30 protein-coding genes, 3 pseudogenes and 1 riboswitch are annotated in these 41,314 nt (G+C 69.7%); of the genes and pseudogenes, 22 read left to right on the forward strand and 11 right to left on the reverse strand.

Translation table 11 applies throughout. The annotated features are described in order from the left end of the window. Window positions 1–717 precede the first annotated feature (717 nt). Window positions 718–1,629 (forward strand): recombinase family protein, encoded by a 912-nt coding sequence (locus VXC91_RS18115; RefSeq protein ID WP_408057407.1) that lies wholly within the window; start codon window positions 718–720, stop codon window positions 1,627–1,629. Here the strand turns inward: VXC91_RS18115 and VXC91_RS18120 are convergent. Next, window positions 1,616–1,948, reverse strand: a pseudogene (locus VXC91_RS18120) (hypothetical protein); the annotation flags it as partial. The gene VXC91_RS18115 and the pseudogene VXC91_RS18120 overlap by 14 nt on opposite strands. A 134-nt stretch (window positions 1,949–2,082) precedes the next feature. Between VXC91_RS18120 and VXC91_RS18125 the strand changes: the two are divergent. The 7 genes from VXC91_RS18125 (at window position 2,083) to VXC91_RS18155 (ending at window position 13,251) form a co-directional block, all read left to right on the forward strand. Next, on the forward strand, window positions 2,083–4,080 hold the full coding sequence (locus tag VXC91_RS18125; RefSeq protein ID WP_408057408.1) for a DUF4192 family protein: 1,998 nt from the start codon (window positions 2,083–2,085) through the stop codon (window positions 4,078–4,080). Window positions 4,081–4,277: 197 nt separating this feature from the next. After that, window positions 4,278–6,404 carry a glycogen debranching N-terminal domain-containing protein gene (locus VXC91_RS18130; RefSeq protein WP_329508304.1) on the forward strand — a complete coding sequence of 709 codons (2,127 nt, stop codon included), beginning with the start codon at window positions 4,278–4,280 and terminating at the stop codon, window positions 6,402–6,404. A 131-nt stretch (window positions 6,405–6,535) separates the two neighbouring features. Next, window positions 6,536–7,294, forward strand: a complete 759-nt coding sequence (locus VXC91_RS18135) for an NUDIX hydrolase (protein ID WP_329508305.1) — start codon at window positions 6,536–6,538, stop codon at window positions 7,292–7,294. Between the two features lie 121 nt (window positions 7,295–7,415). After that, a complete protein-coding gene (locus tag VXC91_RS18140; protein ID WP_329508306.1) occupies window positions 7,416–9,161 on the forward strand; it encodes an ABC transporter ATP-binding protein in 1,746 nt (581 codons plus the stop codon). Between the two features lie 162 nt (window positions 9,162–9,323). Then, entirely contained in the window at window positions 9,324–10,211 is an 888-nt protein-coding gene (locus tag VXC91_RS18145) for a FadR/GntR family transcriptional regulator (protein WP_329508307.1), read from the forward strand. Between the two features lie 558 nt (window positions 10,212–10,769). Continuing rightward, window positions 10,770–12,311: an RNA polymerase sigma factor gene (locus VXC91_RS18150; RefSeq protein ID WP_329508308.1), complete on the forward strand. Its 1,542-nt coding sequence runs from the start codon at window positions 10,770–10,772 to the stop codon at window positions 12,309–12,311. 121 nt (window positions 12,312–12,432) lie between these two features. Then, window positions 12,433–13,251 (forward strand): S1 family peptidase, encoded by an 819-nt coding sequence (locus tag VXC91_RS18155; RefSeq protein ID WP_329508309.1) that lies wholly within the window; start codon window positions 12,433–12,435, stop codon window positions 13,249–13,251. A gap of 208 nt (window positions 13,252–13,459) precedes the next feature. Here VXC91_RS18155 and VXC91_RS18160 read toward each other — a convergent pair whose 3' ends face one another. Beyond that, on the reverse strand, window positions 13,460–13,690 hold the full coding sequence (locus VXC91_RS18160) for a DUF7455 domain-containing protein (protein ID WP_329508310.1): 231 nt from the start codon (window positions 13,688–13,690) through the stop codon (window positions 13,460–13,462). 441 nt (window positions 13,691–14,131) lie between these two features. Between VXC91_RS18160 and VXC91_RS18165 the strand changes: the two genes are divergently transcribed. The 6 genes and pseudogenes from VXC91_RS18165 (at window position 14,132) to VXC91_RS18190 (ending at window position 21,265) form a co-directional block, all read left to right on the forward strand. Further along, window positions 14,132–16,255, forward strand: a complete 2,124-nt coding sequence (locus VXC91_RS18165) for a DNA gyrase/topoisomerase IV subunit B (protein ID WP_329508311.1) — start codon at window positions 14,132–14,134, stop codon at window positions 16,253–16,255. Window positions 16,256–16,706: 451 nt separating this feature from the next. Further along, the gene (locus tag VXC91_RS18170) at window positions 16,707–17,231 is read left to right on the forward strand and encodes a DUF1453 domain-containing protein (RefSeq protein ID WP_329508312.1); all 525 of its coding nucleotides are present in this window, start codon (window positions 16,707–16,709) and stop codon (window positions 17,229–17,231) included. Further along, window positions 17,228–18,378 (forward strand): annotated as a pseudogene (locus tag VXC91_RS18175) (sensor histidine kinase). Before VXC91_RS18170 ends, VXC91_RS18175 begins: the two are co-directional and overlap by 4 nt. Window positions 18,379–18,448: 70 nt before the next feature. Beyond that, window positions 18,449–19,046 (forward strand): annotated as a pseudogene (locus VXC91_RS18180) (response regulator). A gap of 69 nt (window positions 19,047–19,115) precedes the next feature. Further along, the gene (locus tag VXC91_RS18185) at window positions 19,116–19,676 is read left to right on the forward strand and encodes a DUF485 domain-containing protein (RefSeq protein WP_329508313.1); all 561 of its coding nucleotides are present in this window, start codon (window positions 19,116–19,118) and stop codon (window positions 19,674–19,676) included. After that, a complete protein-coding gene (locus VXC91_RS18190; protein WP_329508314.1) occupies window positions 19,673–21,265 on the forward strand; it encodes a solute symporter family protein in 1,593 nt (530 codons plus the stop codon). The genes VXC91_RS18185 and VXC91_RS18190 overlap by 4 nt, the downstream gene beginning before the upstream one ends. A 52-nt stretch (window positions 21,266–21,317) precedes the next feature. Here the strand turns inward: VXC91_RS18190 and VXC91_RS18195 are convergent, their stop codons facing one another. Then, window positions 21,318–22,010 carry a response regulator gene (locus tag VXC91_RS18195; protein WP_059132115.1) on the reverse strand — a complete coding sequence of 231 codons (693 nt, stop codon included), beginning with the start codon at window positions 22,008–22,010 and terminating at the stop codon, window positions 21,318–21,320. Window positions 22,011–22,170: 160 nt separating this feature from the next. On the opposite strand from VXC91_RS18195, the gene VXC91_RS18200 reads away from it, so the two are divergent. From VXC91_RS18200 to VXC91_RS18210, 3 genes are all read left to right on the forward strand, one after another. After that, window positions 22,171–22,986 (forward strand): ABC transporter ATP-binding protein, encoded by an 816-nt coding sequence (locus VXC91_RS18200; protein ID WP_329508315.1) that lies wholly within the window; start codon window positions 22,171–22,173, stop codon window positions 22,984–22,986. Beyond that, window positions 22,976–23,842, forward strand: coding sequence for an ABC transporter permease (locus VXC91_RS18205; RefSeq protein WP_329508316.1), 867 nt, complete (start codon window positions 22,976–22,978; stop codon window positions 23,840–23,842). The genes VXC91_RS18200 and VXC91_RS18205 overlap by 11 nt, the downstream gene beginning before the upstream one ends. Before the next feature lie 91 nt (window positions 23,843–23,933). After that, window positions 23,934–24,995 carry an ABC transporter substrate-binding protein gene (locus VXC91_RS18210; RefSeq protein ID WP_329508317.1) on the forward strand — a complete coding sequence of 354 codons (1,062 nt, stop codon included), beginning with the start codon at window positions 23,934–23,936 and terminating at the stop codon, window positions 24,993–24,995. A 16-nt stretch (window positions 24,996–25,011) separates the two neighbouring features. On the opposite strand, the gene VXC91_RS18215 is transcribed toward VXC91_RS18210, so the two are convergent. The 4 genes from VXC91_RS18215 to VXC91_RS18230 all read right to left on the reverse strand — a co-directional run bounded on the left by VXC91_RS18215 (window position 25,012) and on the right by VXC91_RS18230 (window position 29,925). After that, complete coding sequence (locus VXC91_RS18215) at window positions 25,012–25,701, reverse strand: response regulator (RefSeq protein ID WP_329508318.1); 690 nt, start codon at window positions 25,699–25,701, stop codon at window positions 25,012–25,014. Next, entirely contained in the window at window positions 25,698–27,431 is a 1,734-nt protein-coding gene (locus tag VXC91_RS18220; RefSeq protein WP_329508319.1) for a sensor histidine kinase, read from the reverse strand. The genes VXC91_RS18215 and VXC91_RS18220 overlap by 4 nt, the downstream gene beginning before the upstream one ends. 112 nt (window positions 27,432–27,543) lie before the next feature. Beyond that, window positions 27,544–28,494 carry a sucrase ferredoxin gene (locus VXC91_RS18225; protein WP_329508320.1) on the reverse strand — a complete coding sequence of 317 codons (951 nt, stop codon included), beginning with the start codon at window positions 28,492–28,494 and terminating at the stop codon, window positions 27,544–27,546. Between the two features lie 174 nt (window positions 28,495–28,668). Further along, window positions 28,669–29,925, reverse strand: a complete 1,257-nt coding sequence (locus VXC91_RS18230; RefSeq protein WP_329508321.1) for a citrate synthase — start codon at window positions 29,923–29,925, stop codon at window positions 28,669–28,671. A gap of 96 nt (window positions 29,926–30,021) precedes the next feature. Between VXC91_RS18230 and VXC91_RS18235 the strand changes: the two genes are divergently transcribed. Further along, entirely contained in the window at window positions 30,022–31,188 is a 1,167-nt protein-coding gene (locus VXC91_RS18235; protein ID WP_329508322.1) for a citrate synthase, read from the forward strand. Window positions 31,189–31,200: 12 nt separating this feature from the next. Here the strand turns inward: VXC91_RS18235 and VXC91_RS18240 are convergent, their stop codons facing one another. The 3 genes from VXC91_RS18240 to VXC91_RS18250 all read right to left on the reverse strand — a co-directional run bounded on the left by VXC91_RS18240 (window position 31,201) and on the right by VXC91_RS18250 (window position 33,074). Then, window positions 31,201–31,899 (reverse strand): DUF6082 family protein, encoded by a 699-nt coding sequence (locus VXC91_RS18240; RefSeq protein ID WP_329508323.1) that lies wholly within the window; start codon window positions 31,897–31,899, stop codon window positions 31,201–31,203. A gap of 150 nt (window positions 31,900–32,049) precedes the next feature. Next, complete coding sequence (locus VXC91_RS18245; RefSeq protein ID WP_329508324.1) at window positions 32,050–32,286, reverse strand: hypothetical protein; 237 nt, start codon at window positions 32,284–32,286, stop codon at window positions 32,050–32,052. A gap of 266 nt (window positions 32,287–32,552) precedes the next feature. After that, entirely contained in the window at window positions 32,553–33,074 is a 522-nt protein-coding gene (locus VXC91_RS18250) for a DUF6082 family protein (RefSeq protein WP_329508325.1), read from the reverse strand. A gap of 369 nt (window positions 33,075–33,443) precedes the next feature. On the opposite strand from VXC91_RS18250, the gene VXC91_RS18255 reads away from it, so the two are divergent. Next, entirely contained in the window at window positions 33,444–34,517 is a 1,074-nt protein-coding gene (locus VXC91_RS18255; RefSeq protein ID WP_329508326.1) for a CobW family GTP-binding protein, read from the forward strand. Window position 34,518: 1 nt separating this feature from the next. Here the strand turns inward: VXC91_RS18255 and VXC91_RS18260 are convergent, their stop codons facing one another. Continuing rightward, window positions 34,519–36,975, reverse strand: a complete 2,457-nt coding sequence (locus VXC91_RS18260) for a DNA gyrase/topoisomerase IV subunit A (protein WP_329508327.1) — start codon at window positions 36,973–36,975, stop codon at window positions 34,519–34,521. A 329-nt stretch (window positions 36,976–37,304) separates the two neighbouring features. Here VXC91_RS18260 and VXC91_RS18265 point away from each other — a divergent pair, with 329 nt between their 5' ends. The 3 genes from VXC91_RS18265 to VXC91_RS18275 all read left to right on the forward strand — a co-directional run bounded on the left by VXC91_RS18265 (window position 37,305) and on the right by VXC91_RS18275 (window position 41,249). After that, complete coding sequence (locus tag VXC91_RS18265) at window positions 37,305–38,657, forward strand: M16 family metallopeptidase (protein ID WP_329508328.1); 1,353 nt, start codon at window positions 37,305–37,307, stop codon at window positions 38,655–38,657. Continuing rightward, window positions 38,654–40,042: a M16 family metallopeptidase gene (locus tag VXC91_RS18270; RefSeq protein WP_329508329.1), complete on the forward strand. Its 1,389-nt coding sequence runs from the start codon at window positions 38,654–38,656 to the stop codon at window positions 40,040–40,042. The genes VXC91_RS18265 and VXC91_RS18270 overlap by 4 nt, the downstream gene beginning before the upstream one ends. 262 nt (window positions 40,043–40,304) lie before the next feature. Continuing rightward, window positions 40,305–40,484, forward strand: a riboswitch (cyclic di-AMP (ydaO/yuaA leader). 12 nt (window positions 40,485–40,496) lie between these two features. Further along, a complete protein-coding gene (locus VXC91_RS18275) occupies window positions 40,497–41,249 on the forward strand; it encodes a M23 family metallopeptidase (protein ID WP_329508330.1) in 753 nt (250 codons plus the stop codon). The last annotated feature ends 65 nt before the right edge of the window (window positions 41,250–41,314 follow it).

Here is a 41,314-nt window from a genome sequence, read left to right on the forward strand (position 1 = left end):
ATGAAGCAGCGCTTTACCGCGAAACGTCGGCCGCGCCTAATCTCCTGATTTCTGCACCGTGGCCCGGTACGTCAGTGGGCCCTTGAGCGACTGTCGCGGATGCAAGGGCATTTTGCTCGGTGAGGGAAGCTCGTCAGGGAGAGACATGTGTGATTGCTGTGGTCCTGAGTGGAGGCTGTCGAGTTCCTGCAGTGATGGTTGTGACGGCAAGGTGGGTGAGGCCAGCGGTTCTTCGAAGATGCGCGCACTTGTAGCTACGACTCGCCGTGAAGGTGACATACCTGACGGGACGTCAGGTGTCACGTTGTCGAACAGTAACGGGATATCGAAGCTCGAAGTACGTGAGTTCGACCTTCGGCGCGCCCTTCCGGCGGGTGCGTATCGGCGGGCCCTCGAGATTCTCTTCGCTCCTATCCTTGATAGGGATGTGGGCGTAGGATGATCATGAAAGGTATGACCGCTGGTTGCTAAACCTGGCCAAGGCTTTGGGACTCAGGGAGGAGCTGCCGTGCTTCATGCTCGCACTGCTGCCATCGAAACTGCGCGCCGCCAGATAGGTCGGGCGGCGCTCCGGGCAGTCGACTACCTGCGAGTCTCCACTGAGGAGCAGGTCAAGGGGTATGGCATCGCCTACTCCGGTAAGAAGACCTCGCGGTACATAGCCCAAAAGGACTGGGAGCACGTCGGCACCTACAAGACGAAGGCATCTCCGGTGCGTTGGAGGCACACCAGCGCGACGACCTCAACCGGCTCATGGAAGATGCCCGCCGGACCCCGCGTCCCTTCGACATGGTCGTGGTGAACGAGGGTCGAGCCATCGGCCGTACAGGGCGCGCCTTTTGGAAGTGGGTCTGGGAACTCCAGGAACTAGGTATCTTCGTCGCCGTGGTCAAGAAGGACTACGACAACAGCACTCCCGAAGGGGAGAGCAAGATGCGCAAGGACGCCGACTACGCCGAGGACGAGCGCAACATCATCCGGGAGCGCACCCAAGGCGGCCTCCAGGAGAAGGCGGAAGATGGCGGCTACATCGGCGGCAAAGTCCCCTACGGCTATCGCATCACCAACAAAGGCCTCGTCGGCGAAAGCAAGCTGGCCGTGGATGAGTGCGACGATGCCTGTGGCGATGATTGCAACAAGCTCAAGCACGAGGCCGAGAATCTGCGACGCGGCCGGGAACTCATTGTCATCAGGCGGGACTGGCGCAAAGCCGCCATCGCCATGAACTCCGAAGGGTACGCCAAGCGCGATGGCATCCCATGGGGGTACCACAGCCTGCGTCAGCAAGTCCTCAGCCCTATCGTGCTGAAGGCGCGCCAGGTCTTCCGGGGCTCGGCAGGCGTGAAGCGGGGCCGGGACGGAAACCCGATCAATGGTGAGCCTGTCCTGATCAATCTGTCTTCCATCTTCACCCCCGCCGAGATCAAGGAGTTGAAAGCTGCCGCCAAGCGCCCGGTGCGACGATCGCCCCAGAGGCGGATCTACACGCTCTCCGGGCGCATCGTGAGCCCCTGCGGCCAGCGATACGTAGGAGGCGGAAAGTCTCGGCGGGAGAAGCAGTACAGGTGCCGTGGGCGTATCGAGAAGTTCGCCACGGCAGGTACATGCGATGGCGCGGCGAGACGATGACCGTGGGGCCCGCGCCACGCTCGCGCAACAGGGCGGTCGCGACGAAGTACACCGCGGACTTGCCCCAGCCCGTGCGCTGCACGACCAGGGCTCTGCGCCCGCGCTCCACGAGGGCCTCGATGGCGCTCCACTGGTCCTCGCGCAGCCGGGCCTCGCCGGTCGGGGCCCCGACGAGCCGGGCGAGCACGGCGTCGGCGGCCGCCCGCAGCTCGCCCTCGGCCCCGGCTGGTGCGCTCGTGTCCAGGGGAGCGGTGCCCGGTGCGCCTGTCGGCGTGGACGAGGTTTCGTGGGCCGTGCGGCGCGGGTGTTCGTCGGTCATGGCGTCCATGCAACCCGATCGGTCCGACATAGCGCGAACGGGCCTCACGACCTGTGGACAACTCCTGGCGTGCTCATGGCCGGGGTTATCCACAGGGTGATACGGAATCACAAGATCCGCGAGATCGTCGCGGCATGACGAACCACGACGAAGCGGCCGGCTCCTCCGGCATCGGTGACATGGGCGCATCCGCACACGCCGGCGGCGAGCCCTCAGCACGCAAAGGACACCGTCCTATGGCGGGATCCTGCGGCGAGACCCAGGTCACACTGCGTTCCCCGGCCGAGCTGGCCGATGCGCTGCCCTATCTGCTGGGGTACCGCCCCGAGGACAGCCTCGTGCTGGTCGCCCTGCACGAGTGTGAGATGCGAGGGAGGTTCGGCGGGCGGGCACGGCTGGGCATCCCCGCCCGTCCTGACGACTGGCCCTCCGCGGCCCAGCAGTTGGCGCACGGCCTGGTCAACGGCAGCCGGCGCAGAGGGTCCCGGCCCGCGAGCATGATCGCCTACCTCGTCCAGGAACCGGCGAGCGGTGAGACGGGCCGCGACGTGATGGAACGCCTGCGGCCGCTCGCCCAGTCGCTGCGCACGGCCTGCGGCAGCCTCGACGTTCCGGTCGTGGAGGCCCTGTGCATCTCCGACGGCCGGTTCTGGTCGTACTGCTGCGCGAGTCCGGCCTGCTGTCCACCCGAGGGACGACAAATGGGCCTTCCCGGCACCTCGGTTCTTGCCGCCGCCGCGACCTATGCGGGTGTTCAGGTGCGCGGCAGTCTCAAGGAGTTCAGGGCTCGGCTCAGTCCTTGGGAGACGTCCGAGGTGCTCGACCAGGAGGCCGCGCTGGACGCCGCGAGCGTGGCGCTCGTCCCGAGGATTCTCAACGGCGACACCCGTGACGATGTCGCCACCGAAACGCTTGCACTGGCCGAGCGGGTCATGGCCCGTCTCGCCGAGGTCCCGACCGTCGCCGCCACCCGGGTGGCGGACCGTCGCGACGACGAACTGCTCGGGTACGACGAGGCCGCGGCCATGATCCTCGGCTTGCAGGACCGTACGACCCGAGACCGTGCCGCTGCGTGGATGGAGGGTCCGGAGGCCGCGGTGGCCCTGCGGCTGTGGCGTGGTTTGGCCCGCCGCTGCGTCGGGGCCTACGGCGAGCACGCCGCCGCGCCGCTGACGCTGGCCGGATGGGTCGCCTGGTCGACCGGCGACGAGCTCGAGGCCCGCGAGGCCCTCGCCATGGCCCTGGGCGCGGACCCGGACTATCTCTTCGCCCGTCTCTTGCATCAGGCATGCAACGACGGCTTGGACCCGGAGACCGTCCGCCGTTGTCTGCGGACGGAGCGCACGGATCACGGGAGCAAGGGGGGTACGGACCCCGCGGCGCCGGACGGCGGGTGCGCGCCGTCACACGGTCCGGCGCCGGCCCGAGGGCGCACCGTGGGGGACGACCGTCCTGCGGCACCGGCCGGGACTTCTGACGACTCGCCTGTGGAGTGGCCGGTGCCCGTCACCGATGACGGGTGTCCGTCCGACGATCCGTCCGGTGAATGGCTGATGGCTGTCACGGAGGACGAGACCCCGCCCGACGGCTGTCCTGTGGATCGGCCTGGTGACGCGGGTGCGCCGCGCGACGGTGGCTCGGAGGTTCCCACCCCTGCGAAGCCCGTGACCGACGGCCGCTCGGCGGATTCGTCCGGCCAGCCTTCGCCCGCCCGGGGCTTTGCGGCTCCCCCTGGCGGAGAAGCGTCGCCCGATGGCCGGCTCGGTGTTCCTGCGGGCGCGACTGCGCCGGCGGACGGTTTCAGGGCAGCCGTCGATCGGGTCGGGCCCCCGGCCGACGACACCTCGGCCTCGGTCGATCCGGTGGCCGTGCACCCCGGCGCGCCGCAGGCGGCGACGGCCGCGCGACCACCCCGTGCCATCGCCACTCCCCGCCGGCGCCACAAGGCGCGTCCGGCGAGCAGAGGCAGCCGGTCCAGCCGTCGTTCCAGCAGGGCGGCCCAGGACCGTCGCCGGCGCCCGGCCGACGCACCGACCAGCAGTGACGGGCCACGACGGGCAGCGGACAGCGCTGTCGGCCAGTCAGGGGTCCACCGCGCTGGGGGCCGGTGTGTGAGGGGGAAGACCACGTGAGCGTGTTCGGCGCTCGGACCTACCGCCGTTCGGTCGGCTTCCCGTTCGCAGGCGTGACCCGGGAAAAGCCCCTCCCGTTCACGTGTGTGGCGGAAACCGTGCTCGGGCCGCCCCGCCGTAGGACGCACCACCCTCCCGAGCACCCACCCGGCGCCCGCCGCCTCCCAGGGCGCGCCGAGCGGAGAGGAAACCGTCTCATGCCCCTGCACACACCCCATTTCGCCCACGACGGCGACCGACCTCCCCGCAATGGCCACTCGACGCCCAAGCCTCCGAAAGGTGTGCCACCGGTTCCGCCCCGCGGGCCCGGTGGGGCGCCGCCTGTCCCGCGCGGCAACCGGACGCAGGCGACCGCCCCGCATCTGCCCCGCCGCGTCGCCGAACTGCCACCTGCCCATAGCGCCCTGATCTGCGTCGCCCTTCCCGGGCTGGTGATCTCCACGGACCAGGGGCAGCTGACAGGACGGGGACTGGAGGGGTTCTACCGCGCGGGCCGCCGCGTGCTGTCCCGCTGCCAGGTGCGAGTGGCGGGTCGGGAGCCGCTGGCCGTGCAGGCCTGCATGATCGGGGCCGACTGCGCGCGGTTCGTGGGGACGGTGCACGCGGCCCCGGACGTGGGCCCGGACCCGGACGTCGTCGTGGAGCGCCTGAGGTCCGCTGACGGTACCGAACGGATCATCCTGCACAGCGCGGCCTCGCGCCCGCTGCGTCTACCCGTGGAGGTGTCCCTCGCCACGGACCTCGCCGAGCTGGCCGCCGTCGCCTCGGGCAATTCCGGACCCGAACTGTCCGCCACCGTGCATGACTCCGGGCTGCGTTGGTCGTGCGACAAGGGCGACTGCGCGGTCATGGCAGCCCCGCCGCCCGCCGATGCCCTCGCCTCCGCCGGGCTTCTGCGCTGGGAGATGGAGCTGCCGCCCGGCGGGACACGGAGCGTGGAACTGCGACTGCGGCCGGACGGCGCGGCACCGGTCCGGGCGGTGGGACACGGTGCGACGAGCCCGTTCGCCGAGGCCCGGGCCGCCGGGGACGACCCGAGGGTCCAGCCGCTGCTGCGCACCTGCGTCGAAGACCTTCAGGCCCTGCTCCTGCGTGACCTCGCCCGCCCGTCCGACGTCCATCTCGCAGCGGGAGCACCCTGGCGCTGCGGACCGGCACCCGCCGACTGCCTGGCGGCGGCGCGGATGACGCTGCCCCTGGGCACCCGGCTCGCCGCGGGTACCTTGCGGATCCTGGCCCGTACCCAACTCGCCGGCCCGGGCCTGCGCTCGGGCATGATCCCGGGCCCTCGCCGCGACGCGGGTAGGCACGTTCCGCCGGGCTGCACGGGTACCGATGCCACCTTGCTCTTCCCCGTCCTTCTCGCGGAGGCCTGGCGATGGGGACTTCCGGAGCGGGAGGCGCAGGAGCTGCTGCCCGTGGCCGAGAACTGTCTGCGGTGGCTGCGCACCACCGTCGGCGACGGCGTCTACCTCCCCGACCCCCAGCCGCACGGACCACTGCGCTGTGAGACGCAGGCGCATGCGCACCGGGCGGCCGTGCTCGGTGCCGATCTCCTTCATGCGTGGGGGCGGCCGGGAGGCCCCGAGCTGCGCGAATGGGCCGAGGAACTGCGCGGCGCGTTCTGCGCGGACTTCTGGATCGAGGGCCAGGCGGGCGGCAGACCTGCCGCCGCCCGCACCCGGGACGGACGCCTGGTGCCGCACCTCGGGGCCGGTGCCGCCCATCTCCTCGACACCGGCCTGCTCGGCTCGGGTGCCCTGGCGCCCGGCCTGCTCGACAAGGTACGCACGGAGCAACTCGCGCGGCTGCTCGGCGATCCGGTCATGGACTCGGGATGGGGACTGCGTGGCCTCGGCGCGACGGAGGCGGCGTACAACCCGTTCGGACACCGCGGCGGCGCGGTGCGTGTCCAGGAGACGGCGGTCGCCGTGGCGGGACTGGCCGCCGCCGGGCATGAGAAGGAGGCGAGCGCACTGCTGGTCGGGATGCTCTCGGCGGCGGAGGAGTTCGGGTACCGGCTGCCCGAGATGTTCGCGGGCGAACCGCGCGTGGAGGGGGTTGCACCCCTGCCGCATCCGGCGGCCTGCCGTCCCGCCGCCACGGCGGCCGCGGCCGGAGTCCTGCTCCTGACCGCGCTCGCCGGTATCCGCCCGGACGCGCCGGCCCGGACGGTGACCCTGTGCCCGGTCCGCAGCGCACCGCTGGGCGAGATCGTCCTGACGGGACTCAGAGTCGCCGGTGCCCCCTTCTCCGTGCGTGTCGGCCGGCTCGGCCTCGCCACGGTGGAGGAGGCCGCCGACGGATTGCAGCTGGGGGTGTGAGCTCGGGCGACGTGCCACGGGAGGGCGAATGGCTCCCGCCGCAGAGACGCATCGATGACAGAAGTGGATCAGCTGTGGAAGCGGTCGCCGAAGGGAGTGTTTATCGTCAAGCAGACGACTATGATCGCGGCATGCCCTACGACCCGTCAGCCTTTCCGCCCTTCGCCGTCACCGTGGACCTGGTCGTGCTGACCGTGCGCCGTCATTCCCTTTGCGCGCTGGCGGTCCGCAGGGGCGAGCCGCCGTTCCAGGGCCGATGGGCGCTTCCTGGCGGCTTCGTACGGGCGGACGAGGATCTGGCGCAGGCTGCGGCACGTGAACTGACCGAGGAGACGGGGCTGTGTGCCCATGACCCCCAGGCGCCGGCCCACGACAACGGCGCTCACCTGGAGCAGCTGGCGACGTACGGTGACCCGAAGCGCGACCCGCGGATGAGAGTGGTCAGTGTGGCTCACCTCGCGCTCGCTCCCGACCTGCCCGCGCCGCGGGCCGGCGGCGATGCCCACAGCGCACGCTGGGCGCCCGTGGAGGAGCTGCTGCAGCAGGGCGGCTACGGCAGGGACGGGGAGCAGGCGGCGCCGCTCGCCTTCGATCACGCGCAGATTCTGGCCGACGGTGTCGAGCGTGCCCGTTCCAAGATCGAGTACTCCTCGCTGGCCACTGCGTTCTGTCCATCCGAGTTCACCGTCGGCGAGCTGCGCCGGGTGTACGAGGCCGTCTGGGGCGTGGCCCTCGACCCCCGCAACTTCCACCGCAAGGTGACCGGTACTCCCGGGTTTCTCGTGCCCACGGGCGGCACGACGACCAGGCAGGGCGGCCGTCCGGCGCAGCTCTTCCGCGCGGGCGGGGCCACTCTGCTCAACCCGCCGATGCTGCGCCCCGAGGTCTGACCACCGCCTGAGCACCGTCCGCACGGCAGGTCGCCGCGGACACACGTCCTATTCGGGAGTCGGCGCCGGACCGCCGCCAGGGTGACCCAAAAAACGGACATATCGCGCTATCTTGCTTCAGGTGATCCAGGCGATCGGACTGACCAGCAATCCCCGCACGGACGTTCCGCCCGCCGTCGACGACGTGTCCTTCGAGGCGCATGCGGGCCATGTCACCGCGCTCCTCGGAGCCTCCGGTGCAGGCAAGACGACTGCCCTCAGGCTGATGCTCGAACTCCAACCGGGCCGCGGTATCACCTACTTCCGGGGACGTCCGCTGCACCGCATCGCCCATCCGCAGCGCGAGGTGGGCGTGCTCCTCGGCGACGTCCCCGGCCATCCCGCGCGTACCGTGCGTGGACAACTGCGCATGCTGTGCTGTGCCGCGGGCGTGCCCGTCCACCACGCGGACGAGGTCCTCGAAAGGGTCGGACTCGTCAGCCTGGGTCACGAGCGACTGGGCATGCTCTCGCGCGGAATGGATCGCCGTCTCGGTCTCGCCTGCGCTCTGCTCGGCGACCCGCACACGCTCGTGGTCGACGATCCCGTCCACGGGCTCTCCGCCCGCGAAGGCCGCTGGCTGCACGGCGTTCTGCGCGCACACGCCGCCCAGGGCGGCACCGTCCTGTTCGCCACGGGCGACCCCAAGGAAGCCGCCCGTACGGCCGACCACGTCGTCACGCTCGACGAGGGCCGGCTCGTCGCCGACCAGACGGCCGCCGAGTTCGCCCGCACCCGGCTGCGACCCCGCGTGGCCGTTCGCAGCCCGCACGCCGCACGTCTTGGAAACCTCCTCACCAAGGAGGCGAGAGCGGCCCGGCGTTCGGTGGAAGTCGTCCACGAGGACGGCAACCGGCTGTCGGTGTACGGCAGTACGTGCGCCGAGGTCGGGGAGGCCGCATTCCGGCACGGCATCCTCGTGCACCAACTGGCCGACGAAATCGGCGACATGGGTCCGCCCGCCGACGCGGACGCAACAACGGCGGTATCGCCCTCGATGAAGACGCCGGAGCCGGGCGACCTGCCCGCGTCGCCGCCGCCCGTGAGTGTCCGTGCCGCCCCCAACCCTCTGCGCCCACTGCGCTACGAACTGCACCGCACCGTCGGTGTCGCCACGACCCACCTCGTCGCGGCCGCCGCGCTCGTCGCCTCCGTTCTCGTCTCCGTATTCCTCGCCCGCATCGGACATACCCCGCCGCACCGCGTGACGGCAGCTTGGCCACAGGAGCTTCCCCTGCCGCCCGCGGCGCTCGGTGCGGGATTGCTCGGCGCCCTGGCTTTCGGAGACGAGTTCCGTCACCCCGCGCTCTCCGCGCACCGCGGGACCGTCCCACGCCGGCTGGGGCTGCTCGCCGCGAAACTCGTCGTCGCCGGGGCCATTGCGCTGATCCTGGCTGTCCTCGCGGTCGCCCTCGACTTCGAGGTCCTCACCGTCGTCTTCGGGGGAGAGGTCGCCAGGGTTCCGGCTGACCGGTTCGCCCTCTTCGTGAGTTGGTGCGGCCTCGTCGTGGGGTGCGCCTGGGCCGGAGTGCTGGCCGCGGGGATCTTCCGGTCCACGATCGCCGGAGTGGTCGTGGTGCTCGCGGTGCCCGTCCTTGTCGTACCCGTCCTGCAGCAGGTGCTGGAGAGGCCGTCCGTGGGGACCACGGCGGGCCTCGTCGCCCGTGTGCGGGGGCTCTCGCCGCTGCAGTGGCCCTTGGGTGGTGAGCGGTATCTGGCCGCCGCGGTGCATGTGGTCGCCCAACCCGTCGGCGGTGCACTGGCCTTGTCCCTGACCGCGCTGCTCTGCGCATATCTGCTCACAGTGCTGCGCGGCGGGGCCCGATGACAACCGTGTGTGCCCATCCCGGCCCGCCGTGCACGCAACTCCCCGGAAAGTGCCCATTTCTTTCCGATAAGGCGTCAATTGCGACGGGGTGAGCGATCACCCTTTCGTGTGCTTTTCACCAAAGACCTCAAGGCAGTTGGAGAGGGCGCCGACAAAGGATCCGTGAGTACCCTTGCGCACACCATGATGACCGCCGCCCGCTCCGCAGACTCCGGCCTTGCCGGACCGGGCGAACTCGACCGCTACCCCTACGCCGAGGCGCCCGCCGCCGACCGCGCCGGCACGCCCTCCTGGGAGGGTGCGGACCCTGAACTGGGTCGCGTCGGCCGACGCGCCGCGGGCAGCCGTGGACGCGGACTGCACGGCCAACTCGTCCAGCAGCTCGGCCAGATGATCGTCTCCGGCGACCTGGGCGCCGACCGCCCACTGGTGCCGGAGGAGATCGGTCAGCGATTCGAGGTGTCCCGCACCGTCGTCCGTGAGTCGCTGCGCGTCCTCGAGGCGAAAGGCCTGGTCAGCGCACGACCGAACGTCGGTACGCGTGTGCGTCCCGTGAGTGACTGGAACCTCCTCGACCCGGACATCATCGAGTGGCGGGCCTTCGGGCCCCAGCGCGACGACCAGCGCCGCGAACTCTGCGAGCTGAGGTGGACCATCGAGCCGCTCGCCGCGCGCCTCGCCGCAGGTCACGGCCGTGAGGAGGTCCAGCAGCGGCTCGGCGACATGGTCGAGATCATGGGACACGCCATGGGCCAGGGCGACTCCCTGACGTTCTCGCGTGCCGACGCGGAGTTCCACTCGCTGCTCATTCAGGTCGCCGGCAACAGGATGCTGGAGCACCTCTCGGGGATCGTTTCAGCAGCCCTCCAGGTCTCCGGCGGCCCGGTCACCGGCTGCGACCGCCCGAACGACACCTCCCTGACCCAGCACGCCCGCATCGTCGACGCGCTCGCGTCGGGCGACGGGGCGGCCGCCGAAGGCGCCATGCGTCAACTGCTCACCGTCCACCCCGAGGTGGAGCGCGTGGTTCCCGCGCCGCGGGAACACTGACCGCAGTACCGCGTGCGGTACGACCGGGCATGGGTGCCCCGTCGTACGGCACCGGGGCCTGCGGTCGACGGCCGTGCAGCGCCGTTCACCCGCCGTCGGACTCCGTCGGATCCTCCCGGGACCCGGCGGAGTCCGACGGGGACGGACGGCGCCGCCGGTTCCGGTGGGCAACTCCGTCATGGACGACTTGGAGCCGGTCGCGGGTGTCGGAGCCGTCACGGATCCCCTGTGCCGATCCGGGATTCCGGGACATGGCAGGAACCGGCCGTCGGCGGTCGACCGCCGGGACGACGTCGACTGACTATCTCTGCCCGTATCTGGACGTTTTTGAGCGGTTACGGGGTGTGATCCGGGCCACGCGGATTAGGCGTAACGCTTCGGGGCACTATGCGATGACCTAAGAGGTGACAGCCGAGGAGGGAATACGGACGCCGTTCACGGCGCTGTCCATCTCCCCGGCCCCCACCCGCGCCGTCGGCCCATCCCCAAGCCGGCGGTCGGCTCCTGTCCTCGTGGACGGGGCCGGAAGCCGTTTTCCAACGTTCCGAGAGGTTGTTCGTGTCGGCCAGCACATCCCGTACGCTCCCGCCGGAGATCGCCGAGTCCGTCTCTGTCATGGCTCTCATTGAGCGGGGAAAGGCTGAGGGGCAGATCGCCGGCGACGATGTGCGTCGGGCCTTCGAAGCTGACCAGATCCCGGCCACTCAGTGGAAAAACGTACTGCGCAGCCTCAACCAGATCCTCGAGGAAGAGGGTGTGACGCTGATGGTCAGTGCCGCAGAGCCCAAGCGCACCCGCAAGAGCGTCGCAGCGAAGAGTCCGGCCAAGCGCACGGCCACAAAGACCGTCGCGGCGAAGACGGCGAGCGCGACGAAGGCTACCGCTCCAGCCGCTCCGGCCGTGCCGGTCTCCGACGACCCGGCTGAGGAAGCGCCGGTCAAGAAGGCCGCTGCCAAGAAGGCGACGACCGCCAAGAAGGCCGTCGCGAAGAAGGCCGTCGCCAAGAAGACGGCGGCCAAGAAGACGACGACCGACAAGAAGGACGACGCCGAGCTGGTCGAGGAGGAAGTCGTCCTCGAGGAGACCCCCGGCAAGCCCGGCGAGGAGCCCGAGGGCACCGAGAACGCCGGATTCGTTCTGTCCGACGAGGACGAGGATGACGCGCCCGCGCAGCAGGTCGCTGCGGCTGGCGCGACCGCCGACCCGGTCAAGGACTACCTGAAGCAGATCGGCAAGGTTCCGCTGCTCAACGCCGAGCAGGAGGTCGAGCTCGCCAAGCGAATCGAGGCCGGGCTGTTCGCCGAGGACAAGCTGGCCAACGCGGACAAGCTCGCCCCCAAGCTCAAGCGTGAGCTGGAGATCATCGCCGAGGACGGCCGACGCGCCAAGAACCACCTCCTGGAGGCGAACCTCCGTCTGGTGGTCTCCCTGGCCAAGCGCTACACCGGCCGCGGCATGCTCTTCCTGGACCTGATCCAGGAAGGCAACCTCGGTCTGATCCGTGCGGTCGAGAAGTTCGACTACACCAAGGGCTACAAGTTCTCCACGTACGCCACCTGGTGGATCCGTCAGGCGATCACCCGTGCCATGGCCGACCAGGCCCGCACCATCCGTATCCCGGTGCACATGGTCGAGGTCATCAACAAGCTGGCCCGTGTCCAGCGGCAGATGCTCCAGGACCTGGGCCGCGAGCCCACCCCGGAGGAGCTGGCCAAGGAGCTGGACATGACCCCGGAGAAGGTCATCGAGGTCCAGAAGTACGGTCGCGAGCCCATCTCCCTGCACACCCCGCTCGGTGAGGACGGCGACAGCGAGTTCGGTGACCTCATCGAGGACTCCGAGGCCGTCGTTCCCGCGGACGCGGTCAGCTTCACGCTCCTTCAGGAGCAGCTGCACTCCGTGCTCGACACTCTCTCGGAGCGCGAGGCGGGCGTCGTCTCCATGCGTTTCGGTCTCACCGACGGTCAGCCGAAGACCCTCGACGAGATCGGCAAGGTCTACGGCGTCACCCGTGAGCGGATCCGCCAGATCGAGTCCAAGACGATGTCGAAGCTGCGTCACCCGTCGCGCTCGCAGGTGCTGCGCGACTACCTCGACTGAGCCTCGGCCGTAGTCCCTTGAGGGGCCGGTTCCCGTGGGAACCGGCCCCTCTGCGTGTGCGCGTCGTAGCCGACTGGATCACTGTGGGTGTTCTACGACCATCCGACAGTGAGGAGTGCCCATGCGTCGCCACCTTGCCCGAGCCCTGGCCGTGGGAGTTGCAGCAGCCCTGATACCGCTGGTGTCCCCGGCCTCGGCGACGGCGGACAACGTCGTCATCGGAGGCTTCCCGGTCGACATCTCACAGAGCCCGTGGACCGTCGCACTCTCCAGCCGTGACCGGTTTGGTGGTACACGCGCGGGGCAGTTCTGCGGAGGAGTGGCGGTGGATCGTGCCAGGGTCCTGACCGCCGCTCACTGTATGAGCGCGGCCGTCCTGGGAGCACCACCGGGACAAGTGCGGGACCTGAAGGTCATCGCGGGTCGTACCGACCTGATGTCCAGCCAGGGCAAGGAGATCCCGGTGACCGCCACATGGGTCAATCCGATGTTCAACAGCCTCACGAACGTCGGTGACTTCGCGGTGCTCACCCTCGCCTCTCCGCTGCCGGCGAGTTCGGTCATCCGCATGGCGGCGGCCGGCGATCCGGCCTATCAGCCGGGGACGGCGGCGACGGTGTACGGCTGGGGTGACGCCACCGGAGATGCGGACTACGTGCGCAGTCTGCGGGGCGCGAACCTGCAGGTACTGCCGGACAATGCCTGCGAGCGGGCCTATCCCGGCGGTCTGGAGGGGAAGTACCAGGCTGCTTCCATGCTGTGCGCCGGCCAGCCCCAGGGTGGTCACGACGCCTGCCAGGGGGACAGCGGGGGACCGCTGGTCGCCATGGGGCGTCTGATCGGTCTGGTGTCCTGGGGGAACGGCTGCGGACAGCCCGGCAGCCCCGGGGTCTACACGCGCGTTTCGGAGGTCGTCAGAACGCTGAACGGCGGCCGATGACGGTGATCCGCTTCCCGGGGTCCTGTCGCGCATGCTGACGGGCGTCACGCAATGGACCGGGTGCGTGCGGCACGGCGGGCGGACCCGGTGCGCCCCACGGCGCCGCTCGGAAGCGCCCTACGAGTACGGGCGGCCACTCCTCGTGATCGGAGTGGCCGCCCGTTTCACCGGCCTCGGCGCCGGTGGCGGCTCGTCGGGACGCTAGGTGTCAGCGTTCCTCGTCGGAGGCGTTTGCCGGAACGGAGGTGAGGCGCTCCGTCTCGTCCTGTATCTCAGCGGCGATCTTCTTGAGTTCCGGCTCGAACTTGCGGCCGTGGTGGGCGCAGAAGAGCAGTTCTCCGCCGCTCAGGAGGACGACGCGCACGTACGCCTGGGCGCCGCAACGGTCGCAGCGGTCAGCGGCCGTCAGCGGGCTCGCGGGGGTCAGAACAGTAGTCACGTCGCCTCTTCTCTAGCTCGACGAGCTGTCGTACCAGCGTCAACATCCAACCAGGCCGAAAACGTTCCCGCTCGCGGCTTATCCTCGAAAATTTCTTTCCGAGCCGGCTGTCTGCTGCCGGTTGGCGGCGAATGTGCCGTATTACGTCTGTATGTCGTACGGGTTCGCGCTGTCTATCGGTGGTCGCGTCCTCCCGGCGGCGTTGCCGGTTGTGGATGAGGACGTGCCCCGAGGCTAAATGGTTCATGCCTCGAAGGGAACGTGATATGTACTTCACCCCCACCATATGTCGAACGTGCGTGCGACTCTGGACTAGTCTGAGTTCACGACGAGGGTGGCGTTACAACGGCTCTACCAGGCCTCGGTACCCTCGGACCGGTGACCGAAGCCGGCCCGCTACCCCATGGGGCCCCATCTGAAATTCAGCGAGGAGCGAACCGCGTGACCGCCGATACGTCCGTGCCGTCCACAGCGCTGCTGACAGGAGCAGACCGCGACGGTTCCAACTACACCGCGCGGCACCTCCTGGTCCTCGAAGGTCTCGAGGCCGTGCGGAAGCGCCCCGGCATGTACATCGGTTCGACCGACAGCCGGGGTCTGAGCCACTGTCTCTGGGAGATCATCGACAACTCCGTCGACGAAGCCCTGGGCGGTTACGGCGACCACATCGAGGTGATCCTGCACGACGACGGCTCGGTGGAGGTCAGGGACAACGGCCGTGGCATTCCGGTCGACGTGGAACCCAAGACCCGCCTGTCCGGTGTCGAGGTCGTGATGACCAAGCTGCACGCGGGCGGCAAGTTCGGCGGAGGCTCCTACGCGGCCTCCGGTGGTCTGCACGGCGTCGGCGCATCCGTGGTGAACGCCCTTTCCGCGCGCCTGGACGTCGAGGTCGACCGTGGCGGCCACACGCATGCGATCAGCTTCCGGCGCGGTGTACCGGGCGCCTTCGCCGGCGACGGCCCGAACGCGAAGTTCGAGGCCAAGAGCGGACTGCTCAAGGCAAAGAAGATCCCCAAGACCCGCACCGGCACGCGCGTACGCTACTGGGCCGACCGCCAGATCTTCCTCAAGGACGCCAAGCTCTCCCTGGAGACGCTGCACCAGCGCGCCCGCCAGACGGCCTTCCTGGTGCCGGGGCTGACCATCGTCGTCCGCGACGAGTACGGGCTCGGCGAGGGCGGGAGCAAGGGCGAGGAGTCCTTCCGCTTCGACGGCGGCATCAGCGAGTTCTGCGAGTACCTGGCGAGCGACAAGCCGGTCTGTGACGTCCTGCGCTTCTCCGGACAGGGCACCTTCAAGGAGACGGTCCCCGTCCTGGACGACCACGGCCAGATGACGCCCACCGAGGTCACCCGGGAGCTGGGTGTCGACGTGGCGCTGCGCTGGGGCACCGGGTACGACACGACGCTCAGGTCGTTCGTCAACATCATCGCCACTCCCAAGGGCGGCACCCATGTCGCCGGCTTCGAGCAGGCGGTCACCAAGACGCTGAACGACGTGCTGCGTGCCAAGAAGCTGCTGCGCGTCGCCGAGGACGACATCGTCAAGGACGACGCCCTGGAGGGGCTCACCGCGGTCGTGACCGTGCGCCTGGCCGAACCGCAGTTCGAGGGCCAGACCAAGGAGGTCCTCGGCACGTCCGCGGCCCGCCGGATCGTGACGAACGTGGTCTCCGCGGAGCTCAAGGCGTTCCTGACCTCCACGAAGCGGGACGCCGCCCAGCAGGCCCGCGTCGTTCTGGAAAAGGCCGTGGCCGCGGCCCGTACGCGCATCGCCGCCCGCCAGCACAAGGACGCGCAGCGCCGCAAGACGGCCCTGGAGTCCTCGTCGCTGCCCGCGAAGCTCGCCGACTGCCGCAGCGACGACGTCGACCGCAGCGAGCTGTTCATCGTCGAGGGCGACTCCGCGCTGGGTACGGCCAAGCTCGCGCGGAACTCCGAGTTCCAGGCGCTCCTGCCCATCCGCGGCAAGATCCTGAACGTCCAGAAGTCGTCCGTGACGGACATGCTCAAGAACGCCGAGTGCGGTGCGATCATCCAGGTGATAGGGGCCGGATCGGGCAGGACCTTCGACATCGACGCGGCACGCTACGGCAAGATCATCATGATGACCGACGCCGATGTGGACGGCTCCCATATCCGCACCCTGCTGCTGACGCTGTTCCACCGCTACATGCGGCCCATGGTCGAGTCCGGGCGGGTGTTCGCCGCGGTACCGCCGCTGCACCGCATCGAGATCGTCCAGCCGAAGAAGGGCCAGGACAAGTACGTCTACACGTACTCCGACCGCGAGCTGCGCGACAAGCTCCTGGAACTCCAGAGCAAGGGCGTCCGGTACAAGGATTCCATCCAGCGGTACAAGGGCCTGGGTGAGATGGACGCCGACCAGCTGGCCGAGACGACGATGGACCCGCGTCACCGCACCCTGCGCCGGATCAACCTGTCCGACCTGGAGTCCGCCGAGCAGGTGTTCGACCTGCTGATGGGCAACGACGTGGCACCGCGCAAGGAGTTCATCTCCAGCTCGGCGGCGACGCTGGACCGGTCGCGCATCGACGCGTAGCCGCCGCGCCGCTACGGCTCCGGCAGGACGTGAGCCGAGAGCGCCTGGCCGGGGGGCGCCCCCCGGCCAGGGCCCAGGATCCGGTGGGCCGAGCGTGAGATCGGGGCCGTGTTCCGACCGGAGGCAAGACGGTTTCCGGGGCGGCCCGGCGTGCGCGGGGGGCCTCCGGACGGCCAGTTTTGGTCTGCCGGGGTGGGTTGCACAGCCCGTCGTGCGAACCGGCCGCGCGTGACCGGCTGCCTCCCGTCGCGTCCGCGAAGGCCTGGGGTACGCCGCTGCGACGGGCAGTGCTCGAGGCACGCCTCCACCCATGGGTGGAGAGAGCGGGCGGTGCCGGTTCCACCCACGATCCACCCTGGCTCCGATCTGCCGACCTGGCGATTTCCGTAGCGTCGAAGGCGCCGACAGCAGCCGCTGTCGGCCTCTTTCCTTCTCGCTCACGGAGCCTGTGATGTCCGGGCTGGTCAACGCGTTGGTGATCGTGGCCGTGGTCGTCCTGGTGATCGTGCGTCAGTTCCGGGCACACCGGATCGACGCCGACCGGCGCTGGTGGCTCGTACCCGCGGTCCTCACCGTTCTCGCGTTGCGCCGGCCCGGCATGCTCGATCCCCATCACCCCACCGAGTCCGCCCTGCTGCTCGGCGCCGAGGTGCTGATCGGCCTGGCGACCGGGGCCGGCTGGGCCTGGACCACCCGGATATGGGTGGAGGCGGACGGTGCCGCGTGGAGCAGGAGCACCAAGGCCAGCGTGAGCGTCTGGATCGGCGGCATCGCCCTGCGCGTCGGCCTCTTCGCGGTCGGGGCATCGCTGGGCGTCCACCAGGACAGCTCCGCCCTCCTGCTCGCCCTGGCGGGCACGCCGCTGGTGCGCTCCGGGCTCCTGGTCTGGCGGGTGCGGTTCCTCGTCTCCGTTGACCGACCGGCCACGGCGTACGGTGACGGCATGCCCCGGCCCGCACAGAAGGAGCGTGTGTGACGGACAACGTGTGGACGCGCTGGCCCTCGCGCGAGGCAATGTCCCGCAGGGGAGTCTCCGGTGCCCGGCGTGCGCTCGGCTGTGGTGCGGACGGCTCTTCGCCCTCGGCATGCTCCTGTGGACGACCTTCGCCGGCGGCCGTCTGCATGCGTGGGGCGAGGCCACGGCGGCAGCCGGGGTCCTGGTGTGCGGAGTGGCGGACTGGGCCTTCTTCCGGACCACACTGCGCAATCGGCTGCTGCCCTCGGTCGTCCTGCTCGCGGTGCTCCTGGGGCTGGCACTCGTGGGGCACCTCGCGGGGCTGGGTATCCCGGCCCTCGTGCTCTGGTGCGCGTGCGCCGTCGCCGCCATGGAACAGCCGCTCGTCGCGGCGATACCCGCCGCCGGCGTAGGGTTGGGGGCGTACGCCGCGGTCAACAATGACGCCTGGCTGACCACGGCGGTCACCACGGTCGGAATCGCCCTCGCGGGCTACGTCCTGCGCCTCGACGCGGAGGCGCGGGGCGGTGCCCTGCGGCTGCTCGCCCAGGAGCGGGCCGCACGAGCGGCCGAGGCCGAATCGGCGGCCCTGGCGGAGCGGGCCCGGATCGCCCGGGACATCCACGACGTACTGGCACACAGTCTCTCCGCGCAGCTGGTGCATCTGGAGGCGGCCCGGCTGCTGATCGAGTCGGGGGCCGAGCGTGACAAGATCCTTGAGCGGGTCGTGTCCGCCCGGGGGATGGCGCGGGAGGGACTCGCCGAGACCCGGCAGGCGCTCTCGGCGCTGCGCGGCGAGATGTCCCCGCTCGAGGACTTCCTGAGTGAGCTCGTCGCCATGGCGGACGGTGCGGACGTCACCGTATCGGGTGAGCGCAAACCGTTGCCCGCCGAAGCCTCGCAGGCGGTCCGCAGGGTCGCCCAGGAGGCCATGACGAACGTCCGCAAACATGCCCCCGGCGCCAAGGTGCACATTCGGCTGGAGTACGCCGAGCATCAAGTGATGCTGGACGTACGGGACTCGGGTGGATCGCCGGGCGAGTTGACCGGCACGGGGGCCGGGTACGGTCTGCTGGGCATGCGGGAGCGCGCCGAGTTGCTGGGCGGCTCGCTGGATGCCGGGCCCGGCGAGGAGGGTTTCGTGGTGACGTTGAAGGTGCCGGTATGACGGAGGAGGGCGGCAAGCCGGCCGGGTCGTGGTGGCGGACGACCAGACGGTGGTGCGCGAGGGCATCGTGATGCTGCTGGGGCTGCTTCCCGGCGTCGAGGTGGTCGGTGCCGCCGGAGACGGGGAGGAGGCGGTGAAGCTCGTCGCCGAGCTCGCTCCGGACGTGGTGCTGATGGACCTGCGCATGCCGCGCTGCGACGGCGTCGAGGCGACGCGGCGCATCCGTACCGAGCACCCTGGTACCCAGGTCGTCGTGCTCACCACCTACGCGGACGACGAGTCGCTGTTCCCGGCGCTGAGAGCAGGGGCACGCGGCTATCTCACCAAGGACGGGCGGCGACGAGATCGTGCGGGCCGTGCGGAGCGTGCTGTCCGGGGACGCGGGGCTCTCCCCGAGCATCCAGCGACGGCTGCTGGAGCGGCTGTCGGAGCCCGGGCGGGAGCCGCCCGCGGAGGCGCCGGACGGGCTCACCGCACGGGAGACGGAGGTGCTCGTGCTGATCGCCGAGGGGCTGACCAACCAGGAGATCGCCCGCAGACTGCATGTCTCCACGGCCACCGTGAAGACCCACATCAACAATCTCTTCGCCAAGACCGGGCTCAAGGACCGCGCCGGGGCGGTGCGTTACGCGTATGCAAACGGGCTGGTGCGGCCGCCCTCGCGGTGAATCACCTGATGGGGTGAAGAGCGCGGAGAAGGAGAGCCGGGGATCTTTCCGATCTGTCCATCCTTGGGCATGAAGTCAAGCAATGGTCGTCCCAGCGGAGACGGGGGCGGTCCCGAGAGTCCGGTCGAGAAGCACGAAGGCCGTGACGCGGCCCCCACGGCCATGGGGGCGGCCGGACACATGCGGCACGACGACCCCTGGTACGACGCGCTCGCTTCCGGTTGGGGGGAACTGGACGGGACGGGCGCGCCCGCTCCCGTGGTGCCGCCCGCGCGGCGCGAGGATGGGGCTTCCCGTGCGGCGCAGGTGTATCTGGAGGTGCAGCGCAGTGCGGCTTTCCAGGAGGTGCGCAGCCGGTACCGGAGGTTCGTGATCCCGGGGATCGTGGCGGCCTTCTCCTGGTACCTGGGCTATGTGGTGGCCGCGCAGACGGCGCCGGGGCTGATGGCCCGGCCGGTGGCGGGCGCCGTGAACGTGGCGATGCTGGCGGGACTCGGACAGTTCCTGACGACGTTTGTGCTCACCTGGGCGTACGCGCGGCACGCCCGGTTGCATCGGGACCGGGCTGCCCTCGATCTGCGCTGGGACACCCAGGAGTTGACCCGAGGGCTCAGGGGCGGCGAGTCGTGAGCGAGCACCATCAGGCACTGGCGCTGGTGCTGTTCAGCGTGTTCGTCGCGATCACACTGGCGATCACCACGTGGGTGAGCCGCAACCGGCAGGGGTCGGCGGAGGAGTTCTACGCGGGCGGGCGATTGTTCTCGCCGATGGAGAATGGTTGTGCCATCGCAGGCGACTACATGTCGGCGGCCTCCTTCCTGGGCGTCACCGGGCTGATCGCTCTCTTCGGGTACGACGGGATGCTCTATGTGGTGGGCTTCCTCGTCGCCTGGCTCGTGGTGCTCTTCTTCGTCGCCGAACTGGTGCGCAACTGCGGGCGGTTCACACTCGCGGACGTCATCGCGGCAAGGATGAGCGAGCGGCCGGTGCGGATCGCGGTGGGGACGTCCTCCGTCACCGTGTCCGTGCTGTACCTGGTGGCGCAGATGGTGGGAGCGGGCAGCCTGGTCGCGCTGCTGTTCGGCGGAACGAGCGCCGCGGCGCGTTCCTGGACTGTGATCGTCGTCGGCGCGCTGATGGTGATCTATGTGTCCTTGGGCGGGATGCGGGCCACCACCTGGATCCAGATCGTCAAGGCCGTGCTGCTGCTCGGCGGCGCGATGGCGCTGACCGTGCTCGTCCTGTTGCGCTTCCACGGGGACGTCGACTCATTGCTGCGGACGGCGGCGGAGCGCAGCGGGCACGGTGAGGCTTTTCTCGCGCCGGGGCTGAAGTACGGCGGGACCTGGACCGCGCGTATCGACTTCGTCAGCCTGGGCCTGGCACTGGTGCTGGGCACGGCCGGACTGCCACACATCCTGTCCCGCTTCTACACCGTTCCCACCGCCCGGGCCGCCCGTCGCTCCGTCGTCTGGTCGGTCGGGCTCATCGGCGGTTTCTACCTGATGACGATCGTGCTGGGCTTCGGCGCGGCAGCCGTCGTCGGACCGGACGCCGTACGGGAGTCGAATGCGGCCGGGAACACGGCGGTGCCGCTGCTGGCGCTGAAACTGGGCGGCGGAGCGGAATCGACCGGCGGAACGGTCTTGTTCGCGATGGTCGCCGCGATCGCCTTCGCCACGATCCTCGCGGTCGTCGCCGGTATCACCCTGGCGTCCTCGGCGGCTGTCGCGCACGACCTGTACGCATCACTGCGGCGTCGTCGCACCAGGGCGCGCAGCGAGGTGGCCGTGGCACGGGTCGCAGCCGTCGGTATCGGTGTGGTCGCGATCGCGCTCGGGCTGCTGGCCCGTGACCTCAACGTGGCCTTTCTGGTGGGGCTCGCCTTCGCCGTCTCCGCGTCCGCGAACCTGCCGGCGCTGATCTGCTCGCTCTTCTGGCGCGGCTTCACGACACGCGGCGCCGTGTGGGCGGTCTACGGCGGTCTGCTGCCCGCTCTCGTGCTCGTGCTGCTGTCGCCGGTCGTCTCGGGCAGTCCCGAATCGCTGTTCCCCGCCGTCGACTTCCAGTACTTCCCGCTGCAGAACCCCGGCATCGTCTCCATCCCGCTCGGCTTTCTCGCGGGCTGGCTCGGCACGGTCACCTCCGGGGAACAGCCGGACGAGGCCAAGCACGCGGAGACCGAGGTGCGGTCGCTGACGGGTGCGGGGGCGGTCTGACCCGCTGGTACCACGCTGTGGTGCGCGGGCCGCACGGCCCGCGCACCCTCTGCTACGGCGCCACCCACGCGTACCGGTGTTCGGGCCGCCCCGTGTCGCCGTACTTCAGGGAGAGCCGCAGTCGGCCCACCTGCTCGAGGCGGCGCAGATAGCGCTGGGCGGTGGAGCGGCTCAACCCCGTCCGCGCGGCCACCTCATGGGCCGAGAGCGGCCGGCCGGACCGGTGCAGTACATCGCATATGAGGTCCGTGGTCGGCTCGGAGTGGCCGCTGGGCAGCCCGGGTGAGGAGGACGCCGGCGTGGTGCGCAGGGCGCCGAAGATGCGGTCGACCTGTTCCTGGCCGGCCACCCCCCGGCCGCCGACGCGGTCGACCGTCCGGCGCAGGGCGGCATACGAGTCCAGGCGTGTGCGCAGGGCCGTGAAAGTGAACGGCTTCACCAGGTAGTGCAGTGCGCCCAGACGCATCGCGGCCTGCACCGTGGCCACGTCGCCGGCCGCCGTGATCATGATGACGTCGGTGCCATGGCCTTGCTCCCGCATCCGGTGGACCAGTTCGAGCCCCGTTTGATCGGGCAGGTAGTGGTCGAGCAGAACCAGGTCGATCGTGGCGCGCTCCACCGCGGCCAGCGCCTGGGCGGCACTGTGCGCGCGGGAGGCGACCCGGAAGCCGGGAACCTTTCCGACATACTTGGCGTTGATCTCGGCGACACGGAAGTCGTCGTCCACGATCAGGACGTTTATCATCGGGCCTCTCTCCCTCAAGGCCAGGCGAGCGTTAAGCCCGTGTTTCGGCTCCGCAGTTGTAGCGCGAGCAAAATGAGCACAACAGACTCTTGCAAGCAGAAGTAGGTCTTGCGCCCAGAAGACTGCTGCCGCGGTGTCCACGACATCTACGGTCCCGGCCATGAGCGCAGACACCAGCCCCGCCATCGAGCTACGGGGCGCGAGCAAGACCTTCCGGACCCCGTCAGGGGGTCTGCACACGGCCGTCAGGGGGCTTGATCTGACCGTCGGCCGCGGTGAGTTCGTCGCCGTCGTCGGACCCACCGGTTGCGGCAAGTCGACGACCTTGACGCTGGTCAGCGGGCTGGAGGAGCCCACCGAGGGCGAGGTGCTGGTGGCCGGCGCGCCGGTGGCGGGAGTCGGGGACAAGGTCGGCTTCGTCTTCCAGCAGGACGCCACGTTTCCCTGGCGCACGGTTCTGTCCAACGTCATGGCGGGCCCCCGCTTTCGTGGTGTGCCCAAGGCGGAGGCGAAGCAGAAGGCGCGCGAGTGGCTGGCACGGGTCGGGCTCGCGGCCTTCGAGGACCGCTACCCGCATCAGCTCTCCGGTGGCCAGCGCAAGCGTGTCGCTCTCGCCGCCACTTTTGTCAACGACCCCGAGATCCTGCTGATGGACGAGCCGTTCTCGGCGCTCGACGTGCAGACCAGGGCGCTGATGTCGGACGAGCTGCTGGAGCTGTGGGAGGGCACGGGCGCCTCGGTCGTCTTCGTCACCCACGACCTGGAGGAGTCGATCGCGCTGGCCGACAAGGTCGTCGTGATGACCGCCGGACCCGCGACCGTGAAGCACATCTTCGACATCGACCTGCCGCGGCCGCGCAAGGTGGAATCGGTGCGACTGGAACCGCGGTTCATCGAGATCTACCGCGAGATCTGGGAGTCCCTCGGCGAAGAGGTCCGCATCACGCGCGAAAGGGGTGCCGCCCATGTCGCCTGAGGTCATCTCCGCGTCGGCTCCCGTGGACACCTCCAAGCAGCCCGGCCGTGCCGAGTCCCGGGCGCGTGCCGCCCGCAGGCGCAAGGCCGTCGTCCTGGTCGCGCGTGTGCTGCTGCTGGTGGCCGTGCTCGGCCTCTGGGAGGCGCTGTCCCGGGCCAAGGTCATCGATCCGTTCAACTTCTCGATGCCTTCGAAGGTATGGGACCAGATCTACACCTGGATCACCCACGGCACCGCGCTCGGCTCGCTCGGCGAGCAGATCTGGGTCACGCTCCAGGAGGCGCTGCTCGGCTGGGTCATCGGTGTGGCGGCCGGTGTGGTGTTCGGTATCGCGCTGGGGAGGATCGCCTTCCTCGCCGATGTCCTTGGTCCATACATCAAGGTGCTCAACTCCATACCCAGGATCGTCCTTGCCCCGATCTTCGTGATCTGGTTCGGACTCGGCCCGTCCTCCAAGATCGCCTCGGCTGTCGTCCTGGTCTTCTTCCCGGTCTTCTTCAACGCCTTCCAGGGCGCCCGCGAGGTCGACCGCAACCTGGTCTCCAACGCCCGCATCCTGGGCGCCAGCGACCGGCGGGTGACGCTTCAGGTCGTCATTCCGTCGGCCACCTCATGGATCTTCACCAGTCTCCATGTCAGCTTCGGCTTCGCGCTGATCGGCGCCATCGTCGGCGAGTACATCGGCGCCACCAAGGGTGTAGGCCTGCTCGTCGCACAGTCCCAGGGCACCTTCAACGCGGCCGGTGTGTATGCCGCGATGGTCATCCTCGCGGTCGTCGCGCTGGTGGCCGAAGGGCTGCTCACCTTCGCCGAGCGCCGCATCTTCCGCTGGAAGGCGACGGATTCCGGGCATTGACCGGCCCCTCGGGCGCTCGTCGGGGGCGGCCGCCGGCCCCTACACGCACCACCTCTTCCCGCACAGCCATCTCACAAGGACGTGAACCGTCATGCGCAAGTCCGCCAGAATCGCCTGCCTCGCCGCGGCCGGTCTGCTCGCCGCCACCTCGCTCACCGCCTGCGCCAATGACGCGGCGTCCACCGCCGCGTCCGGATCCGGCGGCAAGGGCGACGGCAAGGGCGAGAAGGTCAAGATCATGGTCGGTGGCCTGGACAAGGTCATCTACATGCCCGCGATGCTCACCCAGCGGCTCGGCTACTTCGACGCCGAGGGCCTCGACGTGGAACTGCTGAGCGAGCCCGCCGGTGTGCAGGCCGAGACCGCACTGGTCTCCGGGCAGGTCCAGGGTGCCGTCGGCTTCTACGACCACACCCTCGATCTGCAGACCAAGGGCAAGCACGTCGAGTCCGTGGTGCAGTTCTCGCACGCACCCGGTGAGGTCGAGATCGTTTCCGCCAAGGCCTCGAAGGACATCACGTCGCCCAAGGACTTCAAGGGTAAGAAGCTCGGAGTCACCGGCCTCGGCTCCTCGACGGACTTCCTCACCAAGTACCTCGCGGTCAAGAGCGGGGTACAGACGAGCGAGTTCAGCCCGGTCGCCGTCGGCGCAGGACCCACCTTCGTCTCCGCCCTCCAGAAGGGCTCCATCGACGCCGGAATGACCACCGATCCGACCGTCGCCACCGTGCTCCAGAAGAAGCTCGGCACGGTGCTCGTCGACATGCGGACCCCACAGGGGTCGCAGGAGGCGCTGGGCGGCCCGTACCCGTCGTCCAGTCTCTACATGCAGACGGAGTGGGTCGACGGTCACAAGGCCACCGTCCAGAAGCTGGTCAACGCCTTCGTCAAGACCTTGAAGTGGATGTCCACGCACTCCGCCGACGAGATCGCCGCAAAGATGCCGGCCGACTACTCGCAGGGCGACAAGACGCTCTATGCGAACGCCATCAAGAGCACGCTCCCGATGTTCACCAAGGACGGCGTGATGCCGGAGAACGGACCCGAGACGGTCGAGAAGGTCCTCAAGGCGTTCAACCCCAATATCAAGAACGCCACCATCGATCTCGACAAGACGTACACCACGGAGTTCGTGGAGAAGGCAGCGGGCTGAGCCGACCGGCACCGCCTCAGGCGTGGGCCGCCCAGACGTAGCGATGCTCCGGGCGGCCCGCGTCGCCGTATTTGAGGGTCAACGTGGCCCTTCCCGTGCGCTCCAGCAATTTCAGATAGCGCTGGGCGGTCTGCCGGCTCAGTCCGGTCCGCTCGGCGATCTCCTGGGCGGACAGCGGTCCTTTGGCGTTCACCAGGGCACGCCCCACGAGATCCGCGGTGGTGGGGGAGTGCCCTTTGGGCAGCCCCGGTTCCGTGGCCGCCGACATGGCGCCGAAGATCCGGTCGACCTCCGCCTGTTCCGCCCGACCGCCGCCGTCGAGCGTGCGGCGCAGTTCGGCGTACGCCTCCAGCCTGGTGCGCAGCCCCGCGAAGGCGAACGGCTTGACCAGGTACTGGAGTGCGCCCTGTCGCATCGCCGCCTGCACCGTGCGGACGTCCCGCGCGGCCGTCACCATGATCACGTCCGTCTCGTGACTGCGCCGCCGCATCTCCCGGACGACATCGAGCCCTGTGGCGTCAGGAAGGTAGTGATCCAGCAACATCAGGTCGGGGCGCGGCGCAGTCCCCAACAGGTGCAGGGCGCTCGCCGCGTTGTGCGCCTGGCCCGTCACTCGGAAGCCGGGGACCTTGTCGACGTAGGCGGCGTTGACGCGGGCGACCCGGGCGTCGTCGTCCACGACCAGTACCTCGATGGGCCGGGTCATCGCGTCTCCTCTCCGGGGAAGTGAACGGGCGTCTGCGGGAGCAGGTTCTCTTCTGCCGGTGCTTCCTGGGCGGGGACGCGGTGCCGGGGGTCCTTGGAGGGCGGCTCCGGTGTCCGGCCGGGCGCTTCGAGCGCGTCGGGCAGCACGACGGTGAACTCCGCGCCCCCGCCGTGGGCTTCGCCCACCCGAGCGCTGCCTCCATGGCGTTCGGCGAGACGGCGCACCAGGGAGAGGCCGATACCGCGTTTGCCGTGGGACGGCGGCTGCTTGGTGGACCATCCGTCAGTGAAGATCAACTCCCGGCGTTCGGCGGGGATTCCGGGTCCCGTGTCCCGGACCCGGAGGACCGCCGTGCGCTCCTCCGCGCGCAGTTCGACCTCCACGCGCGCGTGCCGGGTGCCGGCCACGGCGTCAAGCGCGTTGTCGACCAGGTTGCCGACGATCGTGACCAGCCCTCTCGGATCGATCAGCCGGTCGGGCAGCAGCGTCCGGTCCGCGATCCACAGTGCCACGCCGCGCTCCGCGGCGACCGTGGCCTTGCCCACCAGCAAGGCGGCGAGCAGCGGATCGTGGATCCTCTCGGTGACCTGTTCCGCGGTGGTCCTGTGGTCGCCCACCACCTCGTCGACGAACTCCACCGCGTCGTCGTACATCTCCAGTTCGAGCAGTCCCAGGAGCGTGTGCATCCGATTGGCGTGCTCGTGGTCCTGCGCACGCAGGGCGTCGATCAGACCACGGGTGGAGTCCAGTTCCCGGCCCAGCTGTTCGAGCTCGGTGCGGTCGCGCAGGGTGGCGACCGCACCCCCGTCGTCGGTGGGCATGCGGTTGGCGACGAGGACACGCTGACCGCGCACGGTGAGCAGATCGGTGCCGGCGACACGACCGGCGAGGACGTCCGTCGTACGGCCCTCGCCGAGCGCCTCGTCGAGGGACTGCCCGACGACCTCGTCACCGATGCCCAGCAGGCGTTGCGCCTCGTCGTTCACGAGCCGTACCCGGCCCGTCCGGTCCAGGGCGACCACGCCCTCCCTGATGCCGTGCAGCATCGCCTCGCGCTCCGCGAGCAGCGCCGAGATGTCGGAGAAGGCGAGGTCTCGGGTCTGCCGCTGGACCCTGCGCGCGATCAGATACGCGGCGAGGGCACCGATGGCGAGGGCCGCACCCGCGTAGGCGAACAGTCCGGGGATCGCGTGCAGCAGCCTGGCCCGCACGCTGTTGTACTCGATGCCCACGGAGACCGCGCCGATGATCCTGCCCCGTGCGTCGCGCAGCGGCACCTTGCCGCGGGCCGAGCGCCCCAGGGTGCCGCTGTCGATCTGCATGACCTCCTCGCCGGCCAGGGCCTGTCGCGGGTCGGTGGACACGACCCGGCCGATCTGCGTGATGTCCGGGTGCGACCAGCGCACCCCCCTCATGTTCATCACCACGACGTACTCGGCTTTGCTCGCCTTGCGGATGTGTTCCGCCTCCGCCTGCACAGGTCCTTGCGGGGACGGCAGCGTCGACTGCAGGTCACGGGCGATCTGCGGCTGGACCGCGGTGGTCTGCGCGATCGCCAGCGCCTGGTGCATCGCCTGGTCGTCGAGCAACCGGCCGAGCGGGGCCAGGAACAGTCCGGTGGCGAGCACGGCGACGCCCGCGGCGATCGCCACCTGCGTCAGCAGGAGCTGCGAGAACATACGCCGCGGCAGACCGAGGCGCAGTCGTCGTGCAGGGGGAGAGGGGGTCATGCGTAGACGGTACGGGTGCGCGGGCGCGTTGCCTCCGCAGATGTGGCACGGATCTCCCGAGGGGCGTGCGCGAGGGCTGTGAGGGTCGACCGTTGCCGTGGAGGGCGGGAGTTCAGCAGTGCGCGGGGTCGCCGACCACCGTGGTGAGCAACTCGCGTACCGACACGACGTCCATCCGGGCCGGTGAGCCGAGCGGGCTGCCGCAGCTGTCGGGGCGTGGGGGCAGGGACGCCCCCTGCGCGACCAGGACGCGCCACAGCCGGCCGTCGGTATGGGCGACGGTGACCTCCCAGCGGGGCGCGGTCCCGTCCGTGCGGACGACGGTCAGCGCGTCCGCCGCGTACTCGTGGGCCGCAGTGCGAACGGCGAGTTCCGCCGCCTGTGCGGGTCGTTCCCAGGCGGAGCTGCCACGGCATCCCTCCACCACGACCCGTCCGTCACGCACTCCTTGGAGGATCTCCTTGACGTGCGGGGCCTGGGCACGTCCGTACGCGTATCCGAACGGAAGCACGAGCAGCGTGGGTGAGAAGCGATGGCCACCCAGATGAGTGACCTCCCAGACCCCCTCGACTCCGGAGCTGGTCAGCTCGGTCGCCAATGGGCGGCCGAGGAGGGCGCAGCAACGGTCCCGCTTGCCGTTGGTGCAGACGAACGCGAGCGGATCGCCTGTATGGGGTTCGGCCCGGAAGACCGAGTCGAAGGTGCCGGAGTCCCCGCGGCCGAGCGCGGTGAAGTCCAGGTCGAGCAGCCGCTCCGGCTCGGAGGTCGTGGCGGTGCGCAGCCACACGTTGCCCGGAAGGGTGTGGGCGGCATAGATCTGCCGTGCGGCGGGCGTGCCGCAGTCGGCGTGCCGGCCGGGGCGGCGGATGAGCGCGATCCGCACACCTGTGCCCTCCGCGGCCGCCTCGAGGGCGCGGCCGAGCTGGGGATCCAGGTGGCTCGATGTGAGCGCTTTGGGACCCCAGGGGCCGGGCTGTTCCAGGAGCAGCCATGTCCTCGCGGTCGCCGCGGTTCCTGCGAGAGGCTCGTCGAGGTCCCGTGATGCAGTCGTGCACGTACTCACAGAGGTGAGCCTAACCTGACTTCGGCGGCGATGACTTCCAGCCCCGCGAACAGGGGCGCATTCGAGGCGCATCGGGGGTGCGCCGTAGGCACGCGAAGCGCACAGGGGAGCGGGCCGGATGCGGCCGCGCACCGGCTCACCCGGTGCGCGGTTGCGGTCGTGGGCGCGCTCCGTTCACCGGGGGAGCGGCTGTGGCGGTCGCGCCCCCGCATAGCGCCCGCTCGGGCGCATGCGCAGCGGACGTTCTTCGTACTCCTCCAGGGTGTGGGCGATCCAGCCCGCCGTGCGGGCCACGGCGAAGACCGTCTCCGCCGCCGTGGTCTTCATGCCGGAGGCAACCGTGAGGACGGCCAGGGCCAGGTCGACATTGGCGTGCAGCGGAGCGTGGCGGGCCGTGGTGGAGACGATGTCCCGCGCGGCCGCCAGGGCCGGTGCCGCGGCAGGCAGCTCCTCCAGGACGGAGAACAGCGCACGCGCGCGGGGGTCCTCGCCCGGATACAGCCGATGTCCGAGCCCGGGGATCGTGCGCCCCGCACGGAGTTCGTCGGCGACCACGGGGGCCGCGGTGCCCCGGTCCAGGACGTCGAGGAGCATCCGGTGCGCCAGGCCGCCGGCCGCACCGTGCAGGGGGCCCTCCAGGACACCGAGGCCCGCGGAGACGGCGGCGTACGCGTGAGCGCGGGCGGACGCGGCGACGCGGACCGCGAGGGTGGAGGCGGCCAGGTCGTGGTCGACGAGAAGCCCGAGTGCGGTGTCCAGCGCGCGTACTGACGTCTCGTCGGGGTCGCGTCCGGTGAGCCGACCCCACAGGCGCCGCGCCAGCGGGCCCTCGTCGCGGTGGTCGGGCCGCAGTGGCGGGAGGGCGGCGACCAGCGTGGGGATGAGGGTGCGGGCGGCGCCGAGGACGGCCTGCGGCGACAGATCGAAGCGCAGCGGGTCCGCGGTGGCCGCGGCGATCGCCGCCACCCTCAGCCGGTCGGTGGGGCCGGTGTGCTCGGGCAGCGCGGCCACCGCTCGGCGTGCGACGGTGACGGCGGCCTCCGGGGCGGTGAAGGTGATTCCGGGCTGCAGCCGTCCGGTCCACAGCCACTCGGCGATCTCCTCGTAGGAGTGCCGGTCGGCCAGCTCGGTGGCGTCGACGCCCCGGTAGAAGTACCGGTCCTTCTCGATGAGGGTGATGGACGTGCGGACCGAGAGTTCGCCGGCGGCGGGTGAACCTCCGGCCGGCTCACGCCTGTTGCGCCGCGCGAGGGCCGCCACCTCCTGGGCGTCGAAGGTGCTGCCCCGGCCGCCGGGCTCCCGCCTGCTGCTGAGCTGGCCACGGCTCACATAGGCGTACACGGTCTCCGGTTTCACCCCGAGGAGTTCGGCCGCCTCCCTGGTGGTGATCCGAGTGCCGTCGTGTCCGCGAGTTGTGCCCTGATCCCTCATGGCCGTCACCGTACCCATGGATCACACATTGATTTAATCAATATTGACAGAGATTGAGTCAAGCATGGACAGTCGAGTCAATTCCAAGGAGGACACATGTCGATCAGCAGGGCCGCATCCACCCCCGTGGAGGTGCCGCGCGGGCTCGCGGGTGTCGTGGTCACCGACACCGAACTGGGTGACGTCCGGGGGCTCGAGGGCTTCTACCACTACCGGGAGTACTCGGCCGTCGAACTCGCGCTGACCCGCGGCTTCGAGGACGTCTGGCACCTGATGGTCCACGGCGCGCTGCCGGACCCGGCGCAGCGGTCCGCGTTCGCCGCCAGGACCGCCGCCCTGCGCCGCCTTCCCGACGACGTCCGGGCCGCGCTTCCCGCGGTGGCGGCCGCGAGCGGCCGGTCCGGCCCGCTGTCGGGTCTGCGTACGGCGCTCTCCCTGCTCGGCGCCTCGAAGGGGTTCCGGCCGGTGTACGACATCGATGCGGACCGGCGCCGCGAGGACACTCTGGCGGCGGCGGCAGTCGTGCCCACGCTGTTGACGGCGCTGTACCGGCTGGGCCGGGGGCTGCGGCCGGTCGAACCGCGGGAGGGCCTGCCGTACGCGGCCAACTACCTCTACATGCTCACCGGTTCGGAGCCCGACGAGGCGCATGCGCGCGCGATCGAGCAGTACTTGATCTCAACCATTGACCATGGATTCAATGCGTCAACATTCACGGCGAGGGTGATCACCTCGACGGGTGCGGATGTCGCGGCAGCCCTGGTCGGGGCAGTCGGCGCGCTGTCCGGACCGCTCCACGGTGGAGCGCCGAGCCGGGCCCTGGACACCCTCGATGCGATCGGCACGCCGGACCGCGTCGACGCCTGGATCCGTGCGCGCGTCCTTGCCGGCGAGCGCATCATGGGCTTCGGCCACCCGGTCTACCGCACGGAGGACCCGCGCTCGAGGATGCTGCGGGGTATTGCGCAGCGGTTCGGCGGCGGGCTGGTGGACCTCGCGATCGAGGTCGAGCGCCGCGTGGAGGCGATCCTGGCCGAACTGAAGCCCGGCCGCGAACTGCACACGAACGTGGAGTTCTACGCCGGGGTCGTCATGGAACTCTGCGGTGTCCCGCGCGAGATGTTCACACCGACCTTCGCGACGGCCCGAGTGGTCGGCTGGAGCGCCAACATCCTGGAACAGGCGCAGGACCCGAAAATCATCCGCCCGGCGGCCCGGTACGTGGGCCCGGTGCCACCGGTCGCCGTGCCGACGGTCAACTGACGCCGTCGACCGCTACGACGTTGAGGCTGTGCTGTCGCTTTGATGGTCGTTCATCGCTCGCTCAAAGATTCTGAAGAATCGCCCTTCTGTGCTCTCGGGAGGCAGTGATGCCTTCGCCTCACGCGAGACGTTCCAGTAGCGGCGGAACACAGAGCTCTGGGTGATCCTCCGTGCGTGAGCGAGCAGCTCGCTTTCCGTCAGCCCTCCCCACTCATAGAGAAGCAAGTACTGGCCCCAGGTTAGGTTGGCAAAGAGGAACTGCCGTACCTCTGAGTGAGGGCGACCCGGGTAGGCGTTCCAGACCTCGGCCAGTGCTGGATCGGCCATCTGCATCTCTGTGAGTCGCACGTGAAGACTTCGCAGATCTGCTGCCGCGCTCCGTCGTAGTTCGTCCCGGGACGCCACCAGCTCCTCACGCTGAAGGGCCAGCTCCTGGCGCTGCAAACGTAGTTCCCGCTGCTGGAAGATGAGTGTCGTGACGAGGAGAAGCAGGGCCACCCCTGAGAACACCGCGCTAACGGCACCGAAGTAGTCCCCCAGGGCGCTTCTTGCGGCAGCAGTCTGCCGACTCCCGTTTGTTCGCTCCACACCGTCTATCAACCAGCCGCTGGCGACGATGGAGAGTGCACCGACCAGTGCGATTCCAGTTACCGACGCGATCAGCCACCCTGCGATCCTGCTCGGCGTACGCCACCCGGTATCACGAGCCATTGGCTGCCTCCCGGAGTCCACGGGAGACTTCCCGACCTCAACTATGCGGAAACGGCTTCATCTAGCACTCTCACACCACACACTCAGCACCAGCCCGCCCCGGGCCGAACGCCTGAAGTGACGGCGTCGGGCCCGAGGCGGAGGTTGGCGTTACATGTCGGGGATGTCTGCCTTGGCGCGTACCAAGGTCTCGCGACTGATGACGACGATGCGTTCGTAGTCTGCGCGCGCGGCGTCAGGCGGCAGCTCGCCGTCCAGATCGGCTGTTGCCTCTGTGCCGATCACGGCGTAATTACCATCACTCAATTCGAAGATGTCGGGGCACGTCTGCCCCGTACCGCTGCCGCGCTCCCGGGGGGAAGCGCCGACTCGACGCACGATCTTCAAGTCCGTTCCTATGTCGGTCGAGGGACGGGCCGACACATGCGCCTGTCGTCGCGCGGGCTGGTGACCCCTCTCGCGTCCAGTGCAGCTCATGCTTGGGCCCACGGATGTTCTCTGAGTGGCCGCGGGTCCTTGTGGGGAATGGCAGCCCCTAGCAGCACATGGGAGTACCTGCGAGGGATGTTTACCCGGCGCAGGTTGAGGGTAGAGTATCGGGCCGGTGAGCCGTGCGTCCCAGGGACGCACGGAGTTGATGAAAAGATCCCTCCTCACTCCACCGGTGGTTCCCCCACCACCCACCACTCTTCGAGTTCACCGTCATCCGACTCCTGGTCCAGCCTCTCCATGCTCTCCACCAGATCGTTCATCATCCGGCCGAGCTCGGCTTCTTTCGATGCGGCAGACAGACTCTGTCGGTGATGGCGGGTTGCCGCCCAGTACTCACGGAAGATCTTGTTGCGGCACATCACCCGAAGGTGTCCATACAGTTCGGTGAGGCTCCATGCCCCGATCTGGTGGTAGTAGAGCGCGTTGATGTAGAGCGCGTTCGCGAAGAGGAACTGCCTCTGCTTCTCGGGCGGGATGTCACTCTCGTAAGTGTCGAGGACCGCCGCGAGAGCGGGATCATCCATCGCTTTACAGAGAAGGTCGAAGTGGAGGCGGTGCTGTTCGGTGAGCACAGTGTGCCGGCGATGGGATGGGCTTCGTTCAGTGACCGCGTTGACCAGGGTTGCAAACCTTACCCTGGCGGTGGAGCCAAGCCTCCGTGACCCGGATTTCTGTGTGGTCATGTCAACCCCCGAATCAGGCGACCGTCCGCCGGTCGTCGGGTGCGGTCGACTGGTGGGGACCGGCGAGCGATGGGCGGCGCGCTTGCCGCCTCCCAGGGTGCCGAGCGGCTCTGATCGGCGGGGAGGCGGAGAGGAGGCGCACAGAGGGAAGTGCGGGTCGCGTTTCCCGGCGCCATGCCAAACGTGTGCCCCGCGAGCGCCGCTAACAATCGTTCACTTCGCGGGGTTTCCCCGCACTCGTATCCTGAGTCGGCATTCAATCCTCGTACGAGAGCGGACCCTGTGCCGCGCGAGCCGGTCCATGAGCCGTCCTCGTACGCCGCCGGGACCGCGATCCGGCGCACGCAACGGTGGAAGAAGGGGCACACGTTGAGCCGGCCGACCAGTCCGCAGCAGATCCCGGTCGTCGTCCTCGCCGGATTCCTGGGCTCGGGCAAGACCACGCTGCTCAACCACCTCCTCCACCACAGCGCGGGCAGCCACATCGGTGCCGTCGTCAACGACTTCGGGGACATCGAGATCGATGCCATGGCGGTTGCCGGAGCGCTCGGGGACTCCACCGTCTCCCTCGGCAACGGATGTCTCTGCTGCGCCGTCGACGCCGGCGAACTCGACGTCTACCTCGACCGCCTGGCCCGGCCCTCCGCGGGCATCGACGTCATCGTCATCGAGGCGAGCGGCCTCGCCGAACCGCAGGAACTCGTCCGCATGGTGCTCGCCTGCGATCATCCACGCGTGGTCTACGGCGGGCTTGTCGAGGTCGTCGACGCGGTGGAGTTCGACACCACCCGGGAGAGGCATCCCGAACTCGACCGCCATCTCGCGCTTGCCGATCTTGTCGTCGTCAACAAGACGGACCGGGCCGACGACAGCGATCGGGTCCTGCGGACCGTGCGTTCCCTCACCGAGCGGGCTGCCGTGGTCCCGGCCGCATACGGGCGCATCGACCCCGAGTTCCTCTTCGACTGCCGTCCGGCCGAGGAGCGGGTCGGGCAACTGTCGTTCGACGACCTGCACCGGCATGACGGCGGGAGTCCGCACCACGCCCATCTGCACGCCGGATACGACAGCCTCTCCCTCCGTTCCGACGTGCCCATGAACCCGCGGCGGCTGCTGGAGTTCCTCGACACCAGGCCGGAGGGCCTCTACCGGATCAAGGGATACGTCGACTTCGGCGCCGCCGACCCGCGCAACCGATACGCCGTGCATGCCGTGGGGCGGTTCCTGCGGTTCCGCCCGGAGGTGTGGGAGGCCGGCGCCGAGCGGCTCACCCAGCTCGTGCTCATCGGTTCCGGCATCGACACCACCGCTCTGCGCAAAGAGCTGGAGGCGTGCACGGACGACGCCCCACACGCCGACGAGCACAGCATGTGGGGCGTCCTTCGCTATGTGCGGGACGAGGAGACCGAGGCTCTCGCGAGCCCCGGTGCCCTGGAGGGCTGAATCACATCGGTCCCGCCACCACCGCGATCGTCTTCGCCAGGGACACGCCCGAGCCGTCGCGTCGCGGGTCCAGTTCGGGCAGCTCGGCCGGTGTGCCGTTCTTCTGCGCGGCCCGGGCCGGTGTCGGGCCGGCCCAGGCGAAGGACAGGCAGTCCTCGCCCTTCAGGAACCGCTGGCAGCGCACGCCGCCCGTGGCGCGGCCCTTGCGCGGGTACTGGTCGAACGCCGTCATCTTGGCGGTGGTCTGGACCGAGTCGTCCAGCGTGCCGCGCGAGCCGGCGACCGTGAAGACGACCGCGTCCACCGCCGGGTCCACCGCCGTGAAGGAGATCACCTTGGCGCCGTCCGCCAGCTTGATGCCCGCCATGCCGCCCGCCGGCCGGCCCTGGGGGCGCACCTGGGACGCGGGATAGCGCAGCAACTGGGCGTCGTCCGTGATGAAGACCAGGTCCTCCTCGCCCGTGCGCAGTTCGACCGCGCCGACGATGCGATCGCCCTCCTTGAGCGTGATGACCTCCAACTCCTCCTTGTTGGCCGGGTAGTCGGGGACCACACGCTTGACGACGCCCTGTTCCGTGCCGATCGCAAGGCCCTGGGAGGACTCGTCCAGTGTCGTCAGGCAGACGACCGTCTCGTCCGCCTCCAGGGAGACGAACTCCGAGACCGGAGCGCCCCCGGACAGGCTCGGCCGCGCGGCGGTCTCCGGCAGCTGCGGCAGGTCGATCACGTTCAGCCGCAGCAGCCGTCCGCCGGACGTCACGACGCCCACCTCACCGCGGGCCGTCGCCGGGACCGCGGAGACGATCACGTCGTGCTTCGCGCGCCTGTCCTCGGTGTCCTCCGCGAACGGGTCGCCGTTCGCCGTGCGGGCCAGCAGGCCCGTCGACGACATCAGCACCCGGCACGGGGCGTCCTCGACCTGGAGCGGGACCGTCGGCGCCGGGGCGCCGGAGGACTCCAGCAGCACCGTGCGCCGCTCGGTGCCGAACTTCTTGGCGACCGCGGCCAGTTCGGCGGAGACGAGCTTGCGCAGCTCCGCGTCCGACTCCAGGATCCGGGTCAGCTCCGCGATCTCGGCGTTGAGCCGGTCCTTCTCCGCCTCCAGCTCGATGCGGTCGTACTTGGTGAGGCGGCGCAGCGGGGTGTCGAGGATGTACTGCGTCTGGACCTCGCTCAGTGAGAAGCGCCGCATCAGGCGCTCCTTGGCCTGCGCCGAGTTCTCGCTGGAGCGGATGAGGCGGATGACCTCGTCGATGTCCACCAACGCCGTGAGCAGGCCCTCGACCAGGTGGAGCCGGTCACGCCTCTTGCTGCGGCGGAACTCCGAGCGCCGCCGGACGACGTCGAAGCGATGGTCGAGGTAGACCTCGAGCAGCTCCTTGAGGCCCAGGGTGAGCGGCTGGCCGTCGACCAGCGCGACGTTGTTGATACCGAAGGACTCCTCCATCGGCGTCAGCTTGTAGAGCTGCTCCAGGATCGCCTCCGGCACGAAGCCGTTCTTGATCTCGATCACCAGGCGCAGGCCGTGCTCACGGTCCGTGAGGTCCTTGACGTCGGCGATGCCCTGGACCCTCTTCGAGCCGACCAGGTCCTTGATCTTGGCGATCACCTTCTCCGGGCCGACCGTGAAGGGCAGCTCGGTGACGACCAGGCCCTTGCGGCGCGCCGTCACGGTCTCCACCGACACCGTGGCGCGGATCTTGAACGTGCCGCGGCCCGTCTCGTAGGCGTCCCGGATGCCCGAGAGGCCGACGATCCGGCCGCCGGTGGGCAGGTCGGGTCCCGGGACGTGCCTCATCAGGGTGTCCAGATCCGCGTTCGGGTGGCGGATCAGGTGGCGGGCGGCCGCGATGACCTCGCCGAGGTTGTGCGGCGGCATGTTCGTGGCCATGCCGACCGCGATGCCCGACGCGCCGTTCACCAGGAGGTTCGGGAAGGCGGCCGGCAGGGCCTCGGGCTCCCGCTCCTGGCCGTCGTAGTTGGGGACGAAGTCGACCGTGTCCTCGTCGATCGACTCGGTCATCAGGCCCGTCGCCTCGGCCATACGGCACTCGGTGTACCGCATGGCGGCCGGCGGGTCGTCGTTCCCGAGCGAGCCGAAGTTGCCGTGACCGTCGACCAGGGGCACGCGCATCGAGAAGGGCTGGGCCATGCGCACCAGGGCGTCGTAGATCGACGCGTCACCGTGCGGGTGCAACTTACCCATGACCTCACCGACGACACGGGCGCACTTCACATAGCCGCGGTCGGGGCGTACGCCCATCTCGTTCATCTGGTAGACGATCCGGCGGTGCACCGGCTTGAGGCCGTCGCGCGCGTCCGGCAGGGCCCGGGAGTAGATGACCGAGTACGCGTACTCCAGGAAGGAGCCCTGCATTTCGTCGACGACGTCGATGTCGAGGATCTTCTCCTCGTACGAGTCGTCGGGCGGCGGGGTCTTCGTGCTGCGGCGGGCCATTGCTGCCGGCTCCTTCACAGTCTGTGCTGGGCATGGACGTATCTGACGCGGACCATTGTGGACTGCCGCGGTGACAATGCCGACCAGTACCCGTCCCCAAGGCCCTCGGCGGGGGCGAGGAGGGCCCGGCGACACCGTCGAGGGGCTCCGCGCGCAGCCGCGCCGACCGTGTCAACCGCGCGTTCCGTCCTCCACCCCCCGTAATCGCGGTCTCGCTCTCGGCGTACGCCGCCCGGGAACTTGTCCACTTGCGCGCCCGCTTGCATACAGTGACAGCACAGCAGGAAACCGCGGTTTCCGCGAATGCTTCCGCGAGCGAAGGGACGTACATGCCCATGGGTCACACGGCCACAGCCGAGGCAGGCTCCGGGGGCCTGACAGCAACCGAGCACCACCTGGCCAACGGACTGCGCGTGGTGCTCTCCGAGGACCACCTGACCCCGGTCGCGGCGGTGTGCCTCTGGTACGACGTCGGCTCGCGCCACGAGGTCGCGGGCCGCACCGGTCTCGCCCACCTCTTCGAGCACCTGATGTTCCAGGGCTCCGCCCAGGTCAAGGGCAACGGCCACTTCGAACTGGTGCAGGGCGCCGGCGGCTCGCTGAACGGCACCACCAGCTTCGAGCGCACGAACTACTTCGAGACCATGCCGACCCATCAGCTGGAGCTCGCCCTCTGGCTGGAGGCCGACCGCATGGGCTCGCTGCTCGCCGCGCTCGACGACGAGTCCATGGAGAACCAGCGGGACGTCGTGAAGAACGAGCGCCGCCAGCGCTACGACAACGTCCCCTACGGCACGGCCTTCGAGCGGCTGACCGCGCTCGCCTATCCGGAGGGCCACCCCTACCACCACACGCCGATCGGGTCGATGGCGGACCTGGACGCGGCGACGCTGGAGGACGCACGCGCGTTCTTCCGCACGTACTACGCGCCCAACAATGCGGTCCTCTCGGTCGTCGGCGACATCGACCCCAAGCAGACGCTCGCCTGGATCGAGAAGTATTTCGGGTCCATTGCGTCCCACGAAGGCAAGCCCGAACCGCGCGACGGCTCGCTGCCCGAGATCATCGGCCGGGAGCTGCGCGAGGTCGTCGAGGAGGAGGTTCCGGCGCGCGCCCTGATGGCCGCCTACCGGCTGCCGCAGGACGGCGCGCGTGCGTGCGACGCGGCCGACCTGGCCCTCACCGTTCTCGGCGGCGGCGAGTCCTCCCGCCTCTACAACCGGCTGGTGCGGCGCGACCGCACCGCCGTCGCCGCCGGGTTCGGCCTGCTGCGGCTGGCCGGAGCGCCTTCCATGGGCTGGCTGGATGTGAAGACCTCGGGTGACGTCGAGGTGCCGGTCATCGAGGCGGCCATCGACGAGGAGCTCGCCCGGTTCGCTGAGGAGGGCCCCACCGCCGAGGAAATGGAGCGGGCGCAGGCCCAGTTGGAGCGCGAGTGGCTGGACCGGCTCGGCACGGTCGCCGGCCGCGCCGACGAACTGTGCCGGTTCGCCGTGCTGTTCGGCGACCCGCAGCTCGCCCTGACCGCCGTCCGGCGCGTGCTCGAGGTCACGCCCCAGGAGGTGCAGGAGGTCGCCAAGGCCCGTCTGCGCCCCGACAACCGCGCGGTGCTCGTGTACGAGCCGGCCGAGGCCCCGGAAGCCGCCGAGACCACCGAAGAGAACGAGGAGTCGGCGAAGTGACCGAGCTCGCGACCATGGAGTTCCATCCCCAGCCCCGGCCCGGCGAGGCCAAGCCCTGGGCGTTCCCGGCACCCGAGCGCGGGACGCTCGACAACGGCCTGACCGTGCTGCGCTGCCACCGTCCCGGCCAGCAGGTGGTCGCCGTCGAAGTGCTCCTCGACGCGCCTCTGGACGCCGAGCCGGCCGGCCTCGACGGCGTCGCCACGATCATGGCGCGCGCCTTCTCCGAGGGCACCGACAAGCACTCCGCCGAGGAGTTCGCCGCCGAGCTGGAGCGCTGCGGCGCCACCCTCGACTCGCACGCCGACCACCCCGGCGTCCGACTCTCCCTCGAGGTGCCGGTCTCCCGTCTGTCCAAGGCGCTCGGGCTGCTCGGCGACGCCCTGAGGTCACCGGCGTTCGCGGACAGCGAGGTGGAGCGCCTGGTGCGCAACCGCCTCGACGAGATCCCGCACGAGATGGCCAACCCGGCCCGCCGCGGTGCCAAGGAGCTCTCCAAGGAGCTGTTCCCGGCGTCCTCGCGCATGTCGCGCCCGCGCCAGGGTACCGAGGAGACGGTCGAGAACATCGACTCCACCGCGGTCCGCGCCTTCTACGAGCGCCATGTGCGCCCGGCGACGGCCACCGCCGTCGTGGTCGGCGACCTGACCGGGATCGACCTCGACGCGCTCCTCGGCGAGACGCTCGGCGCCTGGACGGGCGCGCACGCCACACCGCGCCCCGTGCCCCCGGTGACCGCCGACGACACCGGCCGCGTGATCATCGTGGACCGGCCCGGCGCCGTTCAGACGCAGCTGCTGATCGGCCGTATCGGCGCCGACCGCCACGACCGTGTGTGGCCCGCCCAGGTGCTCGGCACGTACTGCCTCGGGGGCACCCTCACCTCCCGCCTGGACCGGGTCCTGCGCGAGGAGAAGGGCTACACCTACGGCGTGCGCGCGTTCGGGCAGGTGCTGCGATCCGCGCCCGACGGCACAGGCGCCGCGATGCTCGCCATCAGCGGCTCCGTCGACACGCCGAACACGGGGCCGGCGCTTAACGATCTCTGGAAGGTGCTGCGTACGCTCGCCGCCGAGGGTCTGACCGACGCCGAGCGCGATGTCGCCGTGCAGAACCTGGTGGGCGTGGCACCGCTCAAGTTCGAGACCGCGGCGGCCGTCGCCAGCTCGCTCGCCGACCAGGTCGAGCAGCACCTTCCGGACGACTACCAGGCGACGCTGTATCAGGCGCTCGCCGCCACGGGCACGGTGGAGGCCACGGCCGCCGTCGTGAACGCGTTCCCCGCGGACCGTCTGGTGACCGTCCTGGTGGGCGACGCCGCGCAGATCAAGGAGCCCGTGACGGCGCTCGGCATCGGCGAAGTGAGCGTGGTGGCAGCCGAGTAGACGGAGGCCCGCGCCCGGGACCACACTCTGTGCGTGCCGGAAGCCGTTGAAGTCCGCACGTGGGCCGAGCGCTTCGGTGAGGGCCCTGGTGATTTCGGTCACCAGGGCCCTGCCTTTTGGGCTCTGTCCGTATTGCCACAGAGACTGCCGCTCTGCCCTGTGGGATGCGCTACAAACCCTCTGATCGGTTTGCCGATTCAACAGGGCCCTCCTTAGCGTCGACCGGGCTGTCCGTCAGGCAGTGCGCCGCACCCGCGGCACCGGACAGCCATCGCCGAGTCCCCGTACGGCGCGAGCCAGGGGAGCCGGGGACCCGCCCTCCTGTCGCCGTCTTCGCGGCCGGAGGAGTTCAATCCCTGGGGTGAATCGGGCGTGAAGCCCGTAGGAGACCTTCCTGCTCCGAACCCGTCAGCTAACCCGGTAGGCGAGAGGGAAGGAAAGGACCAGCCACTTCATGGCGTTCACCTGCGCCACCGGGAAGCACCGTCGTCCGAGCCGTGTGAAGCGCACGACCACGAACGCCGTGGGCGTCACCGCGCTCACCACCACCGGCGTCATCGGTGCACTGGCGGCCCCGGCGTTCGCCGCCGGCACCCCTGGCCAGCAGACCGGACTGATCCGGGCCGTCAGCCTCGGCGACGAGGTCGCCGCGAAGATCGACGCCCAGGCCGCCGCCCAGATGCAGGCCGCCGAGCAGAAGAAGGCCGAGGAGGCCGCCCGCAAGCGGGCCGCGGAGAAGGCTGCTCAGGAGCGGGAGGCCAAGGAGCGTGCCGCCCGCGAGGCCGAGCGCCGGCGCCTGAACGCGTTCGTGGCGCCGATCTTCCACTCCTATGTCTCCACCGGCTACAGGACCGGCGGCTCCCTGTGGTCCACCGGTTCGCACACCGGCATCGACTTCCACGCCGCCAGCGGCACGCCGGTGCACGCGGTCGGCTCCGGCACGGTCGTCGAGACCGGGTGGGGCGGCGCGTACGGCAACCAGATCGTCATCAGGATGAACGACGGCACCTACACGCAGTACGGCCATCTGTCGTCCATCAGAGTCTTCGTGGGGCAGCGGGTCACGCCGGGCCTGCCGATAGCCCTCTCAGGCGCCACCGGCAACGTCACCGGGGCGCACCTCCACTTCGAGGCCCGCACGTCTGCGGAGTACGGCTCGGACATCGACCCCGTCGCCTATCTCCGATCGCATGGCGTGACCGTCTGACGACCTGCCTCCCAGAAGGACACGGGAAACGACGACGGCCCCGGCTCGCGATCCGGGGCCGTCGT

This window comes from Streptomyces chiangmaiensis, assembly GCF_036281785.1.
Lineage (GTDB): Bacteria > Actinomycetota > Actinomycetes > Streptomycetales > Streptomycetaceae > Streptomyces > Streptomyces chiangmaiensis.

Excerpts from the sequence above, each read along its gene's own strand:
- VXC91_RS18260 (WP_329508327.1), bottom strand. The coding sequence starts at position 36,975 with ATGGCCCGCCGCAGCACGAAGACCCCGCCGCCCGACGACTCGTACGAG.
- VXC91_RS18220 (WP_329508319.1), bottom strand. The coding sequence starts at position 27,431 with ATGACCCCCTCTCCCCCTGCACGACGACTGCGCCTCGGTCTGCCGCGG.
- VXC91_RS18130 (WP_329508304.1), top strand. The coding sequence starts at position 4,278 with ATGCCCCTGCACACACCCCATTTCGCCCACGACGGCGACCGACCTCCC.
- VXC91_RS18205 (WP_329508316.1), top strand. The coding sequence starts at position 22,976 with ATGTCGCCTGAGGTCATCTCCGCGTCGGCTCCCGTGGACACCTCCAAG.
- VXC91_RS18125 (WP_408057408.1), top strand. The coding sequence starts at position 2,083 with ATGACGAACCACGACGAAGCGGCCGGCTCCTCCGGCATCGGTGACATG.
- VXC91_RS18170 (WP_329508312.1), top strand. The coding sequence starts at position 16,707 with ATGTCCGGGCTGGTCAACGCGTTGGTGATCGTGGCCGTGGTCGTCCTG.
- VXC91_RS18265 (WP_329508328.1), top strand. The coding sequence starts at position 37,305 with ATGCCCATGGGTCACACGGCCACAGCCGAGGCAGGCTCCGGGGGCCTG.
- VXC91_RS18200 (WP_329508315.1), top strand. The coding sequence starts at position 22,171 with ATGAGCGCAGACACCAGCCCCGCCATCGAGCTACGGGGCGCGAGCAAG.
- VXC91_RS18230 (WP_329508321.1), bottom strand. The coding sequence starts at position 29,925 with ATGAGGGATCAGGGCACAACTCGCGGACACGACGGCACTCGGATCACC.
- VXC91_RS18185 (WP_329508313.1), top strand. The coding sequence starts at position 19,116 with ATGAAGTCAAGCAATGGTCGTCCCAGCGGAGACGGGGGCGGTCCCGAG.
- VXC91_RS18215 (WP_329508318.1), bottom strand. The coding sequence starts at position 25,701 with ATGACCCGGCCCATCGAGGTACTGGTCGTGGACGACGACGCCCGGGTC.
- VXC91_RS18155 (WP_329508309.1), top strand. The coding sequence starts at position 12,433 with ATGCGTCGCCACCTTGCCCGAGCCCTGGCCGTGGGAGTTGCAGCAGCC.
- VXC91_RS18210 (WP_329508317.1), top strand. The coding sequence starts at position 23,934 with ATGCGCAAGTCCGCCAGAATCGCCTGCCTCGCCGCGGCCGGTCTGCTC.
- VXC91_RS18195 (WP_059132115.1), bottom strand. The coding sequence starts at position 22,010 with ATGATAAACGTCCTGATCGTGGACGACGACTTCCGTGTCGCCGAGATC.
- VXC91_RS18275 (WP_329508330.1), top strand. The coding sequence starts at position 40,497 with ATGGCGTTCACCTGCGCCACCGGGAAGCACCGTCGTCCGAGCCGTGTG.
- VXC91_RS18240 (WP_329508323.1), bottom strand. The coding sequence starts at position 31,899 with ATGGCTCGTGATACCGGGTGGCGTACGCCGAGCAGGATCGCAGGGTGG.
- VXC91_RS18250 (WP_329508325.1), bottom strand. The coding sequence starts at position 33,074 with ATGACCACACAGAAATCCGGGTCACGGAGGCTTGGCTCCACCGCCAGG.
- VXC91_RS18235 (WP_329508322.1), top strand. The coding sequence starts at position 30,022 with ATGTCGATCAGCAGGGCCGCATCCACCCCCGTGGAGGTGCCGCGCGGG.
- VXC91_RS18135 (WP_329508305.1), top strand. The coding sequence starts at position 6,536 with ATGCCCTACGACCCGTCAGCCTTTCCGCCCTTCGCCGTCACCGTGGAC.